Annotated in this window: 48 protein-coding genes and 1 pseudogene (2 of these 49 running past the window's edge); 20 read left to right on the plus strand and 29 right to left on the minus strand. The window is 65.9% G+C overall.

Annotation, left to right across the window (positions count from 1 at the left end):
- On the minus strand, positions 1-157 hold the 5' portion of the coding sequence (locus SA190iCDA_RS17805; RefSeq protein WP_139159466.1) for a hypothetical protein. It extends 113 nt beyond the left edge of the window; 157 of the gene's 270 nt are visible here — the first part of the coding sequence; the start codon lies at positions 155-157; the stop codon falls past the left edge of the window.
- Between the two features lie 39 nt (positions 158-196).
- Positions 197-694, minus strand: a complete 498-nt coding sequence (locus tag SA190iCDA_RS17810; protein ID WP_070885390.1) for a MarR family winged helix-turn-helix transcriptional regulator — start codon at positions 692-694, stop codon at positions 197-199.
- Between the two features lie 83 nt (positions 695-777).
- Between SA190iCDA_RS17810 and SA190iCDA_RS17815 the strand changes: the two genes are divergently transcribed.
- Together SA190iCDA_RS17815 and SA190iCDA_RS17820 are read left to right on the plus strand one after the other, a co-directional pair.
- Positions 778-1,680: a DMT family transporter gene (locus SA190iCDA_RS17815; RefSeq protein ID WP_070885391.1), complete on the plus strand. Its 903-nt coding sequence runs from the start codon at positions 778-780 to the stop codon at positions 1,678-1,680.
- Positions 1,677-2,837: a cyanate transporter gene (locus SA190iCDA_RS17820; RefSeq protein WP_070885392.1), complete on the plus strand. Its 1,161-nt coding sequence runs from the start codon at positions 1,677-1,679 to the stop codon at positions 2,835-2,837. Before SA190iCDA_RS17815 ends, SA190iCDA_RS17820 begins: the two co-directional genes overlap by 4 nt.
- Before the next feature lie 150 nt (positions 2,838-2,987).
- Here SA190iCDA_RS17820 and SA190iCDA_RS17825 read toward each other — a convergent pair whose 3' ends face one another.
- The 3 genes from SA190iCDA_RS17825 to selD form a co-directional block, all read right to left on the minus strand.
- On the minus strand, positions 2,988-3,521 hold the full coding sequence (locus SA190iCDA_RS17825; RefSeq protein WP_070885393.1) for an REP-associated tyrosine transposase: 534 nt from the start codon (positions 3,519-3,521) through the stop codon (positions 2,988-2,990).
- A 223-nt stretch (positions 3,522-3,744) separates the two neighbouring features.
- A complete protein-coding gene (mnmH, locus tag SA190iCDA_RS17830; RefSeq protein WP_070885394.1) occupies positions 3,745-4,836 on the minus strand; it encodes a tRNA 2-selenouridine(34) synthase MnmH in 1,092 nt (363 codons plus the stop codon).
- Positions 4,836-5,870 (minus strand): selenide, water dikinase SelD, encoded by a 1,035-nt coding sequence (gene selD, locus SA190iCDA_RS17835; protein ID WP_070885395.1) that lies wholly within the window; start codon positions 5,868-5,870, stop codon positions 4,836-4,838. Before selD ends, mnmH begins: the two co-directional genes overlap by 1 nt.
- 247 nt (positions 5,871-6,117) lie before the next feature.
- Here selD and SA190iCDA_RS17840 point away from each other — a divergent pair, with 247 nt between their 5' ends.
- From SA190iCDA_RS17840 to SA190iCDA_RS17860, 5 genes are all read left to right on the plus strand, one after another.
- Positions 6,118-6,969: a putative selenate ABC transporter substrate-binding protein gene (locus SA190iCDA_RS17840; RefSeq protein ID WP_070885396.1), complete on the plus strand. Its 852-nt coding sequence runs from the start codon at positions 6,118-6,120 to the stop codon at positions 6,967-6,969.
- Positions 6,966-7,763: a phosphonate ABC transporter ATP-binding protein gene (locus SA190iCDA_RS17845; RefSeq protein ID WP_070885397.1), complete on the plus strand. Its 798-nt coding sequence runs from the start codon at positions 6,966-6,968 to the stop codon at positions 7,761-7,763. The genes SA190iCDA_RS17840 and SA190iCDA_RS17845 overlap by 4 nt, the downstream gene beginning before the upstream one ends.
- Complete coding sequence (locus SA190iCDA_RS17850; protein WP_070885398.1) at positions 7,757-8,584, plus strand: PhnE/PtxC family ABC transporter permease; 828 nt, start codon at positions 7,757-7,759, stop codon at positions 8,582-8,584. Before SA190iCDA_RS17845 ends, SA190iCDA_RS17850 begins: the two co-directional genes overlap by 7 nt.
- Entirely contained in the window at positions 8,581-9,348 is a 768-nt protein-coding gene (gene phnE / locus SA190iCDA_RS17855; protein WP_070885399.1) for a phosphonate ABC transporter, permease protein PhnE, read from the plus strand. Before SA190iCDA_RS17850 ends, phnE begins: the two co-directional genes overlap by 4 nt.
- A 66-nt stretch (positions 9,349-9,414) precedes the next feature.
- Complete coding sequence (locus SA190iCDA_RS17860; RefSeq protein WP_070885400.1) at positions 9,415-10,440, plus strand: UV damage endonuclease UvsE; 1,026 nt, start codon at positions 9,415-9,417, stop codon at positions 10,438-10,440.
- 29 nt (positions 10,441-10,469) lie between these two features.
- Here SA190iCDA_RS17860 and SA190iCDA_RS17865 read toward each other — a convergent pair whose 3' ends face one another.
- The 6 genes and pseudogenes from SA190iCDA_RS17865 to fadD2 form a co-directional block, all read right to left on the minus strand.
- Positions 10,470-11,906 carry an efflux transporter outer membrane subunit gene (locus SA190iCDA_RS17865; protein ID WP_070885755.1) on the minus strand — a complete coding sequence of 479 codons (1,437 nt, stop codon included), beginning with the start codon at positions 11,904-11,906 and terminating at the stop codon, positions 10,470-10,472.
- Position 11,907: 1 nt separating this feature from the next.
- Positions 11,908-12,966 (minus strand): HlyD family secretion protein, encoded by a 1,059-nt coding sequence (locus SA190iCDA_RS17870; RefSeq protein WP_070885756.1) that lies wholly within the window; start codon positions 12,964-12,966, stop codon positions 11,908-11,910.
- Between the two features lie 16 nt (positions 12,967-12,982).
- Positions 12,983-14,532: pseudogene (locus tag SA190iCDA_RS17875) on the minus strand (MFS transporter).
- A 139-nt stretch (positions 14,533-14,671) separates the two neighbouring features.
- Positions 14,672-15,580, minus strand: a complete 909-nt coding sequence (locus tag SA190iCDA_RS17880) for a LysR family transcriptional regulator (protein ID WP_070885402.1) — start codon at positions 15,578-15,580, stop codon at positions 14,672-14,674.
- A 138-nt stretch (positions 15,581-15,718) separates the two neighbouring features.
- Positions 15,719-17,407 (minus strand): long-chain-fatty-acid--CoA ligase FadD1, encoded by a 1,689-nt coding sequence (gene fadD1, locus SA190iCDA_RS17885; protein ID WP_070885403.1) that lies wholly within the window; start codon positions 17,405-17,407, stop codon positions 15,719-15,721.
- 510 nt (positions 17,408-17,917) lie between these two features.
- Positions 17,918-19,627: a long-chain-fatty-acid--CoA ligase FadD2 gene (gene fadD2 / locus SA190iCDA_RS17890; protein ID WP_070885404.1), complete on the minus strand. Its 1,710-nt coding sequence runs from the start codon at positions 19,625-19,627 to the stop codon at positions 17,918-17,920.
- Between the two features lie 151 nt (positions 19,628-19,778).
- On the opposite strand from fadD2, the gene SA190iCDA_RS17895 reads away from it, so the two are divergent.
- The 6 genes from SA190iCDA_RS17895 (at position 19,779) to codA (ending at position 26,106) form a co-directional block, all read left to right on the plus strand.
- Positions 19,779-20,741, plus strand: coding sequence for an alpha/beta hydrolase (locus SA190iCDA_RS17895; RefSeq protein WP_070885405.1), 963 nt, complete (start codon positions 19,779-19,781; stop codon positions 20,739-20,741).
- The gene (locus SA190iCDA_RS17900; RefSeq protein WP_070885406.1) at positions 20,738-21,208 is read left to right on the plus strand and encodes a MaoC family dehydratase; all 471 of its coding nucleotides are present in this window, start codon (positions 20,738-20,740) and stop codon (positions 21,206-21,208) included. Before SA190iCDA_RS17895 ends, SA190iCDA_RS17900 begins: the two co-directional genes overlap by 4 nt.
- Positions 21,209-21,458: 250 nt before the next feature.
- Positions 21,459-21,965 carry a DUF1993 domain-containing protein gene (locus SA190iCDA_RS17905; RefSeq protein WP_070885407.1) on the plus strand — a complete coding sequence of 169 codons (507 nt, stop codon included), beginning with the start codon at positions 21,459-21,461 and terminating at the stop codon, positions 21,963-21,965.
- Positions 21,966-22,364: 399 nt separating this feature from the next.
- Entirely contained in the window at positions 22,365-23,636 is a 1,272-nt protein-coding gene (codB, locus tag SA190iCDA_RS17910; RefSeq protein ID WP_070885408.1) for a cytosine permease, read from the plus strand.
- The gene (locus tag SA190iCDA_RS17915) at positions 23,633-24,874 is read left to right on the plus strand and encodes a PucR family transcriptional regulator (RefSeq protein WP_070885409.1); all 1,242 of its coding nucleotides are present in this window, start codon (positions 23,633-23,635) and stop codon (positions 24,872-24,874) included. Before codB ends, SA190iCDA_RS17915 begins: the two co-directional genes overlap by 4 nt.
- Positions 24,871-26,106 carry a cytosine deaminase gene (gene codA, locus SA190iCDA_RS17920; RefSeq protein WP_070885410.1) on the plus strand — a complete coding sequence of 412 codons (1,236 nt, stop codon included), beginning with the start codon at positions 24,871-24,873 and terminating at the stop codon, positions 26,104-26,106. The genes SA190iCDA_RS17915 and codA overlap by 4 nt, the downstream gene beginning before the upstream one ends.
- Positions 26,107-26,236: 130 nt before the next feature.
- Here codA and SA190iCDA_RS17925 read toward each other — a convergent pair whose 3' ends face one another.
- The 7 genes from SA190iCDA_RS17925 to SA190iCDA_RS17950 all read right to left on the minus strand — a co-directional run bounded on the left by SA190iCDA_RS17925 (position 26,237) and on the right by SA190iCDA_RS17950 (position 31,442).
- Positions 26,237-27,088, minus strand: a complete 852-nt coding sequence (locus tag SA190iCDA_RS17925; RefSeq protein WP_070885411.1) for an efflux RND transporter periplasmic adaptor subunit — start codon at positions 27,086-27,088, stop codon at positions 26,237-26,239.
- Positions 27,089-27,252: 164 nt separating this feature from the next.
- Positions 27,253-27,456: a DUF1656 domain-containing protein gene (locus SA190iCDA_RS17930; RefSeq protein ID WP_070885412.1), complete on the minus strand. Its 204-nt coding sequence runs from the start codon at positions 27,454-27,456 to the stop codon at positions 27,253-27,255.
- Entirely contained in the window at positions 27,443-29,428 is a 1,986-nt protein-coding gene (locus SA190iCDA_RS17935) for an FUSC family protein (protein ID WP_070885413.1), read from the minus strand. The genes SA190iCDA_RS17930 and SA190iCDA_RS17935 overlap by 14 nt, the downstream gene beginning before the upstream one ends.
- 203 nt (positions 29,429-29,631) lie before the next feature.
- Positions 29,632-29,736: a cytochrome c oxidase subunit CcoM gene (ccoM, locus tag SA190iCDA_RS23260; protein ID WP_329610170.1), complete on the minus strand. Its 105-nt coding sequence runs from the start codon at positions 29,734-29,736 to the stop codon at positions 29,632-29,634.
- 622 nt (positions 29,737-30,358) lie between these two features.
- Positions 30,359-30,520 (minus strand): hypothetical protein, encoded by a 162-nt coding sequence (locus SA190iCDA_RS17940; RefSeq protein WP_167364680.1) that lies wholly within the window; start codon positions 30,518-30,520, stop codon positions 30,359-30,361.
- Positions 30,517-31,140, minus strand: coding sequence for an alpha-ketoglutarate-dependent dioxygenase AlkB family protein (locus SA190iCDA_RS17945; protein ID WP_170833938.1), 624 nt, complete (start codon positions 31,138-31,140; stop codon positions 30,517-30,519). The genes SA190iCDA_RS17940 and SA190iCDA_RS17945 overlap by 4 nt, the downstream gene beginning before the upstream one ends.
- Positions 31,141-31,145: 5 nt before the next feature.
- Positions 31,146-31,442 carry an aspartate-semialdehyde dehydrogenase gene (locus tag SA190iCDA_RS17950; RefSeq protein WP_070885414.1) on the minus strand — a complete coding sequence of 99 codons (297 nt, stop codon included), beginning with the start codon at positions 31,440-31,442 and terminating at the stop codon, positions 31,146-31,148.
- A 353-nt stretch (positions 31,443-31,795) separates the two neighbouring features.
- On the opposite strand from SA190iCDA_RS17950, the gene rapA reads away from it, so the two are divergent.
- Positions 31,796-34,639 carry an RNA polymerase-associated protein RapA gene (gene rapA, locus SA190iCDA_RS17955; RefSeq protein WP_070885415.1) on the plus strand — a complete coding sequence of 948 codons (2,844 nt, stop codon included), beginning with the start codon at positions 31,796-31,798 and terminating at the stop codon, positions 34,637-34,639.
- A 123-nt stretch (positions 34,640-34,762) separates the two neighbouring features.
- Here rapA and SA190iCDA_RS17960 read toward each other — a convergent pair whose 3' ends face one another.
- On the minus strand, positions 34,763-35,584 hold the full coding sequence (locus tag SA190iCDA_RS17960; RefSeq protein ID WP_070885758.1) for an aldo/keto reductase: 822 nt from the start codon (positions 35,582-35,584) through the stop codon (positions 34,763-34,765).
- Between the two features lie 449 nt (positions 35,585-36,033).
- Here SA190iCDA_RS17960 and SA190iCDA_RS17965 point away from each other — a divergent pair, with 449 nt between their 5' ends.
- A complete protein-coding gene (locus SA190iCDA_RS17965) occupies positions 36,034-39,144 on the plus strand; it encodes a transglycosylase domain-containing protein (RefSeq protein ID WP_070885416.1) in 3,111 nt (1,036 codons plus the stop codon).
- A 485-nt stretch (positions 39,145-39,629) separates the two neighbouring features.
- On the opposite strand, the gene SA190iCDA_RS17970 is transcribed toward SA190iCDA_RS17965, so the two are convergent.
- From SA190iCDA_RS17970 to putA, 3 genes are all read right to left on the minus strand, one after another.
- Complete coding sequence (locus SA190iCDA_RS17970) at positions 39,630-39,842, minus strand: VF530 family DNA-binding protein (protein WP_070885417.1); 213 nt, start codon at positions 39,840-39,842, stop codon at positions 39,630-39,632.
- A gap of 100 nt (positions 39,843-39,942) precedes the next feature.
- Positions 39,943-41,433, minus strand: a complete 1,491-nt coding sequence (putP, locus tag SA190iCDA_RS17975) for a sodium/proline symporter PutP (protein WP_070885418.1) — start codon at positions 41,431-41,433, stop codon at positions 39,943-39,945.
- 216 nt (positions 41,434-41,649) lie between these two features.
- Positions 41,650-44,826 carry a bifunctional proline dehydrogenase/L-glutamate gamma-semialdehyde dehydrogenase PutA gene (gene putA, locus SA190iCDA_RS17980; RefSeq protein ID WP_070885419.1) on the minus strand — a complete coding sequence of 1,059 codons (3,177 nt, stop codon included), beginning with the start codon at positions 44,824-44,826 and terminating at the stop codon, positions 41,650-41,652.
- A gap of 399 nt (positions 44,827-45,225) precedes the next feature.
- Here putA and SA190iCDA_RS17985 point away from each other — a divergent pair, with 399 nt between their 5' ends.
- Positions 45,226-46,137: a pyridoxal-phosphate dependent enzyme gene (locus SA190iCDA_RS17985; RefSeq protein WP_070885420.1), complete on the plus strand. Its 912-nt coding sequence runs from the start codon at positions 45,226-45,228 to the stop codon at positions 46,135-46,137.
- Positions 46,138-46,231: 94 nt separating this feature from the next.
- On the plus strand, positions 46,232-47,203 hold the full coding sequence (locus tag SA190iCDA_RS17990; RefSeq protein ID WP_070885421.1) for a membrane dipeptidase: 972 nt from the start codon (positions 46,232-46,234) through the stop codon (positions 47,201-47,203).
- 36 nt (positions 47,204-47,239) lie between these two features.
- On the opposite strand, the gene SA190iCDA_RS17995 is transcribed toward SA190iCDA_RS17990, so the two are convergent.
- The 6 genes from SA190iCDA_RS17995 to dapA all read right to left on the minus strand — a co-directional run bounded on the left by SA190iCDA_RS17995 (position 47,240) and on the right by dapA (position 54,087).
- Positions 47,240-48,352 carry an FAD-dependent monooxygenase gene (locus SA190iCDA_RS17995; protein ID WP_070885422.1) on the minus strand — a complete coding sequence of 371 codons (1,113 nt, stop codon included), beginning with the start codon at positions 48,350-48,352 and terminating at the stop codon, positions 47,240-47,242.
- A gap of 111 nt (positions 48,353-48,463) precedes the next feature.
- Entirely contained in the window at positions 48,464-50,308 is a 1,845-nt protein-coding gene (locus SA190iCDA_RS18000) for an autotransporter domain-containing SGNH/GDSL hydrolase family protein (RefSeq protein WP_070885423.1), read from the minus strand.
- A gap of 199 nt (positions 50,309-50,507) precedes the next feature.
- Complete coding sequence (locus SA190iCDA_RS18005; protein WP_236100900.1) at positions 50,508-50,966, minus strand: recombinase family protein; 459 nt, start codon at positions 50,964-50,966, stop codon at positions 50,508-50,510.
- Positions 50,967-51,051: 85 nt separating this feature from the next.
- Entirely contained in the window at positions 51,052-51,918 is an 867-nt protein-coding gene (locus SA190iCDA_RS18010; RefSeq protein ID WP_070885424.1) for a phosphoribosylaminoimidazolesuccinocarboxamide synthase, read from the minus strand.
- A 154-nt stretch (positions 51,919-52,072) separates the two neighbouring features.
- Positions 52,073-53,191 carry an outer membrane protein assembly factor BamC gene (gene bamC / locus SA190iCDA_RS18015; protein WP_070885425.1) on the minus strand — a complete coding sequence of 373 codons (1,119 nt, stop codon included), beginning with the start codon at positions 53,189-53,191 and terminating at the stop codon, positions 52,073-52,075.
- Between the two features lie 17 nt (positions 53,192-53,208).
- Positions 53,209-54,087, minus strand: coding sequence for a 4-hydroxy-tetrahydrodipicolinate synthase (gene dapA / locus SA190iCDA_RS18020; protein WP_070885426.1), 879 nt, complete (start codon positions 54,085-54,087; stop codon positions 53,209-53,211).
- 211 nt (positions 54,088-54,298) lie between these two features.
- On the opposite strand from dapA, the gene SA190iCDA_RS18025 reads away from it, so the two are divergent.
- Positions 54,299-54,856 carry a glycine cleavage system protein R gene (locus SA190iCDA_RS18025; protein ID WP_070885427.1) on the plus strand — a complete coding sequence of 186 codons (558 nt, stop codon included), beginning with the start codon at positions 54,299-54,301 and terminating at the stop codon, positions 54,854-54,856.
- 13 nt (positions 54,857-54,869) lie between these two features.
- Positions 54,870-55,340 (plus strand): peroxiredoxin, encoded by a 471-nt coding sequence (locus SA190iCDA_RS18030; protein WP_070885428.1) that lies wholly within the window; start codon positions 54,870-54,872, stop codon positions 55,338-55,340.
- Between the two features lie 408 nt (positions 55,341-55,748).
- Here SA190iCDA_RS18030 and SA190iCDA_RS18035 read toward each other — a convergent pair whose 3' ends face one another.
- Entirely contained in the window at positions 55,749-56,000 is a 252-nt protein-coding gene (locus SA190iCDA_RS18035) for a sulfurtransferase TusA family protein (RefSeq protein ID WP_070885429.1), read from the minus strand.
- A gap of 109 nt (positions 56,001-56,109) precedes the next feature.
- Here SA190iCDA_RS18035 and SA190iCDA_RS18040 point away from each other — a divergent pair, with 109 nt between their 5' ends.
- Positions 56,110-56,635, plus strand: the beginning of a protein-coding gene (locus tag SA190iCDA_RS18040) for a M48 family metalloprotease (protein WP_070885430.1). It continues 911 nt past the right edge of the window; the window shows 526 of its 1,437 coding nt (coding positions 1-526); the start codon lies at positions 56,110-56,112; its stop codon lies beyond the right edge, outside the window.

Here is a 56,635-nt window from a genome sequence, read left to right on the forward strand (position 1 = left end):
GGCCGGCGGTGCCCAGCGAGATGCCAGGGAGCAGCAGCATCAGGCTCGACAGCAGGCGGTCCTGGAAAGGGGTCAATTCGCTGTTGTTGGCGATGGCGGCGCCGGAAAACACCACGATCAGGCCTTGCAGGCCAGCGAAGGTGATCTGAGCGATCACGCCGATGATCAATGCCGTGAGCGACAGGGTCGATTCCTTTCATTCACCCGGTTGCAGGTTGGCCAGCAGCTTGCCGGTGAGCGCATGCAGCTGCTGTTTTTCCTCGTCACTGAGGGCGGCCAGAACGCGCTGCAGGTTAGCAACGTGGGCGGTGAGCATGCTGTCGATCAGTTCAAAGCCCGCTGGCGTCAGCGCCACCAGGATGCCGCGACGGTCGGAGGGGTGCTTGCGCCGCTCGATCAGCCCGGCTTTTTCCAGACGGTCGATGCGGCTGGTCATGCCACCCGAGGAAATCATCGCGCTTTCGTAGAGCGCCGTGGGCATGAGCGCATAGGGCTCGCCGGCGCGGCGCAGGGTGGCGAGCAGGTCGAACTCGCCAGCCTGCAGGCCATGGCTGGCGAAGAACGGCGCCAGGTGGTCGCGGCTGATCACCTGGGTCAGCTCGCCCAGCCTGCCCATCACCGCCATGGCGAAGCCGTCCAGATCCGGGCGTTGTTCACGCCATTGCTCGGCGGCCAGTTGTGCTCGATCCAGCATGTCGCCCTCGATTTATCTTGCCATCAAGATACTTTTCAAAAAGAATGTTTGCATCTTATCGTAGATCAGCTTTGGAGACAGGCATGAAACAGCCCCTGCAGCGACCCTACCTGGCGCTGCTTCTGCTGCTGGTAATCGGCGCCCTGATGGGCCTGACCAGCAACCTGGTGAAACTGGCCGGCCTGAATGGCTGGCAGCCCCTGGCCTTTCTGCTGTGGAGCCTGCTCGGTGGCGGCCTGGCATTGCTGGTGCTGGTACGCCTGCGTGGCGAGCGCACGGGCGTAACGCCGCCCTTGTTGCGTTACTACCTGATTGCCGGGCTGATCAGCATCGCCCTGCCCAATGGCCTGCTGTTCAGTTCCATCGGCCATGTGGGCGCCGGCTTCGCGTCGATGTGCCTGGCCTTTCCGCCGCTGTTCACCTACCTGATGGCCCTCGGGCTGCGCATGGAGCCGCCGAGCCGCATTCGCCTGCTGGGTATCGGTATCGGCCTGGTCGGCAGCGTGCTGCTGGCCCTGGGCAAGCTGCAGGATGGCGACGCCCCTCGCCTGTGGGTACTGGCTGCACTGTCGATCCCACTGTTCCTGGCCATGGGCAACATCTACCGTTCTCGCTACTGGCCGAGCGGCGCCAGCCCGTTGTCCCTGGCGCCGGGCATGTTGCTGGGCGGCGCTTTGCTGCTGTTGCCCATGGGACTGCTGGGCGTCGACCTGGCGCCGCAGCTGGCTAATCACACCGCCGTGCTTCTGTTGTTGGTGCAGATGGCGCTGTTCGCCATCGTCTACGCCCTGTTCTTCGTGCTGCAGAAGCTCGCCGGCGCAGTGTTCCTCAGCCAGATCGGCTCGGTGGCCGCCGTGCTCGGCGCCGCCATGGCCATCGGTCTCTTGGGCGAACAGGGCAGCCTGTCGATGCTGCTGGCCGGGCTGTGCATCGTCAGCGGCGTGCTGCTGGTGGCCTGGCGCGGCGCCCAGGAGAAGGCGCAATGAAACGCCAGACCCTGTTGCTGCTGGCGATCATCCTGCTGGGCCTGAACCTGCGTCCGGTGCTGGCGGCGGTGGGCCCGCTGCTCGACCGCATCCAGCTGGACACCCACCTGGGGCACGTGGGCGCCAGCCTGCTGACCAGCCTGCCGATCGTGATCATGGGCCTTGGCGCCCTGGCGGCCACGTTCTTGCGCGGGCGCCTCGGCGAGCGACGCGGCATCTGGCTCGGCACCCTGCTGATCGCCCTCGCCTGCCTGGCCCGTGGCCTGCTGCCGAGCGCCACGCCATTGCTGATCAGCGCCCTGCTGGCCGGCGCCGGCATCGCCTCTGTGCAGGCGTTGCTGCCCGGCCTGATCAAGGCGCGCTTCAGCCATGATGCCGGCCGGCTGATCGGCTTCTACAGCTGCGCGATCATGGGCGGCGCGGCCTTTGGTGCGGCGCTCACGCCCTGGCTGGCGCAGTGGCTGGGCTGGTCCTGGGCGCTAGCCACCTGGGCCGTGCCGGCCATCGTCGCCTGCCTGGTGTGGAAGCGCGCCGCGCCGGCAGACGAGCCGGCCACAAGCGGCTCGGCGGCCCCGCTCAACCCCTGGCGCTCGCCACGCGCCTGGCTGCTGATGACCTTTTTCGGCGTCGGCACGGCGGGCTACACCCTGGTGCTGGCCTGGCTGCCGCCCTACTACACGTCGCTGGGCTGGAGCGCCGAGTCCAGCGGCCTGTTGCTGGCCGCCCTGACGCTTTGCGAGGTAACCGCCGGCCTGTTGGCCTCGAGCCTGCTGGCGCGCTGCCCGGATCGCCGGGTGCTGCTGGGTGTCGTGCTGGTCTGCCTGCTGCTTGGGCTGATCGCCCTGGTGCTTGCGCCGCTGGCGCTGGTGGCGGTGATCTGCGTGCTGATTGGCATCGGGATCGGCGCACTGTTTCCGCTGTCGCTGGTGGTCGCCCAGGATCATCTCGACGATCCGCGCCAGACCGGCGACCTGCTGGCCTTCGTGCAGGGCGGCGGCTACCTGATCGCCGCCACCTCGCCGCTGCTCGCCGGCCTGCTGCGCCAGTACGCCAACGACCTGCGCCTGAGCTGGCTGATGATGGCCGCCGCCACGCTGGTGCTGATGCTCATGGCAACACGCTTCAAACCCGGCAGCGGACACTTCCGCACCCACTGATAGGACGCAGGGCGGACCGGAACGCCGGCCGCTCGTAGCGTCAGCGAACAGTCCGCCATTACGGCACGTGGCGTACTGCTTCGCGAACGGAACGCCGCCCGGTACGCCCTACATCAAGAATGCGGTAGGCATAATCGCTTATGGTTCAGGTCAATCGTCATACAGGCCTGCGTCCGTCTCTGGGCCTCCGGCCCAGTCTGGTTGATAGAGGCCGCATTCGACATACCGGTGAAACGTGGAATAGGGCCAATCGCCTACTCGCTGCACCAGGCCATGCTTGAGCGGATTGATGTGGATGTAGTCGAGATGACGCCTGAAATCCTCCTCGTCACGAACAAGATGCTCCCAGTAGCGACGCTGCCAGATACCCCGCTCCCGCCGACGCAGGAGAATCTCCGAACGCCACTCATCTGCCGGTTTGGCTCGGGAGAAGCGCATCCTGATCAAACGCCAGCGCAGTGCGAAATCCACCTCGCCTTGCGGCAGTTCGATCAGGCAATGGAAGTGATCAGGCAATACTACCCAACCGTGGATCTCGAAAGGGTGCCGTCGCCGCACGACACGCACGGCTTCACAGAGGGTGTCGATGTGGCGCACGAGCAGATCGTTGCCATGGCGAACACGCAGGGCATGGGTGAAGAAGTAGGTGCCGCCAGGGCTCCAGGCACGGCGATAGTTGGGCATGGGCGTCATCCTTGACGGTTCTAACGAGTAGAGCCTAGACCAGGCACGCAAGTCGGTCTCGGAAAGCCAACCAACAGTCTACTCATGCAGGCACAAGGCGTACTGCTTCGCGAGTACGCCCTACGTCTGCTCATCAGGCCAATCCGCCACGTAGGGCGGACCGGGACGCCGGCCGCTCGTAGCGTAGCGAACAGTCCGCCATGCCGGCTACGTGGCGGTGGGTCTAATGTGCATCGCGCAGATAGGCGACTACCGCGGCCTCGTCGCCGGCGAAGACGATGCGCTCGGCCTTGCTGTCGCGCTGGTAGGCGTACATGGGGTCGTAGTATTCACGCAGCAGGCCGGCGATCCAGTCGCGGTGGAAGTCCACGGCGCCGCTGCGTTGCTGGGCGCCGAGGGCGTCGACCATGATCGCCCGCAGGCGCTGGTGGCGTTCACCGCCCAGGCGCTTGTGGATGTTGTCCATGCTCTGCAGCAGGCGCGCGGCGAACAGATCGAACCCGCGCTCCTCGCCGTTGACGGCGGTGAACTCGGCACACAGGTCGATCACGTAGTCGCGCAGGATGCGCTCCACCCGCCCCTCGAAGCTGTCTTCCAGCCACACCAGCGGGTAGCCCTGCATGCCCTGATACAGGGACAGCGGCACGTTGCAGCTGCCGACGATGCGCCCTTCGTCTTCGATCACGAATCGCTCGATGCCCGCCGCCCGCTTGCGCAGGATGTCCACGGCCAGGGCGTTCTCGAAATCGATCTGCGCCGGCTGGCCGGTGGCGCGCTTGCCGAAGCTGGAGCCGCGGTGGTTGGCATGGCCTTCCAGATCCAGGCCATCGGGCAGTTGGGCCAGCACGTCGGTCTTGCCGGTGCCGGTCATGCCGCCGACCACCACGAAGCGGCACTGCGCCACGGCTTCTTCGAGGGTGTCGAGCAGGAAGGTGCGCATCGCCTTGTAGCCGCCGGTGATACGCGGGTAGTCGATGCCCGCCTCGCGCAGCCATTGCTGGACGATCTGCGAGCGCAGGCCGCCGCGAAAGCAGTACAGGTAGCCGTTCGGGTTGGCACGGGCGAAGGCTGCCCAGGCTTCGACCCGCTCGGCCTTGGTCTGCCCGCCGACCAGTTGGTGGCCCAGCTTGATGGCCGCCTCCTGGCCGTGCTGCTTGTAGCAGGTGCCGACCTTCTGGCGCTCCAGGTCGGTCATCAGCGGCAGGTTGACCACGCCGGGAAACGCGCCCTTGGTGAATTCCACCGGCGCGCGGGTATCCATCATCGGTACGCCATCGAGGAACAGGGCACGGAAGTCACGGGCATCCTCGCGCATCAGAACACCTCGACGGCGTGGCGCTGTCGCTCCACCAGCACGCCGATGGGCGCCAGGTGCAGGCCCAGTTCGGCGGCCACGGCGAGAAACTCGGCCTGGCCCGCTTCGCTGACGGCGATCAGCAGGCCGCCGCTGGTCTGAGGGTCGCAGAGCAGGTCGCGCTGGCTGTCGCTCAGGGCAGCGATGCGCTCGCCGTAGCTGTCGAAGTTACGCAGCGTGCCGCCGGGCACGCAGCCTTCGGCCAGGTAATGCTCCACGCCCGGCAGGCGCGGCACGGCGGCGTAGTCCAGGCGCGCGGTAAGGCTGGCGCCGTCGGCCATTTCCACCAGGTGGCCGAGCAGGCCGAAGCCGGTGACGTCGGTCATGGCGTTGACGCCGGCCAGCTTGCCGAAGCGGCTGCCCGGCTTGTTGAGGGTGCACATCCAGTCGCGGGCCAGGCCCACGTCCTTGGCGCGCAGCTTGGCCTTCTTCTCGGCGGTGGTGAGGATGCCGATGCCCAGGGGCTTGGTCAGGTACAGGGTGTCGCCGGCCCTGGCGGTGTCGTTGCGCTTCATGTGCTGCTTGCTCACCACGCCGGTCACCGCGAGGCCGAAGATCGGCTCGGGGGCATCGATGGAGTGGCCACCGGCCAGGGGGATGCCGGCGGCATCGCAGACCGCGCGGCCGCCACGGATCACCTCGCGGGCGACCTCCGGCGGCAGCAGGTTGACCGGCCAGCCGAGGATGGCGATGGCCATCAGCGGGTCGCCGCCCATGGCGTAGATATCGCTGATCGCATTGGTGGCGGCGATGCGACCGAAGTCGAAGGGATCATCGACGATGGGCATGAAGAAGTCGGTGGTCGACACCACCCCGCGTTCTTCATCGAGCGCATAGACCGCCGCATCGTCGCGCGAGGCGTTGCCAACCCATAGCCTGGGGTCCAGATTCTGCGCGCCGCTGCCTGCCAGGATCACGTCCAGCACCTTGGGGGAAATCTTGCAGCCGCAGCCGGCACCGTGGCTGTACTGGGTCAGGCGGATCGGCTCACTCATGGCAACGCTCTCATCAACGGACTCTCATCAACGGAAAACCAGGCGGCGGATTATAGGGGCTGTGGCCATTTCATTCACGGCCGCACGTCCCCGAGCCGCCCAGGTTGGGCGATGAAACGACGACTGCCCCCGGCAAAGCTGGTCTTTCTCGCGTCGGCTCCTATAATCGCCGCGCTCACACTATTCCCTTGCAGCGCGCTCCATAGCGCCTGCTGCCGTTTTTTCCGCTATTGAACCGGAGAACTCCATGCTCAAGCGCACCCTGTCGCTGGTCGCCGGCCTTGCCCTGGCCGCCGCTGCCCTTACCACCCATGCCGCCGAAACCCTGCGCGTCTCGGCGATTCCCGATGAAGCCCCCACCGAGCTGCTGCGCAAGTTCAAGCCGTTGGGCGCCTACCTGGAGCAGCAACTGGGCATGAAGGTCGAGTTCGTACCGGTGGCCGACTACCCGGCCGTGGTCGAGGCCCTGGCCACCGATCGCCTGGACATGGCCTGGCTGGGCGGCTTCACCTTCGTGCAGGTGAACCTGAAGACCGGCAACGCGATTCCCCTGGTGCAGCGCGAGCAGGACGCCGCCTTCACCAGCACCTTCATCAGCGCCGACCCGCAGGTCAAATCGCTCAAGGACCTAAAGGGCAAGACCTTCGCCTTCGGCTCGATTTCCTCCACCTCCGGCAGCCTGATGCCGCGCTACTTCATGCTGCAGGACGGCATCAAGCCGGAGGGCTACTTCAGCCGCGTCGCCTACTCCGGCGCCCATGACGCCACCGCTGCCTGGGTACAGGCCGGCAAGGTCGACGCGGGGGTGCTGAACTCCAGCGTGTGGGACAAGCTGGTCAAGAGCGGCAAGGTCGACACCGCCAAGGTCAAGGTCTTCGCCACCACACCGACCTATTTCGACTACAACTGGACGGTGCGTGGCTCCCTCGACCCGGCGCTGGCCGAGAAGATCAAGCAGGCGTTCCTGGCCCTCGACCCGGCCAACCCGGCGCACAAGGCGATTCTCGACCTGCAGGCGGCCAGCCGCTTCATCGAGACCAAACCCGAGAACTACAGGGGCATCGAAGAGGCTGCCCGCGCTGCCGACCTGCTGAAATGAGCCTGCGCCTGGCCGCCGTCGGGCTCAGGCACGGTAATGGCGTGCAGGCGCTGCAGGGCATCGACCTGAGCGTCGAGCAGGGTGAGCGGGTGGCGATCATCGGCCCGTCCGGTGCCGGCAAGTCGAGCCTGCTCAACCTGATGGCCACGGCCCTGGCGCCCAGCGAGGGCGAGCTGCAGGTGCTGGGCGAATGCCCATGGCAGCTATCTGCCCGCCAGCGCCAACGCCTGCGCACGCGCATCGCCCTGATCCACCAGGCGCCGCCCCTGCCGTTGCGCCAGCGGGTGGTCACCGCGGTGCTGGCCGGGCGCCTGGGCCAGTGGGGCCTGGCCAGGAGCCTGGTCAACCTGCTGCACCCACTGGACGTTCCCGGCGCCCGGGCGCAGCTGGACAAGCTGGACCTGGGTGACAAGCTGTTCGCCCGCTGCGGGCAACTTTCCGGCGGCCAGTTGCAGCGTGTCGGCATCGCCCGCGCCCTGTACCAGGGGCCGCAACTGCTGCTCGCCGACGAACCGGTCTCGGCCATGGATCCACGGCTGGCCGACCACACCCTGTCGCTGCTGGTCAGCCATGCCAGAGCCGGCGGGGTGACCCTGGTCGCCAGCCTGCACACGGTGGAACTGGCCCTGGCGCATTTTCCGCGCATCGTCGGTGTGCGTGACGGGCGCATCACCTTCGACCTGCCGGCCGGCGAAGTCGACCCCGAACGCCTGCAGGCGCTGTATGCCAACGAACAGCTGAGCACAACCCGCGTTGATGAGCCTGCGCCGGGGGCCTGGGCGGCGCGATGCTGAACCACGCTCACCGCGACCCCGCTGCCCTGCCGCGCCTGGCGTTCGCGCTGCTGGCCATCGCCCTGCTGTGGCCGGGCATGCAGCTGGCCGAACTGGATCTGGGCGTGCTGCTGCACCCGGACAGCGCCGGGTCCATGGGCAGCTTTCTCAAGGATTTCTGGCCACCGGCCCACAATGAGGACTTCCTCACCCTGCTGCTGGACGCCACCCTGCAGACCCTGGCCATCGCCACCGCCGGCATGGCCCTGGCGCTGCTGCTGGCGGTGCCGGCGAGCCTCTTGGCCAGCCGTGCGCTGTCGCTCTCGGCAGCCTCGCGCGCGGGCCAGTCGAGTGCGCTGGGCCGTTGGCTGCGCTGGCCGGTGCGCGGCGCGCTGATCGTGCTGCGCAGCGTGCCGGAAATCGTCTGGGCGCTGCTGTTCGTGCGCGCCGTGGGCCTGGGACCGACCGCCGGGGTGCTGGCCATCGCCATCACCTACGCGGGCATGCTCGGCAAGGTCTACGCGGAAATCTTCGAGTCGGTGGACCTGCGCCCGGTGCACGCCCTGTTGCACAGCGGCAGCGGGCGCCTGGCCGCCTTCGCCTATGGCGTGCTGCCGGCCGCCGCCGCGGAGCTGACCTCCTACACGGTGTACCGCTGGGAATGTGCGGTGCGCGCCTCGGTGGTGATGGGTTTCGTCGGTGCCGGCGGCCTGGGCCAGCAAATCGACCTGTCGATGCGCATGTTCGCCGGTGCCGAAGTGGCCAGCATGCTGCTGACCTTTCTGGTGCTGGTGTTGCTGGCTGACCAGCTCAGCCGCCTGCTGCGCGGGAGGTTCACATGAGGCGCCTGGGCAACCTGCTGCTGGTGCTGGGCATCGCCGCGGCGGTGGTCGGCTCCTTCGTCTATCTCGGCCTGGACCTGGCCGGCCTGTTCGGCGCCGACAGCCTCGGGCAGATGGGCAGCTACGCCGCGCGCTTTCTCAGCCCCGACTTCAGCGCCAGCCACCTGCAGGCCACCGCCCATGGCGCGATGGAAACCCTGGCCATGTCGGCCGTGGGTACGCTGCTCGCCGCCCTGCTCGGCCTACTGCTGGCGCTGCCGGCAGCCGGTCGCCTGGGTGCCCTCGCCCAGGCTGCCACACGGCTGCTGCTCAATGCCCTGCGCGCCATTCCCGAGCTGGTGTGGGCGGTGCTGATGGTGCTGGCCGCAGGCCTGGGCCCCAACGCCGGCACTCTGGCGTTGGCCCTGCACACCGCTGGCGTGCTCGGCCGGCTGTTCGCCGAGGCCCTGGAGAACACCCCGCCGGAGCCGGCGGACGCCATTCGCCTGCAGGGCGGCGGCGCCTGGGCCGCGTTCTGCTACGGCACCCTGCCGGCGTTGTGGCCGCAGTTGCTGGCCTACAGCCTGTACCGCTGGGAGAACAACATCCGCATGGCGGCGATCATGGGCTTCGTCGGTGCCGGCGGCCTGGGGCAGATGCTCTATGTCAGCCTGAGCCTGTTCCAGGAAGCCCAGGCCGCCACGGTGATCCTCGCCATGTTGCTGCTGGTGCTGGCGGTGGATGCCTTCAGTGGCTGGACGCGGCAGCGCTGGGTGCGCAATTAATCCGGGAGCGCCGCGGCCACGCCCGTGGTCAGATTTCGTCTGCAGCCCTGATTCCGAGACCCGTCCATGCCCGTACCCCGCATTGGCTTCGCCTGCCAGTACCGCCACCCTGACCGCAGCCTGCCAGCCGGCGAGCTGAAGATCATCGAGGCTGCCTTCAACCCGCGCACCACCACCCTGCGCTGGATGGACAGCGTGGCGCCCGCCGTGGCCCACGACAAGCTCGCGGAAATCGTCGAGCACAACCTGCTGGCCCAGTTGCGCCTGCTCGCCTATGTGGTCACCCTGCCCGAGCCGCTGCAGATGCTGCGCCTGAGCAGTGACCTGCTGCCGTTCTACAGCCACCCCAAGGTCGCCGCCTTCTACCAGCAAGCGGAGATGCAGCAGCGCCTGATCGAGGGCTTCGCAGCCATTGGCGAGGTGGCGCGCGCCGCCAACATTCGTCTGTCCATGCACCCGGGCCAGTACTGCGTGCTGGGCTCGGATCGCCCCGATGTGGTGGAAAACAGCCTCGCCGAGTTCGAATACCACGCCGACATGATCCGCATGATGGGTTACGGGCGGACCTTTCAGGACTTCAAGTGCAACCTGCATATCGCCGGCAAGCTGGGCGGCGACGGCATTCGCGCGGTGTGGCCGCGGCTGTCCCATGAGGCGCGCCAGTGCATCACCTTCGAGAATGACGAGAAGACCTACGGCGTGGATGCCTGCCTGGCCCTGGCCGATCTCGCCCCCGTGGTGCTCGACGTGCACCACTGCTGGATCCACGAGGACGACTACATCGACCCGCACAGCGAGCGCGTGGCGCGGATCATCGACAGCTGGCGCGGGGTACGCCCGACCATGCACCTCTCGCAACCCCAGGAACGCCTGCAGGAACTGGGGCTGAGTGCCGGGCAGAAGCTGGAAATGCCCGAGGTGCTGGCGGTGGCGCCCAAGCGCGAGCTGTACGGCCACAGCGCGCGGATGTGGAACGAATGGACGAATCGCTACGTGCTGCAGTTCCTGGATCGCTTCGACATCATGTTCGAAGCCAAGGACAAGAACGTGGCGACCCTGGAGTTCTACGCGCTCTACCTGAAAAGCGCCTAGCTTGCCGATGCCGCTTCCTTGGCCTGGGTTTATGCGCCTGCGGCGTGCTGCTCCCAGCCGCCACCCAGGGCGCGGTACAGGCCGACCAGCGCCAGGCAGGTCGCCTGGCGGCTGTCCAGCAAGTCTTCCTCGCTGCTCAGCAAGGCCTGCTGCACGCTCAGCACGTTGAGGTAATCCACCGTGCCCTGCTGGTATTGCAACTCGGCGTTGGCCAGGGCCACGCGGCTCTGCTCGACCGCTTCCTGCAATCGGTCATGGCGACGTTGCTGGGCCTGGTAGGCGGCCATGGCGTCGTCCACTTCGTGCCAGGCGCCGAGCACGGTGCGCTGGTAGGCGACGGCCGATTCCTGCTGCTGCGCCTCGCGCAATTGCAGGGTGCCGCGCCGGCGTCCGCCATCGAACAGCGGCACGCTGATCGCCGGGCCGATGGCGAAGCGATGGGCGGACCAGCCGTCCAGGTCCCCCAGCTGCAACGCCTGCAGGCCGAGGTCGCCGGACAGGGTGATGCGCGGATAGAAGTCCGCCTCGGCCACGCCGATGCTGGCGGTGGCCGCATGCAGTTGGGCCTCGGCCTGGCGAATGTCCGGGCGGCGGCTGGCCAGTTCGCTGGGCAGGCCGACCGGCACGCGTAGCGGCCCCCTGGGAATCTCGGTCGTCTCGCCCAATTCCGCCTGCAGGCTGCCGGGGGCCTGGCCGAGCAACAGCGCCAGGGCGTTGCCCAGCCGCCGTTCGCGCAGGCGCAGCGGCTCCAGGCGTGCCTCCAGGGACGCCACCCGGGAGGCCGCCTCGGCCACTTCCAAGTGGGTGGCCACGCCGTCGTCCAGGCGCGTCTGGTTGAGGGTCAGGCTGCGCTGGGCGATCTGCAGGTTCTGTTCGGTGATCAAACGCAGTTGCTGGGCGCCGCGCAGCTGGATGTAGTCGCTGGCAGTTTCCGCCAGCACCGACAGCGCCACGCCGTCGCGCAGTGCCTGGCTGCCGGCGAGCTGCGCATCGGCAGCCTCCACTTGCCGGCGCACGCGGCCCCACAGGTCCAGCTCCCAGCTGGCACCCAGGCCGGCCTGCCAGAGGCTGTAGTCGTCCTTGCCGGCATTGCCGGACGGGTCGTTGAGGCCCACCTGGCTGTTGCGGGCGCGGCTGTAGCCGGCCTGGCCATCCAGGCTCGGCCCCTGGGCGGCGCCGCTGCTCCGGCGCACGGCGCGGCTTTGCTGAACGCGGCTGGCGGCCAGTTGCAGGTCAAAGTTGCCGGCCACGGCGCGCTGCAGCAAGGCCGAGAGCTGCGCATCGGCGAAGCTGTCCCACCAGCGCGCCTGCACCTGGGCCGCCTCGGGCTGGCTGCGTACCGGGGCCTGCTGCAAGGCCCAGGCGTCCGGCAGGTGGACCTCGGGGCTGCGGAAATCCGGGCCCAGGGTGCAGGCACTCAGGGCGACGCTGAGGCCGAGCAGCGTCAGTCGATGAAATCGCTGCATGTCAGTGCGCCTGCGCCAGTTGGCGGTCATCGAGTTGGTGGGTGTCGATGCTGGCCTCCACCGACATGCCGACGCGCAGGTAACCCACCACGGGCTGGTCGGCATCGAGCACGATCTTCACCGGGATGCGCTGCACCACCTTGGTGAAGTTGCCGGTGGCGTTGTCCGGCGCCACGGCGGCGAAGGTCACGCCGGTGGCCGGCGCCAGGCTCTCGACGTGGCCGCGCAGTTGCAGGTCCGGGTAGCTGTCGACGCGGATGCTCACCGGCTGGCCCGGGCGCACGCGGTTGAGCTGGGTTTCCTGGAAGTTGGCGACCACGAAGGCCTGCTCCAGCGGCACCACCGCCAGCAGCGGGTTGCCGGGGCTGACGTAGGCACCGACGCGCAGGGCGCGGCGGCCGACCATGCCGTCCATGGGCGCGTGCAGCTCGGTGTAGGACAGATCCAGCTCGGCCCGCTGCAGCTCGGCCGCGGCCCGCTCGACCGCGGCAGCGGCGGCATCGCGCTGGGCGACGAGGATCGCCGTCTGCTGGCGGCTGGCGGCCAGCGCCGCCTGGTTCTGCTGCTGGCGCGCCAGGGCAGTATCGAAACGGCTCTGCGCCTGCTGGGCATTCTGCAGGGTGCCGGCGCCCTGCCCGGCCAGGTGCCTGTAGCGCTGCAGTTCGTGCTCGGCGAAGCGCACCTCGGCCTGGTCGGCCTTGACCGTGGCGGCGGCCTGGTCGATCACCGACCGCTGGCGCTGCACGCTGGCCTCGGCATTCACCCGCTGCGCCTCGGCGCTGGCCACGCCGGCCTTGGCCACGTCCAGCGCGGCGCGGTAATCGCGGTCGTCGATACGCGCCAGCAGCTGGCCGGCCTTGACGCGCTGGTTGTCCTCGACCAGCACCTCGCTGACGAAGCCGGCGATCTTCGGCGCCACCAGGGTGAAGTCGGCGCTGATGAAGGCGTCGTTGGTGCTTTGCTGGTAGTGCTCGGCGAACAGCAGTTGCCAGGCGCCCCAGACCAGCAGGCCGGCGACTGGCAGGCCGATCAGCAGAGCGGGTTTGCGCAGGGTAGTCATGGTGGTGTCCATCGGTTCAGTGGGCGGCACGCGGCGGGTAGATGCGCGTGGGCACCAAGGGAATGATCAGGATCAGGGCGAAGGCGACCAGCGCCACGCACAGGTAGAGGTCGGCGTAGGTCAACACCAGGGCCTGCTGATGCAGGCGGCTGGCCAGGTGACTCGCTGCGCCGTCGGGCAGCAGCGGCTGGTTACCGAGGCGATCGACCAGGTTGTTGGAATGCAGGTGCAGGCGCGCGGTGGTCAGCAGGTCGAGAACCGCGGTGGCCACTACCGCGGCCAGGCCCTTGACGGTGTTGAACCAGGCCGAGGCGAACGGCCCCTGGATCGGCTGGATGCTGCCGGTGGAGAGCATCAGCAGTGGCAGCACCGACATCGGCTGGCCGAAGATCTGCAGCAGCTGGATCAGCAAAAAATCATCGCGAATCCACGCCGAGGTCAGCTGCGAGCCGAGCACGCAGGCCAGGCCCATCATCCCCAGCCCCGCGGCCAGCACGTAGCGGCAATCGACCTGGCGCAGGTTGCACAGCGCCGCCACCAGGGGCAGCGCGAGCAGTTGCGGCACGGCCACCCAGAGCAGCATCGGTGCGGTTTGCAGTGGCCGGTAGCCCTGCACCTGGGCCAGGTAGGACGACGGAATCAGGCTCGCAGCCAACAGCACCAGCAACACCCCGGCCAGGGTGAACAGCGCGAAGGCGAGGTTGCGCGCCTTGAGCAGCTGCAGCTTGAAGAACGGCAGGGGGTGGCGCCATTCGTTGAGCAGGAACAGCACCAGCAACAGGCTGCCACCGCCGAGCAGGCTGACGATCAGCGGCGAGTGCAGCCAGTTCAGGCGCTCGCCCTGCAGCAGGCCGATGACCAGCAGGTTGATCGCCGGCAGGCCGAGCAGCAGGCCGCGCCAGTTGAACTGGGCGAAGCGCTCCAGGGGCAACGGATCCTGGGGCAGGCCCCAGGCCACGGCGGCCATGGCCAGCAGGCTGCCGGGGATGATCTGCCAGAACGCCCACTGCCAGCCGGCATATTCCACCCAGAAGGCGGCCAGGGGCGTGCCCATGCTGGGGCCGAAGGTCGCCGTCAGCGCATAGGCGGCCAGGCCGTAGAGCTTGACGTTGGCCGGCAGGAAGCGCAGCGCCACGCTCATCAGCATCGGCGGCAGTGCCCCGCCGGCCAGCCCCTGCAGGGCGCGCAACAACATCAGCACGCGCTCGTTGGGCGCCAGCGGCGACAGCAGGCCGAGCAGCATGAAGGCGCCTATGGCGCACAGGGTGAAGCGGCGAATCGACAGGGTTACCGCGAACCAGGGGCGAAGGCCATGGCACTGACCGAGGCGGCCATGTACAGCGCCAGCAGCCAGCTGCCCTCGTCATGGCCGATGCCCATGGCGCCGCGGATATCGACCAGGGCGATCTTGGTGACGTTCTCGTTGAAACCCGACACCAGCACGGCCAGCAGCACGCCGAGCAGGCCGACGACGATGCGCAGCCCGAAGGGGCTCGCCTGCATCGGTGCGGCCTGTGGCGTGGAGGGCGCGGAAAGGGGTAAAGGCGTGAGCGCAGGCGCATTCATGACGATGCGCAGCCGCCCGCCTGGCAAGTGCAGAGCATGCGGAAATATCCGGTAACGTGTTTAGCCCGGCAGTCTAGGGAAAACGACCATTACCGAAAATTGCAATGTTTCTAATAGATGATTGCGCCAGACGCAGCATTCAGACGCCCAAAGCGTTCTCTTCGCAGCAACGCTTGATCAGGCCGCGCAGCCAGCGATGGGCCGGGTCGTTGTCGAAGCGCGGGTGCCAGGACTGGTGGACCCGCACCGGCGACAGCGGCAAGGGGATCTCGAAGCTGCGCAGGGCCAGGCCCAACTGGTTGCACACGGCGACCACCGGGTTGGGCATGGGCAGGATCAGGTCCGAATCGCGCAGCGCCAGCACGGCGGAAAAGAAGCTCGGCGACACCGTGACCACCCGGCGCGCCAGGCCCTGCCGTTCGAGCACCTGGTCGATGGGCCCGCGGGCCAGGCCACGGCGCGACACGCTGATCTGGTCGAAGGCGGCGAACCGTTCGGCGTTGATCATCTCGTCGAAGATCGGGTGGTCGGCCCGCGCCAGGCCCACGAAGCGGCTCATGAACAGGCCCTGGTGCTTGATCTCCGGCGGCAGCTGCAGCGAGGCGCCGATGGCCAGGTCGATGCGCCCGGCGCGCATGGCGTCGTCGTCGCCGTCGATTTCCGGCACGAAACGCAGCATCACCCTGGGCGCCTGCTCGCGGATCAATTCCACCAGCCGGCCGCCGTAACAGACCATGAAGATGTCGTTGGTGCGGATGTTGAACGCCCGGTCGAGGCTGGCCAGCTCCACCTCCTGGGAGCGGAACACGCCACTGGCCTGCTCGACCAGGTCGCGCACCTGCTCGCGCAGCTCCAGGGCCCGGGGCGTCGGCACCAGGCCACGGCCGGCACGCACCAGAATCGGGTCGCCCACCGCCTCGCGGATGCGCGTCAGGGTGCGGCTCATGGCCGGCGGGCTGAGGTGCATGCGCCGCGCGGCGCCGACCACGCTGCCCTCCTCCAGCAACACGTCGAGGGCGACCAGCAGATTCAGATCCGGCAATTGCATCGTGGGCACGCCTCCAGCGCCGACCAGTGCACAGGGCGCAAGTCTAGGCCTATTGCGCTGCAGGCAAAAGCCCTCTGGCAAATCACCCAGGAACGAAAAAGGCCCTGCACTGCAGGGCCTTGGTGTGCAGCGTGACGCTTACTTATTGCCGAGCTTCTTGAGCTCTTCGTCACGCAGCTCGCGGCGCAGGATCTTGCCGACATTGGTGGTCGGCAGGCTCTCGCGGAACTCGACCTGCTTGGGCCGCTTGTAGCCGGTGAGGTTGTCGTGCATGTGCTGCATGACCTGTTCCTTGGTCAGGGTCATGCCCGGCTTGACCACCACGAACACCTTGATCGACTCGCCCGAGCGCTCGTCCGGCACGCCGATGGCGGCGCACTGCAGGACGCCCGGCAGGGTCACCAGCACGTCTTCCAGCTCGTTCGGGTAAACGTTGAAGCCGGACACCAGAATCATGTCCTTCTTGCGGTCGACGATGCGAATGTAGCCGTCGGGCTGGATGATGCCGATGTCGCCGGTCTTGAACCAGCCGTTGGCGTCGATCACCTCGTCGGTGGCTTCCTGGCGCTGCCAGTAGCCCTTCATCACCTGCGGGCCCTTGATGCACAGCTCGCCGGTTTCGCCCAGGGCCAGGTCGTTGCCCTGGTCATCGATGACCTTGAACTGAGTGGAGGGCGCAGGGATGCCGATGCTGCCCATCTGGATATTGGTGATGGGGTTCACCGAGGCCACCGGGCTGGTTTCGGTCAGCCCATAGCCTTCGCAGATCGGGCACCCGGTAACCTGTTTCCAGCGCTCGGCGGCGGCCTGCTGCAGCGCCATGCCGCCGGAGAGGGTGACCTTGAGCCTGGAGAAGTCGAGCTTCTGGAACCCTTCGTTGTTGCTCAACGCCACGAACAGGGTATTGAGGCCGACGAAGCCGCTGAACTTGAACCTGGACAGGTCCTTGACCATGGTCGGCAGGTCGCGCGGATTGGTGATCAGCAGGTTGTGGTTGCCGCAGTGCATCATCGCCATGCAGTGAAAGGTGAAGGCGTAGATGTGGTACAGCGGCAGCGGCGCAACGAGGATCTCGCTGCCCTCGCCCAGGTTCGAGCCCATCAGCTCGCGGCACTGCAGCATGTTGGCGATCAGGTTGCGGTGGGTGAGCATGGCGCCCTTGGCCACCCCGGTGGTGCCGCCGGTGTACTGCAGCACGGCCACGTCCCGGGACCCGGGGCTGGCCTCGCTGACCGCCTTGCCACGGCCCTGGCTCAGGGCGTCGGTGAACTTGACCGCGCCTGGCAGGTTGTAGGCCGGCACCATCTTCTTCACGTACTTGACCACGGCATTGACCAGCAGGCGCTTGAGCGGCGGCAGCATGTCGCCGACCTCGGTGACGATCACCGTCTTCACGCCGGTCTTGGGCACTACCTGCTCGGCCAGGTGCGCCATGTTGGCCAGGCACAGCAGCGCCTTGGCGCCGGAGTCGTTGAACTGGTGTTCCATTTCCCGCGCGGTGTACAGCGGGTTGGTGTTGACCACCACCAGGCCGGCACGCATGGCGCCGAATACCGCCACCGGGTATTGCAGAACGTTGGGCAGTTGCACGGCGATGCGGTCGCCGGGCTTGAGATCGGTGTGCTGCTGCAGGTACGCCGCGAAGTGACCGGACAGCTCGTACAGCTGGCCGTAGGTAATCGTCCTGCCCAGATTGGTAAACGCGGGCTTGTCGGCAAAACGCTGGCAGGACTGCTTCAGCACCGCTTGAACGTTGGGGTACTGGTCGGGATCGATCTCGGCCGCGACCCCCTCGGGATATTTGTCCGTCCAGAAGTTTTCGGTCATGGACACCCACTCCTAAGCAACAGCTTGTCGTCACCGCCAAGGCGGTTGTTTGTTGTATGTATGCCTGGCTGTTCGCCCCTGAGGAGCGCAAAGCGGGCCGAGATTAGCAGAGTTGCCGGATACCGACCAGAGCACGAAAAGGCCGGCCGGTATCGGAAATGACCAGATTGAAAATATTGGTCACACGCTTTTTTTACCGAGGCGGTCCGGCGGACAACACTCGTCTGGCGGCGGCAACGCCCATGATAGACGCCTGGGCACTTTCCTGCAGATCGGGATTCGAAGGCAGGAAGGGTAAGATCCGATACTCGCACCGGCTATGTCATGCGCGGCAACACCGGATATCACCAAAGAGCGAGCCTGTAGCCCGGATCGAGCGTAGCGACACCCGGGAAACTGCCCTGGGTATCGCTGCGCTCAACGCCAGGCTACGGAATCGAGACGGCGCCAGTTGTCACAAAGCAAAAGGCCCCGCAGTGCGGGGCCCTTGTCGTTGAGTCATGCAGCTGACTAGGTCTTGGCAGGCGTCTTCAACGCCTCGTCGCGCAGCTCGCGGCGCAGGATCTTGCCGACATTGGTCATCGGCAGCGACTCCCTGAACACGATCTGCCGCGGCACCTTGTAGCCGGTGAAGTTCTCCTTGCAGTAGGCCTTGAGCTCCTCGGCGGTCAGGCTGTCGTCACGCTTGACCACAAACAGCTTCACCGCTTCCCCGGACTTTTCGTCCGGCACGCCGATGGCCGCGCAGCTGGCCACCTTGCTGTGGGCCATCACCACGTCCTCGATCTCGTTGGGGTACACGTTGAAACCGGAGACGATGATCATGTCCTTCTTGCGGTCGACGATGCGCACGAAGCCATCCTCGTCGATCACCGCGATATCGCCGGACTTGAACCAGCCCTCGTCGTCCAGCACCTCGGCGGTGGCCTCCGGGCGATTCCAGTAGCCCTTCATCACCTGCGGACCCTTGATGCACAGCTCGCCCCGCTCGCCCAGCGGCAGCTCGTTGCCGTCGTCATCGATGACCTTGAACGCCGTGGCCGGCACCGGAATGCCGACGGTGCCCAGCCGTGCCCGCTCGCCATAGGGGTTGGCACTGGCGATGGGCGAGGTTTCGGTGAGCCCATAGCCTTCCACCACCGCGCAGCCGGTCAGGCGCTGCCAACGCTCGGCGGTGGCCTTGACCAGCGCCGTGCCGCCTGAGTTGGTGACCTTGAGGTGGCTGAAGTCGAGCTTGTCGAAATCCGGATGATCCATGAGCGCCACGAACAGGGTGTTGAGCCCCAGCAGCGCGGAGAATTCCCATTTCCCCAACTCCTTGATGAAGCCGGGAATGTCCCGCGGGTTGGTGATCAGCACGTTGTGGTTGCCGTTGACCATCATGCACATGCAATTCACGGTAAAGGCATAGATGTGGTACAGCGGCAGCGGCGCGATCATCACCTCCTGGCCACGCTTCATCAGCGACGAGCCGTCGGGGCCGTGCTGCGACATGCAGGCATCGGCCTGCAGCATGTTGGCGATCAGGTTGGCGTGGGTGAGCATGGTGCCCTTGGCCACCCCGGTGGTGCCGCCGGTGTATTGCAGCACTGCAATGTCGTCCTGGGCCGCGCTGACCGGCCCCAGGCCGAGCCGCGCGCCATCGGCCAGCACCTGCTTGAACGACAGCGCCTGGGGCAGATGGTAGGCGGGCACCATCTTCTTGACCTTCTTGACCACGGTGTTGACCAGCCAGCCCTTGAGGGTGGGCAACAGATCGCCCATGCGCGCTTCGATCAGATACTCGATCTGGCTGTCGGGCAGCACCTCCTGCACCAACCTGCCGAACATGTTCAGGTACACCAGGGCGCGCACGCCGGCGTCCTTGAACTGGTGGCGCATCTCGCGGGCGGTGTACAGCGGGTTGGTGTTGACCACGATCAGCCCGGCGCGCATCGCCCCGAACACGGCGATCGGATACTGCAGCACGTTGGGCATCTGCACGGCGATGCGGTCACCGGGTTGCAGGTCGGTGCGCTGCTGCAGGTAGGCGGCGAAGGCGGCGGACAGCCTGTCCAGCTCGCCGTAGCTCAGCGTCTTGCCCAGATTGCTGAACGCGGGGCGGTCGGCAAAGGTCTTGCAGGAGCGTTCGAACACCTCGACCACCGACTGGTAGGCGTCCATGTCGATGTCGTTGGCCACGCCGGGGGCGCGTTTGTCGTTCCAGAAATCGGGCTGCATTGTTGTTATCCCTTGTTTTCCGAAGGTGCGTGAGGTCACCCGAACGAAGTTAGCAGCCGGCCAGAGCCTGGCAAAGCCACAATCAATACCGTGAATTTCAGCACCTGCAGGGTCTACAATGCCTGGCACTTGGCGGCTAAAGGACTTTGCCATGCAGCACCGCAGCTTCTGGCTCGATAGCAGTGACGGCGTGCCTCTGTACGTCAACCACTGGCACGCCCAGCAGGAGCCCAGGGCCGTGGTGATGCTCGCCCACGGCATGGCCGAGCACAGTGGCCGCTACGCACGTTTTGGCGAGGCGCTGGTCGCCGCCGGCCTCGAGCTCTACGCCCTCGACCACCGCGGCCACGGGCAGACTGCCCGGCAGGGCCTGCTCGGCCATTTCGCCGACGAGAACGGCTGGAACCATGTGGTTGGCGACCTCTCCGTCCTCAACCATCATATTCGCCATCAGCGGCCGCAGACGCCGATCATCCTGTTCGGCCACAGCATGGGCAGCTTCATCGCCACCGCCTACCTGATGCACCACAGCAGCAGTGTGCAGGGCGCCATTCTCAGCGGCTCCAACCACGGCAAGCTGGGCACCTACCGGGCGGCGGCGCTGGTTGCCCGTTTCGAGCGCTGGCGCCAGGGCGCGGCCGGGCGCAGCGCGCTGATCCACTGGCTGTCGTTCGGTTCTTTCAACAAGGCCTTTGCACCTGCGCGCACGCCGTTCGACTGGCTCAGCCGTGACAACGACGAAGTCGATCGTTACATTGCCGACCCCCTGTGCGGTTTTCGCTGCACCAACGGGTTGTGGCTCGACCTGCTGGAGGGGTTGCAGCGCATCACCCCGCGCGCCTCGCTGAAACAGATCGCCCCGCAGTTGCCGATCCTGATCATCGGCGGTGACCATGATCCGGTCAGCCAGGGCCACGGCCTGCAACGCCTGGCCGATGCCTTGAGGCATGCAGGCCACAGCCGCACCACATTGAAACGCTATTCACAGGCCCGCCACGAACTGCTCAACGAGCTGAACCGCGACGAGGTCACCCGCGACCTGATCGACTGGCTGGAACAGACGCTCTCGCAGCCCCAGCAGCGACCTTCACATCCTCAGGAATCCACCCTATGACGCAAAGCAGCAATACCCCGTACGAAGCCCTGGAAGTCGGCCAGACCGCCAGCTACAGCAAGGCCGTGGAAGAGCGCGACATCCTGCTGTTCGCCGCCGTCTCCGGTGACCACAACCCGGTGCACCTGGACGCCGAATATGCGGCCACCACCCTGTTCAAGGAGCGCATCGCCCACGGCATGTTCAGCGGCGCGCTGATCAGTGCGGCGGTGGCCTGTACCCTGCCGGGCCCGGGCACCATCTACGTGGGCCAGCAGATGAGCTTCCAGAAGCCGGTCAAACTCGGCGACACCCTGACCGTACGCCTGGAAATTCTCGAGAAGCTGCCAAAATTCCGCGTGCGTATCGCCACCCGCGTGTTCAACCAGCACGACGAACTGGTGGTCGACGGCGAAGCTGAAATCATCGCGCCACGTAAAGCCCTTACCGTCGAGCTGGCCACCCTGCCGCCGATCAGCATCGGCTGATTTTTTGCAGCCTTAGAACCTGTTCACGATCTCTAGCTGGACGTAGACGTAGGGTGGACAACGCTTTTTTGTCCACCATTACAAGTGCGAAACGGTGGACGGATGAAGCGTCGTCCACCCTACAAAAGGCCACTGAGGCCATAGATAGTCCGTAGGATGGGTGAAACCCATCACCGGATCGATGGGTTTCACCTACGCCGCCCGACCCATCCTGCGATTTCATACAACGTACATTTTTCTGGAGCCTTCCATGCCACTGTCCATGCATTCCATTTCCATCCCGGTATTCACTCGCCAGCTGACCAACCTGTCGACCATCCTCGGCATCGCTGCGGCCAACGCCGAAGCCCGCAAGATCGAGCAGAGCGTGTTGCTCGCCTCGCGCCTGGCGCCGGACATGTTCCCGCTCAGCCGCCAGGTGCAGATCGCCTGTGACACCGTCAAGGCCGGTGCAGCCCTGCTGGCCGGCGTCGAGGCGCCGAGCCATGCCGATGACGAAACCAGCTTCGCCGAGCTGCAGGCACGCATCGCCAAGACACTGGAGTTCGTGCAGGGCATCAGCGCCGCCCAGCTCGACGGCAGCGAAGACCGCACCGTGACCCTCAAGCGCCGTGACAAGGAAACCCACTTCCAGGGTCAGGCCTTCCTGCTCGATCACGTGCTGCCGAACCTGTATTTCCACATCACCACCACCTACGCCATCCTGCGCCACAACGGCGTGGAGCTGGGTAAGCGCGACTTTCTCGGCACCCGCTGAGGGCTCTCGCAGTATCCAGTGATACCGTGTGAAGCCACTGCTACAAGGCGCAAGCGGCCTGTCGTAGGGTGGACGACGCCCCATCCGTCCACCGCTCTGCGATCGCAATGGTGGATGAAAAGAGCGTCATCCACCCTACATCTAGCGAACGGCTGCACCCGCCAATTAGCAGGCAAAAACGTATCGAGGCGCCCAGTGACCTCTTGGTGCATGCCCGTCGGCATCGCACCAAGACAGGTCAAATCTGTTCATTTCACACAACCATAATCCCCATAAAAAGCCGAAAAACCTCGTTTCATTGTGCACATCGCACAACCCGCACTGTACGTGCTGCCAAACCGATCAGTTGGCACGTGGCCTGCTATATCCCTGGCTTCCCTCATCCTGTGGAGCCAGGCCATGACCCATCCCACCAGCGACAGCGACTACCCCTTGAGCGAAGTGCCGGCCGGCGCCCGCAAGGGGCTGTTCTCCACCTCGATCATGCTGTTCTCCTTCACCTTCTTCACCGCCACCATGTTCGCCGGCGGCAAGATCGGCATGGCCTTCGACTTCACCACGCTGATCTGGGCGGCGATCATCGGCAACCTGCTGCTCGGCGCCTACGCCGCGGTGCTGGGCCTGATCGCCTGCCGCAGCGGCCTCAACTCGGTGCTGATGGGCCGCTTCTGCTTTGGCGAGGCCGGCAGCAAGCTCTCCGACGTGTTGCTCGGCTTCACCCAGATCGGCTGGTACGCCTGGGGCACCGCCACGGTGGCCATCGTGCTGGTGAAGATTCTTGGCCTGCCTCAGGGTCTGACCATCCCCCTGATGGTGCTGTTCGGCTTCGGCTTTTGCCTCACTGCTTTCATCGGCTACAAGGGCCTGGATATCCTCTCGCGCATTTCCGTGCCGGCCATGCTCGCCCTGCTGGTCTGTTCGCTGTGGATCGCCACCGATGACATCGGCGGCCTGAGCGCGCTGATGGCCATCGAGCCGACCCAGAGCATGACCCTCAGCGTGGCCATCACCATGGTCTTCGGCACCTTCGTCAGCGGCGCCACCCAGGCCACCAACTGGACGCGCTTCGCCCGCACCGGACGCATCGCGGTGATCGCCAGCATGGTCGGCTTCTTCCTGGGCAACGGCCTGATGATCGTCGCCGGTGCCTATGGCGCCATCGTCTACCAGCAACCGGACATCGTCGAAGTGCTGGTGCTGCAGGGCCTGTCCATGGCGGCGGTGGTGATGCTGTTCCTCAACCTGTGGACCACCCAGGACAACACCATCTACAACTTCGCCGCCGCCGGCTGCAACCTGCTGCGCACCGGCCGGCGCAAGACGGTAACCCTGGTCGGCGCCGGCATCGGCACCCTACTGGCCATCGGCGGCATGTACGAGCTGCTGATTCCCTTCCTGATCCTGCTCGGCTCGATCATCCCGCCGTTTGGCGGGGTGATCATGGCGGACTATTTCTACGGCCATAAGAGCCGCTACCCGCTGCTCGCCGAGGCGCGCATCCCGGCCTTCAACTGGGTCGGCCTCGGCGCCTACGGCGTCGGCGCGCTGTGCGCCTACCTCTCGCCCTGGGTTGCGCCACTGGTGGGCATCGCCGTCGCTGCCGTGGTGTACATCGCCCTGTTCGAGGCGAAGAAAGTCTTCTCTGCACGTGGCGTGGTCGCCCGCGCATGAGCCTGAGCGTCGCCGACGTACTGACCCTGCCCGGCCTGCAGGCGCTGCGCCTGCGCGCCGGCCAGGCGGCCTTGGGCAACCCGGTGCGCTGGCCCTACGTGGCCGAGAACGCGGACATCGCCGACTGGGTGATGGGCGGCGAGCTGGTATTCGTTACCGGCATCAACCATCCGCGTGATGAAGCCAACCTGCTGCTTCTGGTGCGCCAGGCGGTCGAACGGGCCACCGCCGGGCTGGTGATCCTCACCGGCGCCGAGTACATCCAGGCGATTCCGGCCAGCGTGATCGCCGAAGCCGAACGCCTGGGCCTGCCGCTGCTGGAACAGCCCTACGGGTTGAAGATGGTGGTGGTCACCCAGGCCATCGGCACGGCACTGGTACGACAGCAGATGCTCGGCAGCTCGCGCCAGCACGTGCTGGAGCAACTGCTGGAAGGCGACTACCAGTCCATCGATATCCTGCTGCAGCGCGCCGCCAGCCTCGATCTGCCACTGAACGTGCCGCGCCAGGTCGCCCTGCTGCGCCTGCAGAACAGCGAACAACTGTTCGACGGCGAGGCGGCCGCCAGTGGCGAACGCCTGCTGCGCGACGCCCGCCAGTGCCTGCAGCAACGCCTCGAGCAGTGCCTGCAGGCACTGGGTGACGCCCTGCCACTGATCGGCCAGGGCGAGCACTGGGTCGCCCTGCTGCCCTGCACGAACAATCACGACGAACAACGCAATCGCACGCTGCTGAGCGAACTGCTCGGCGAGCTGGACGAGCGCCTGCAGCCGCAACGCGCGGTGCTCGGCCTCAGCACCGGCGGCCACCCTCCCCAGCGCTTCGCCCTCGCCCTCGGCCAGGCGCGCCAGGCACTGGTCGCCGCCCAGGCCTTTCCCGAGCGGCTGGGCTCGTGCAGCTTCAACGAACTGGGGGCGATCGAACTGCTCGCCGCGATCCGCGACCGCAGCCTGCTCGAGCGCTTCGTCGAGCGCACCCTGGGTCCGCTGATCGGCGATGATTCACGCCACGAGCCGGTGCTGATGCCGACCCTGGAAGCCTGGTTCTTCGAGAACGCCAACCTCGCCCTGGCCGCGCAACGCCTGGGCGTACACCGCAACACCCTGAGCTACCGTGTACAACGTATCGAAGCGCTGACCGGCTGCTCGTTCGATGATCCTCACGACCGGCTCAATATCAGCATCGCCCTGCTGATCCGTCGCCTGTCGTCTCATAGCCTGCCAAGGAGTACCCCATGAACATCGTCAACGCCCGCCTGCGTGGCCGCGAAGGTCTTTTCCACATTGCCCTGGACGGCGCACGGATTGCCGCCATCAGCGAGCAGCCGACGGTGGTGGGCGCCAGCGCAGGTGATCTCGATGCCGCCAGCAACCTGGTGGTCGCGCCCTTCGTCGAGCCGCATATTCATCTGGACGCCACCCTGACCGCCGGCGAGCCGGCCTGGAACATGAGCGGCACGCTGTTCGAAGGCATCGAGCGCTGGGCCGAGCGCAAGGCGCTGGTCACCCATGAAGACACCAAGAGCCGCGCCAGGAAGACCATCGATATGCTGGTCGACCATGGCATCCAGCACGTGCGCACCCACGTCGACGTCACCGACCCGAGCCTGGCTGCGCTGAAAGCGATGCTCGAAGTACGCGAGGAAACCCGCCACCTGATCGATTTGCAGATCGTCGCCTTTCCCCAGGAGGGCATCGAGTCCTACGCGGGCGGTCGCGCGCTGATGGAACAGGCCGTGGCGCTGGGTGCCGATGTGGTCGGCGGTATTCCGCACTTCGAGAACACCCGCGACCAGGGCGTCAGCTCGATCAAGTTCCTGATGGACCTGGCCGAGCGCACTGGTTGCCTGGTGGACGTGCACTGCGACGAGACCGACGACCCGCAGTCGCGCTTTCTCGAAGTGCTGGCCGAAGAAGCCCGGGTGCGCGGCATGGGCGCGCGGGTCACCGCCAGCCACACCGTGGCCATGGGCTCCTACGACAACGCCTACTGCTCCAAGCTGTTTCGCCTGCTGAAGATGAGCGGCATCAACTTCGTCTCCTGCCCCACCGAGAGCATCCACCTGCAGGGGCGCTTCGACAGCTACCCGAAACGCCGTGGCCTGACCCGCGTGGCCGAGATCGACCGCGCCGGCATGAACGTCTGCTTCGGCCAGGACTCCATCGTCGACCCCTGGTACCCGCTGGGCAACGGCAACATCCTGCGCATCCTCGAAGCCGGCCTGCATATCTGCCACATGCTCGGCTACGAAGACCTCAAGCGCAGCCTGGACCTGATCACCGACAACGGCGCCCGCACCCTGCACCTGGGTGAGCGCTACGGCATCGCAGTGGGTCGCCCGGCCAACCTGCTGATTCTCTCGGCGCCCGACGATTACGAGATGATCCGCACCCAGGGCCATGCCCTGGTCTCGGTGCGTCATGGGGAAGTGCTGATGCGCCGGACTCCGGCAAGCGTGCAGCGCGGCTGAACAATCGCCGCCCGTAGCCTGGCGTTGCGCGCAGCGATACCCGGGCTACGAAACCGTGGGAGGGGCTTTAGCCCCGATATGCCGTGGGGAGCTCGGGGCCAAAGCCCCTCCCACATTGACCAAACGCGCCCTACTCCACCCGCACGCTGGCGGTCATGCCGGCACTGAGCTGAACGCTCTCGGGCATGGCATCGAGCTTGATGCGCACCGGGATGCGCTGGGCCAGGCGCACCCAGTTGAAGGTCGGCTCGACGTTGGCCAGCAGCTGGCCGTCCGGGCTGGCGTTGCGGTCGGTGATGCCGCGGCTGATGCCTTCCACCTGGCCGCGAATCTCCTGTTCGCCGCCCATCAGCCAGATCTCCACCGGCGCGCCGATCTGGATGCGCGGCAGCTTGGTTTCCTCGAAATACGCCTGCACGTAGAACGAGGCGGTATCGACCAAGGCCATCACCGCCTGCCCGGCCGTCACGTAGTTACCCTGGGCCAGCCGCAGGTTGGTGACCTGACCGTCGCGCGGTGCGCGCACTTCGCTGCGCGCCAGGTTGAGCTGGGCAATGCGCAGGTCGGCCTGGGCCTCGCGGTATTCGCTACGGGCCATCTCGGCGTTGATCTGTGCGTTCTCGCGCAGCTCAGCGCTGATCGCCTGGCTACCCAGGCGCGCGCGACGGGACGCTTCGTGCTCGCGCAGGCTGAGCTGCTGCCTGCGGATATCCACCACGGCCTGGGCCTTTTCCAGGGCGGCCTGGTAGCGATCACGGTCGATGGTCATCAACAGGTCGCCGGCTTTCACCTGCTGGTTGTCGCGCACCTTGAGTTCCAGCACCCAGCCGGACACGTCCGGGGCGATGGTCACCACATCGGCGCGCACCCGGGCGTCCCGGGTCCAGGGCGAATACATGTAGTGCTGCCAGATCCACGAGCCAGCCAGGATCGCCGCTACCACCACAGCCAGGGTGATGCCGACGCGAATGGTCGAACGCATATCGCTCTCCTTAATGTCTCCGCAAAGCTTGTTCAGCATCTCGCGAGCTAGAGCCATGCAAGGCAAGAACAAGCGAGGAAGCGGAGTTTACGAGTTTGTAAATGAGCATTCCGACCCTGTTTTTAACGCAGCAGGGCCGACGCGCAGCAGATGCTGGCAAGCTTTTAAGCCCCAAGAACGGCTATGACCGCCGCCAGGACGCAAACAAACAGGGCGCAGTCGAACAGCGCTTCGTGCCAGATCCACCGTGCCAAACCGACACGCTGCAGCCCGAGGCGAATCACGCCGGTGAGCAGCAGCGCCAAAACCGCATAGGCCGCCATGGGGCTCAGCAATACGCCGCCCAGCGACCACTCATGCAAGCCCATGATCCGCTCCTCTCAAGTGGCACCAATGACGCCAGCCGTTCTGCAGCTGCAACAGCGCCGCCTCGGCCAGGCGCTTGTCGATGCTTGGCGTGCAGGCGCGCAGGGCCTCTTGCAGTTCGGCCACCGGTGCGTTCAGCGCGTCCTCGCGGCCCGGTGCGGGGCCGCGCTCCAGGGCATCATCGAGACGTTCCAGAAAGCGCCGCTGCGAGCGCGCCAGACCGGCATCGGCCTTGGCCAGGCAGGCGCGCAGGTGCAGCAATTCATCGCCCAGGTCGAGACCGGCCACGCCCTCGTCCCAGCGGCTGCGCGCCTGATCCGGGCGCGCCGGGTAGTGGCGCGCCAGCTGCAGCAGGCGGTCGGCCATGCGCCCGCCAAACCAGTTTTCCGCCCGGCCCAGGTCGCGACGGGTGAGCCGGCCGAGGTCGACCAACATGGCATGCACCAGCCGGCGACCATGCCAAACCGGGTTGCGCAGCACGATCACGCGAAATGCCATGACCGCCACGGCCACGCCCATGAGCATGCCCGGCGCCTCGTTGAGGAAGAATTCGACGTTGTAGCCGACGCCTGGTGGCGGCAGGCAGAGGACGATGAAGTGCAGGCAGAACGCCGTGGAGGTAGCCGCCACCGCCGGCTTGGCCATGCCCAGCACGCCAAAGAACAGCGGCACGCCGAGTACCATGCAGAGCATCACGAAACCGTCGATCTGCGGCATCAGGATCTGCCCGACGAAGAACGCCACCGGCAGCGCGTAGAGAATGCCACGCAGGAACATCAGGCCGATCTGCGGCGCCGCCTCCAGCCGCGCGAACAGGCTGCACACCACGCAGGCCAGCAGCATGGCGCCGGTGGCGTGGGTCCAGCCGGTGGCCAGCCAGAAGCTCGCCAGGGTCAGGAAGGCCAGCGCGCTGCGCGAGCCGTAGACCAGCGCGCTCTGCCAGTCGTAGTGCCAGGACAGCGCCCGCGGCGCATCGGCCGGCGCCCTGCCCTGCTCGACGGCCAGCAGCGCACGGCTGGCGTCCTCGATACGCATCAGCAGCACCGCCATGCGCTCCAGGCACAGCTGCTGGCCGCCGTTGAGTTCGTCATCCCCGGCAGCCTGCCGCAAGCGCTCGATCAGCTGCGCCCGGTCGCCTGCATCGTCCTGCAGGCGCTCGTCGACCTCCTGCAGCCAGGGCGCCACGGCCTCCGCCTCGCGGCCGTTCAATTGCCGCCACTGGCGCGCCACACCGCGGGCCAGGCGCAGCACGCCGAGCAGGTCGCGGCTGAGCACCCGCAGGGCGATGGCCCGCTGGCGACCCCGCTCGCCTTCGAACCAGGCGTGCTCGCGCTGGGCATCCACGGCGACGATACGTGACAAGGCTTCGAGCAGGCCCTTGCGCGCCTCCTCCTCCCCGGTCAGCGCCTGGCGCGCCGCCTTCAGGCCGGTCTCCCAGGCATCGCGGGCCTGCTGGGCCAGCTGGCGCTCGACCCGCTGCGGCCACAGCAAGGCGCTGCTCAGGGTGGCGCAGACGATGCCCAGGCAGATTTCCGTGGAACGGGCGATGGCTTCGTCGAAGATCACCTGGGGCTTGCCGATGGCCGGCAAACCGATGATCGCCACCGTATAGCCGGCCAGCACGAAGGCGTAGGACCAGGCGCTGCGCAGCATGGTCGAGGCCGCCGTGCACAGGCCCAGCCACAGCGCGAAGGCCAGCACGAACAGCAGCGGCATCTGCGCGAACAGCGCCATCATCACCACCGCCATGAAGGTGCCGACCAGGGTACCCGACAGGCGCGCCAGGCCCTTCTGCACCACCATGCCGGACAGCGGCTGGGCGACGATAAAGGCGGTCATCAGGGCCCACTGCGGCTGTTCGAGGCCCAGGCGCAGGGCGAGCCAGAGCGCCAGACCACCGCCAAGCAGGGTCTTGATCGCGAACTGGAGGGCTTGGGTGCTCGGCGCAACGAACGCCAGCAAGGAATCACGCACGGTGCTTACCTGAAAGGGTCTCAGCTCTGAACATAGCCGTAGCCAAAGGGTTCCGCCTCCGTGCAGGGGGCAAATTATTAGCTAGCTAAGCATATGCTGTCCAGAGGGTCGCGTGGCCCCAGGTGATTGATGCGCCGAATGCGGAACGAAAAAAAGGGCGACCGAAGTCGCCCCAATGCCTTGCGTGCTCGTGAGTCCGGTGGTCACTGCGGCTTGTTCTTGCGCGCATCCTTCCAGACGAAATAGGTGAATCCGGCGCCAAACAGAATCATCAGTGCAACGGTGCCGATACCGGCGAGAACCACCACATTTAGGGTCTGTTCCCGTTTCAGCGCGAGCCGCGTTGCCGCGAGAAATGGCCTCCGGTTAGGCGCAGGACGCAGGGAATGGTCGTTCCCTTGCCAAGTCCTGCAACGACAGCGGAGGTCATTTCCCGCGCAACCCGAAGGGCCGGGCCAGTTTTTACGCGAGGCGGCGTTACTCGATGGCTCATTTGGCCCGCCAAACCTCGCATCTCGTGCCTTGCCTCGCGCAAAAACTGGCTCCGGCGCGGCCGTGCGTGAAACGGGAACAGACCCTAGGAACATGCTGCCTCCTGGCACCTGCTGCTCGGGTATGGCGCTACGTTAACAGCCAGGCGCCGCCGGCCATTGACCCAGGTCAACGGCCAGGCACGCGCGAGCCTCAGTGCCAGACAGCGACTGATCTGCATCAATTTGGATAGGTGTGGGGCCGCGAAAACAGATACGCAGCAATGCGGCGAGCAGAGCGTTCCATTGGTAGGAGCGGCTTCAGCCGCGAGCCCTTTGCACCTCAAAGCTCGCGGCTGAAGCGGATCGCCGCCGGCCCCTCCCGCGATCGTGACCGGGTCGCTACGCTACTTTGCAGCCAGCATCGATGAAATCCAGCTCAGGGATGCTGAGCAGGGTCTTATCGTTTCTTCGGTTTGCTCTTGGGCTTCTTCTTGCCTTTGGGCAGTGGTAGCGCCTGTTCGAAGGCGTTGCGCATCTCCTCGAGCTTCCTGTCGCGCAGGTCGTGGATGCGCTTGTCGCGCTCGGCGGCGAAATCGATCAACTTCACATCATTGCTCATAGCGGCGTCCGGATCAGACGAAACGTCAGGTTCAGGCGAGGGGCACAGGGCTGGCGCGTCTTGGCCACCTGGTGCTGCCAATGATGCTGCGTCTGGCCGCTCATGACCAGTAGCGAGCCGTGCTCCAGCTGCAGGGAGTGTTCGATGCGCGTGGCGCCCTTGCGGCGCAGGTCGAAGCGCCGCACGCCGCCCAGGCTCAGGGACGCCACCAGCGGCTCGGCGCCGAGTTCGCGCTCGTCATCGCTGTGCCAGCCCATGGAGTCCTGGCCATCACGGTAGTAGTTGAGCAGTGCGCCATTGAGCGGCTGGCCGAGAGCGTCGACCAGGTGCTGGCGAATCTCGGCCAGCAGCGGCGTCCAGGGCAGCGGCTGGTGGGTCATGCCGGAATAGCGGTAGCGCGCCTCGCTGTCGCCGTACCAGGCCACCAGACGCGGCACCGGCAACTGGCGGCCGAACAGCACCACCTCGGGTTGCTGCCAGGGCGTCTGCCCGACCAGCCGCCGTAGCCAGTCATCGGCCGTGGCGGCGTCGAGCCAGCGGGGCCGATACGCGAGTTCGGCATCGGCCAGGTGCAGCGCGCCGCCGTCGAACAGGCCGCCCTGGGCAGCACTCGCATCCACCGGCGTCAAACCTCGACGTCCACCCAGAGGCCCTGGCGCGGCAGTTGATCGATCCCCGGTTCATCCGCCTCGTCGACCTCGCCCTCGGCCAACTCGGCGGCCGTGTAGCCACGTCGCTGCTGGCGGCGCTGCTCTTCACGCAACCGCTCCGCCACTTCGTCGGGGTGACGTTTGTCCAGGCCGACCGAGTCTTCCTGAGCCGTTTCGGCGGTCGGCGTCACCGGCGCGATCTCCGGGCGCGGCTTGACCACGTCCTGCTGGGCGGTGACGGGAATCAGGCTGTGAGGAATCGGCGGCAGCATGGAGGACCTCCCTTTGCAGCGTTATCGGCCTTACGGCAGGCGACTTTACGGCTGCGTTACTACCCTGTCTGACCGGACGCGCGTCGGTAAGTGCCAAATCGGCCCTGATGCACCTTTGGCAGAGCAAGGGGTTCGTTGCCGTTGCACCCACGGCCGCACCGGAGCCCTACGGGTGGGGCCGCCCAGGCTGCGCGAGAAATCCCGCCATGCGTCGTTGCAGCAGCACTTGGATCGGGGACGCCATTGCCTGACCTGGCGAGATTTCCCGCGGCGACGCGGCTCGCGTTGAAATGGCAACAGACCCTAGCCCTGCGGTAACATAGTCGGCTTTTTCACAGGTGGAGACAGGCAGCATGGCGGAGTATCAACCGGGGCAACGCTGGATCAGCGACAGCGAAGCGGAACTGGGCTTGGGCACCATCCTCATGCAGGACGGCCGCATGCTCACCGTGCTCTACCCCGCCACCGGCGAAACCCGCCAGTACGCGGCCCGCAATGCGCCGCTGACCCGCGTGCGTTTCTCGCCGGGCGACGAGATCACCCACTTCGAAGGCTGGAAGCTGACCGTCCGCGAAGTCGACGACGTCGATGGCCTGCTGGTCTATCACGGCCTCGACGCCAAGAACCAGGCCGTCACCCTGCCGGAAACCCAGCTGTCCAATTTCATCCAGTTCCGCCTGGCCAGCGACCGCCTGTTCGCCGGGCAGATCGACCCGCTACCGTGGTTCTCGCTGCGCTACCGCACCCTGGAGTTCACCAGCAAGCAGGTGCAGTCCTCGCTGTGGGGCCTGGGCGGCGTGCGTGCGCAACCCATCGCGCACCAGTTGCACATCGCCCGTGAAGTGGCCGACCGTATCGCCCCGCGCGTACTGCTGGCCGACGAAGTGGGCCTGGGCAAGACCATCGAAGCCGGCCTGGTGATCCATCGCCAACTGCTCTCCGGGCGCGCCAGCCGCGTGCTGATCCTGGTGCCGGAAAACCTGCAGCACCAGTGGCTGGTGGAAATGCGCCGGCGCTTCAACCTGGAAGTGGCGCTGTTCGACGCCGAGCGCTTTATCGAGAGCGACGCCAGCAACCCGTTCGAGGACGCGCAACTGGCGCTGGTTGCGCTGGAGTGGCTGTGCGAGGACGAAAAGGCCCAGGACGCGCTGTTCGCCGCCGGCTGGGACCTGATGGTGGTCGACGAAGCCCACCACCTGGTCTGGCACCCGGAAAAGGCCAGCCGCGAGTACAGCCTGGTCGAGCAGCTGGCCGAAGTGATCCCTGGCGTGCTGCTGCTCACCGCCACCCCCGAACAGCTCGGCCAGGACAGCCACTTCGCGCGCCTGCGCCTGCTCGACCCGAATCGCTTCCATGACCTGGACGCCTTCCGCGCCGAGAGCGCCAGCTACAAACCGGTGGCCGAGGCGGTGCAGGAACTGCTCGACCAGGGCCAGCTCAGCGCCCAGGCCCGCGATGCCATCGGCAGTTTCCTGGGCGATGATAGCCGCCAATTGCTCGACGCCGCCGACGGTGGCGACAGCGACGCCCGCGCCCGCCTGGTACGCGAGCTGCTCGACCGTCATGGCACCGGCCGCCTGCTGTTCCGCAACACCCGCGCCGCGGTGCAGGGTTTCCCGGAGCGCGAGCTGCACCCCTACCCGCTGCCGAGCCCGGACGAGTACATGGAGCTGCCCCTGGGCGAGCACGCCGAGCTGTACCCGGAAGTCAGCTACCAGGGCCAGGCCGATATCGAGGAAGACCAGCGCTGGTGGCGCTTCGACCCACGCGTCGAGTGGCTGATAGACACCCTGAAGATGCTCAAGAAATTCAAGGTACTGGTGATCTGCGCCCACGCCGAAACCGCCATGGACCTGGAGGACGCCCTGCGCGTGCGCTCCGGCATCCCGGCCACGGTGTTCCACGAGGGCATGAGCATCCTCGAGCGTGACCGCGCCGCCGCCTACTTCGCCGACGAAGAATTCGGCGCCCAGGTGCTGATCTGTTCGGAAATCGGCTCCGAAGGCCGCAACTTCCAGTTCGCCCACCACCTGGTGCTGTTCGACCTGCCGGCCCACCCGGACCTGCTCGAGCAGCGCATCGGCCGCCTCGACCGCATCGGGCAGAAGCACAGGATCCAGCTACACGTGCCGTACATGGAAAACAGCCCCCAGGAGCGCCTGTTCCAGTGGTACCACCAGGCGCTGAACGCCTTCCTGGCCACCTGCCCGACCGGCAACGCCCTGCAGCACCAGTTCGGCAGCCGCCTGCTGCCGATGCTGGAGAACGCCGACGATGGCCAGTGGCAAGCGCTGATCGACGAAGCCACCGCCGAGCGCAAGCGCCTGGAAGGCGACCTGCACGCCGGTCGCGACCGCCTACTGGAACTCAACTCCGGCGGCGCCGGTGAAGGCGAGGCGCTGGTCGAGGCGATCCTCGAGCAGGACGACCAGTTCGCCCTGCCGATCTACATGGAGCAGCTGTTCGACGCCTTCGGCATCGACAGCGAAGACCATTCCGACAACGCCCTGATCCTGCGCCCCAGCGAGAAGATGCTCGATGCCAGCTTCCCCCTCGGCAACGACGAAGGCGTGACCATCACCTACGACCGCGACCTGGCCCTGTCCCGCGAAGACATGCAGTTCCTGACCTGGGAACACCCCATGGTGCAGGGCGGCATGGACCTGGTGCGCTCCGGCTCGATGGGCAACACCTCGGTGGCGCTGATCAAGAACAAGGCGCTCAAGCCTGGCACCGTGCTGCTCGAACTGCTGTACGTCAGCGAGGTGGTGGCGCCGCGCAAGCTGCAACTGGGCCGCTACCTGCCACCTGCCGCCCTGCGCTGCCTGCTCGACGGCAACGGCAACGACCTGGCCTCCAAGGTGTCCTTCGACACCCTCAACGATCAGCTCGAAGCCGTGCCGCGCGCCAGCGCCAACAAGTTCGTGCAGGCCCAGCGCGATGCCCTGACGCCGAAGATCGCTGCCGGCGAGGCCAAGATCTCGCCGCGCCACGTTGAACGCGTCACCGAGGCCAAGCGCCGCCTGGCCGCCGAACTGGACGAGGAGCTGGCCCGCCTGACCGCCCTGCAGGCGGTCAACCCGAGCGTACGTGACAGCGAGCTGGACGCCCTGCGCGAGCAGCGCGAGCAAGGCCTGGCCATGCTCGACAAGGCCGCCCTGCGCCTGGAAGCCATACGGGTACTGGTTGCCGGCTGAAAACCCTCCCGCCCGCTCTGCGCAGAGAGTGAGGCGGCAGACTTAAGCCATAAGCTGCAAGCGGCAAGTCAAAGGCGGTTCAGGGCGGATACCCATGCTCTGGCTTGAAGCTTGTGGCTGCTCCTATACCATCTGCAACCGCTGCTTGCGCGTCGGCGCCGGGTAGGCGCTGTCGATCGCCTGCAGATCGGCGGCGCTGAGTTGCAGTTCAGCGGACGCGGCGTTTTCGGCCAGGTGCCTGGGGTCGCTGGCCTTGGGAATCACCAGCACGTTGGGCTGGCGCAGCGCCCAGGCCAGAGCGACCTGGGCGGTGCTCACGCCATGCCGCTGGGCCACCTGTCGCAGTGCCGCGTCCGCCAGCAGCGCACCACCCTGCCCCAGCGGACAATAGGCCATCAGGGGCATGTTCTGGCGCTGCTGCCAGGGCAACAGGTCGAACTCCACGCCGCGCTCCTCGGGGTTGTAGAGCACCTGGTTGGTGGCGCAGGCCGGTTCGCCGAGTTCCTGCAGGTCATCCAGGTCGAAGTTGGATACGCCCCAGCGGCCGATCTTGCCCTGCTCGCGCAGGCGCTCGAAGGCTTCGACCGTTTCGTCCAGCGGGTGCTGGCCACGCCAGTGCAGCAGATAGAGGTCGAGGTATTCGGTGCCCAGGCGTTGCAAGCTGCGCTCACAAGCCGCCACCACGCCACTGCGGCTGGCGTTGTGCGGGTAGACCTTGCTGACCAGAAACACCTGATCACGCTTGCCGCTGATCGCCTCGCCGACGACCGTTTCGGCGCCGCCTTCGCCGTACATTTCGGCGGTATCGATCAGCCGCAAGCCGCGCTCGATCCCTTCACGCAGCGCAGCGACTTCGTCTTTGCGCTGATCGCGGTTTTCGCCCATGCGCCAGGTGCCCTGGCCTATCACCGGTACCTGAGTGCCGGCCAACTCGAGTGTGCGCATCATGCTTCCTCCTAGGGTCTGTTGCCGTTTCACGCACGGCCGCGCCGGAGCCCGTTTTGCCGCAAAGCAAGGCACGAGCCGCGAAGTTTAGCTGGCTAAATGAGCCGGCGAGAAACGCTGCATCGCGGCAAAACGGGCCTGGCCCTTTGGGTTGCGCGGGAAATCTCGCCAGGCGTCGTTGGAGGACTTGGCAAGGGAAAACGCGGACGGCTAGTCCATTCCCTGCGTCCTCCGTCTAGCCTGGCGAGATTTCCCGCGGCAACGCGGCTCGCGTTGAAACGGCAACAGACCCTAGTGATTGCATCCTGACCTGCCCCTGTAGCTCAGGTTCAGGCCAACGACTCAAGCCTAGGTTTATGTAAAGACTGGCTTTTTTTGACCGAACGGTCGGACAGCGCGCCACGCAGCGGCTACGCTGCATGGAAAGGACAAGCCAGGGCCAGTTGACGATGGGCGCACTATGGCGATCCGACCCCGCACCGCCTGTCCGCGAACCCCAGGTCGCGACCGCGGTGCCGCGCCAATCTCGGCCCGGCAAGCATCGCGTGCGCTGGGTGGTGGGCTCGATGCTGCTGCTCGGGCTCATGGGCGTCACCGGGCTTGCGGTCTTCGAACTGCGCACCGCCCATTTCCAGTCGGCCGAGCTGAGCCGCTACGCGGCTCAGCTCACCTACGAGGTGCAGGACGGCCCCAGCGACGCCATCGTTTATCCCGGTAACGGCCCCTTCGATCAACGCCAGGGCTACAGCCGCCTGCCGACCTTTATCGAACGCCTGCAGGGCCGCGGCTTCGAAGTGCTGCAGCAGGCCCGTTTCTCCCCCGCGCTGAGCGACTACGCCGAACGGGGCTTCTTCCCGCCCTTTGCCGAAAAGGCGCAGACCGGCGTGAACATCGAGGATTGCCGCGGCACGCCCTTCTACACCGTGCGCAACCCACGCCAGCGCTACAGCGACTTCGCCACGATTCCGCCGCTGGTGGTCGGCAGCCTGCTGTTCATCGAGGATCGCCAGTTGCTCGCCGCCGAGCCGGCCGAAGCCAACCCGGCGGTGGACTGGCCGCGTTTCGTCAAGGCGGCGCTGTCCCAGGTGGGCAAGTACGTCGGCATGCAGGACCAGTCCGCTGGCGGCAGCACCCTGGCCACCCAGCTGGAGAAATACCGTCACTCGCCGGACGGCATCACCCATGCGCCGGCCGAAAAACTGCGGCAGATGATCTCCGCCAGCGTGCGTGCCTATCAGGGCGGACCCCAGACCCTCGAAGCCCGGCAGAACATCGTGCGCGACTACCTCAACAGCGTGCCGCTTTCGGCCGCCCCCGGCCATGGCGAGGTGCACGGCCTGGCCGACGGCCTGCGCATCTGGTTCGGCGTGGATTTCCTCACCACCAACCGCCTGCTCAGCGCCGAGCAGGCCGGCGATGCCAACCTGGCCGAACGTGGCCTGGCGTTGCGCCAGGTGCTGTCGCTGATGATCGCCCAGCGCCGGCCGTCGTACTACCTCGCCCAGGGCCGGGCGGAACTGGCCGCCCTGGTCGACAGCCACCTGCGCCTGCTGGCCGAGGGTGGCGTGCTGGACAAGCGGCTGCGCGACGTGGCCCTGGCCCAGCAGGTAGCCTATCGCGACTGGCAGACCGATCCCAACCTGCAGCGCATCGACGGCGACAAGGGCATCAGCATGGCGCGGGCGCGGCTGGCCGGGCTGCTCAACCTGTCCTACTACGAACTCGACAGGCTCGATCTGGAAGCGCGCTCGAGCCTGAATTCGGACCTGCAGCAACAGGTCAGCCTGTACCTCGAACAACTCGCCGACCCGGCCTTCGCCGAGGGCGTTGGCCTGTTCGGCGACCGCTTGCTGTCGCCCAGCAAGACCGCTGACGTGCGCTACAGCTTCACCCTGTTCGAGCGCACGCCCAACGGTAATCAGGTGCGCGTGCAGACCGACAACACCCACCAGCCCTTCGATATCAACGAGAGCAGCAAGCTGGAGCTGGGCTCCACCGCCAAGCTGCGGGTGATGGCCACCTACCTGGAAGTGATCGCCGAACTGCATGGCCGGCTCGCCGGCATGAGCCCGACGCAGCTGCGGGGCCAGGGCGTGGCCGATCAGGACCTGCTCAGCCGTTGGGCCATCGACTACCTGCTGAGCAACCCGGCTGCCGACCTCACCCGCATGCTCGATGCTGCACTGGAGCGCCGCTACTCGGCCAGCCCCGCGGAACGCTTCTTCACCGGCGGCGGCCTGCATACCTTCGGCAACTTCCGCAATGAGGACAATGGCCGGCGCCCGACCCTGCGCGAGTCGCTACGCGAATCGATCAACCTGCCCTTCGTGCGCCTGATGCGCGACCTGGTGCGCTACAGCACCTACCAGGCGCCGGGTAACAGCGCCGCCCTGCTCAAGGACGACAAGGACCCGCGGCGCCAGGAGTACCTGAGCCGCTTCGCCGACCGTGAAGGCACCACCTTCATGTTGCGCTTCTGGCGCAAGTACCAGGGCCAGTCCGCCCAGGAGCGCCTGGACACCTTTATCGGCGGCCTGCGCCTGACCGACACGCGCCTGGCCGCGGTACATCGCTATCTGATGCCGGGGGTCGACCAGGCGACCTTCGGCAATTTCCTCAAAGCTCACCTGCCGGGCGCACGGATCAGCGACAAGCGCACCGACGAGCTCTACAGGCGTTACGGCCCGGGCGCCTTCAGCCTGCCGGATCAGGGCTATATCGCCCGCGTGCACCCGCTGGAGCTGTGGCTGTTGAAATACCTGATCGACCACCCGCAGGCCTCCTTCAACGACGCCGTGAGCGCCAGCGCCGAGCAGCGCCAGGAGGTCTACGGCTGGCTGTTCAAGAGCCGCCACAAGAGCGCCCGCGACAGCCGCATTCGCATCATGCTGGAGGTCGAGGCCTTTCTGGACATCCATCAGCGCTGGCAGAACCTGGGTTACCCCTTCGAGTACCTGGTGCCGTCCCTGGCCACCGCCCTGGGCAGCTCGGGGGATCGCCCCGCAGCCCTGGCCGAGCTGATCGGGATCATCCAGAACGACGGCATCCGCCTGCCCACGGTGCGTATCGACAGCCTGCACTTCGCTGCAGGCACGCCTTACGACACGCGCCTGGGCCACGTACTCGAAGCCGGCAAACGGGTGATGGCCCCGGAAGTCGCCGCGGCGCTGCGCGAAGCCCTGTCACAGGTGGTGGATGGCGGCACCGCGCGGCGCCTGCAGGGCGCCTTCAGCCTGGCCGATGGCAGCCCGTTGACCCTGGGCGGCAAGACCGGCACCGGCGACAACCGCATGACCAGCGTGGGTCGCGGCGGCCAGGTGATCAGCTCGCGGGTGCAGAACCGCACCGCCACCTTCGTGTTCTTTCTCGGCCCCGACCATTTCGGCACCCTTACCGCCTTCGTGCCGGGGCGCGCGGCGGAAAACTTCCGCTTCACCTCGGCGCTGCCGGTGCAGGTGCTCAAGGGCATGCAGCCGATTCTGGCGCCCTACCTGCAGAACGGTGCGCGCACGCAATGTGCGCCGCCACCGCAGCAGCAGACGGCGCAATTGGTGCGCTAAAGGCGGCTGCGATATAGGCTGGCCACTATGGCATGAGCAGCCGGTCGACCGCTTTGGCTTTTCGGTGCTCCTCATGCCGAAAAATTAGCAGGCGACAGCAATCGCCCCTTCAGGAGGCCAAGCGGAATCGTTGCGGAGAGGGTTGAGCGACATGGATGTCGCGAGAGCCGCGATGGGCCAAGGATGGCCCTTCGCGGCGGGCCCTCGGAGCAACGATGTAGCGAGGGAACCCCGGCGAAGCCGGGGCCGGATGTCGGGGCTAGACCTTTTGGTTTCTTTTGGGGCGATGCCAAAAGAAACCCGCTCGACAGAGCGGAACCGAACGTATGAACAACGCAACAACGCTGGCAAACCACAGCTCACGCATCGCGTATGGAACGTAAAGAGCTCGCGGCTAAAGCGGATCGCCGCCCGGCCCCTCCTACGAGTTACGCGCACGCCCGCTTCTGCCTTATGCGCATCTCTCTAACTACCACCAACAATCGCTAGCGCTTCTGTCTCAGATACAACGCCTCGACCTTCTCCCGCGCCCAGGGCGTCTTGCGCAGAAAGGTCAGGCTCGACTTGAGGCTCGGGTCGCTCTTGAAGCAGCGGATATCGATACGCTGGGCCAGGCCGTCCCAGCCCAGCTGGTCGACCAGTTCGGTCAGGATGGCCTGCAAGGTGATGCCGTGCAGCGGGTCTTTGGAGGGGGTCATGGCGGGCTCCTGATGGCTGGGCAACAAGCTTACCAGCAGCCACCAAAGAAAAGGCCCGGACACTGTCCGGGCCTTTTCTCAACAGGCTACGCAGGTGCGATCAGAGATGCGCGTCCTGGTATTCCTTCTCGGCTTCGTCGAAGCGTTTGACCATCGCCGGCGAGGCCGGGCGACCGATCTTGCTGAACACCACGATGGCCAGGGTGGCGAGGATAAAGCCTGGAATGATCTCGTACAGACCCAGACCGATGAAGTTCTTCCACAGCACCACGGTGGCCGCACCGACCACCATGCCGGCCAGGGCGCCGTTGCGAGTCATGCCCTTCCACACCAGGGAGAGGATCACCACCGGCCCGAAGGCGGCACCGAAACCGGCCCAGGCGTAGGACACCAGGCCCAGCACCTTGCTTTCCGGGTTGGAGGCGATGCCGATGGCGACCAGAGCGATCAGCAGCACCATGGCGCGGCCGACCCACACCAGTTCGGTCTGGCTGGCGTTCTTGCGCAGGAAAGCCTTGTAGAAGTCTTCGGTCAGGGCGCTGGAGGACACCAGCAGCTGGCAGCTCAGGGTGCTCATCACCGCCGCCAGGATGGCGGACAGGATCAGGCCGGCGATCCACGGGTTGAAGAGGATCTTGGTCAGCTCGATGAATACGCGCTCGCTGTTATCGCCCACCGGGCCGGCCAGGGTCGGGTTGTTGGCGAAATAGGCGATGCCGAAGAAACCGACCGCTACGGCGCCGCCGAGGCTGAGGATCATCCAGGTCATGCCGATGCGGCGCGCCGCCGGGATCGACTTGACCGAATCGGCCGCCATGAAGCGCACCAGAATGTGCGGCTGGCCGAAATAGCCCAGGCCCCAGGCCAGCAGCGAGATGATGGCAACGAAGGACAGGCCGCGGAACATGTCGAAGTTGGCCGGGTTGGCCTGCTCGATGGTGGCCATGGCGGCATCGAAGTCGCCCAGCGCCAGTATCACGAACACCGGGGTGATCAGCAGCGCGAAGATCATCAGGGTGGCCTGCACGGTATCGGTCCAGCTCACCGCCAGGAAGCCGCCAATGAACACATAGGCGATGGTTGCGGCGGCGCCGACCCACAGGGCCACGTCGTAGCTCAGGCCGAAGGTGGATTCGAACAGTCGGGCGCCGGCCACCACGCCCGAGGCGCAGTAGATGGTGAAGAACACCAGGATCACCAGCGCCGAGAAGATGCGCAGCAGCTTGCTGTGGTCTTCGAAGCGGTGGGTGAAGAAGTCCGGCAGGGTCAGCGCGTTGTTGTTGTGCTCGGTATGCACCCGCAGCCGGCCGGCGACGAACAGCCAGTTCAGCCAGGCGCCGAGGATCAGACCGATGGCGATCCAGCTTTCCGAGATGCCGGCGATGAAGATGGCGCCCGGCAGGCCCATCAGCAGCCAGCCACTCATGTCCGAGGCACCGGCGGACAGCGCGGTGACAAAGCTGCCGAGGCTGCGGCCACCGAGGATGTAGTCGGAGAAGTTCTTGGTCGCACGATAGGCAATGAAACCGATCAGCACCATGGCCAGGATGTAGACCACGAAGGTGACCAGCATGGGAGTACTTGCAGTCATTGGGGAAAGCCCCTCTCGTTTGTTTTTATTCGAACCGGGATTTCCGATCCAGTTGGCACATCACGACCAAGGTCGCGCTCCAGGTACACCACTCTTCTGGCGGTGTTACCGATTCGGGGCATTAGCCCCAATAGGACGCCTCTAAAAACTCAGTTGTTTTTCGAGGCTTCCAATAGCAAAACGGGCGGAAACCTGATGATTCCCGCCCGCTTGTGATTACTCGTCGCCCAGCGACAACAGTGAGGCGTTGCCGCCCACCGCCGTGGTGTTCACCGAGGTGGTGCGCTCGTTGACGAAGCGCAACAGGTAGCTCGGGCCACCGGCTTTCGGCCCGGTGCCGGACAGGCCACAACCGCCGAACGGCTGTACGCCGACCACCGCACCGATCTGGTTGCGGTTCACGTACAGGTTACCGACACGCGCCAGGGCTTCGATGCGGGCGGCAGTTTCCTCGTTTCGGCTGTGAATGCCAAGGGTCAATCCGTAGCCAGTGGCGTTGATGGCCGCCACCACCTTCTCCAGATCGGCGGCGTCATAGCGCACCACGTGCAGCACCGGGCCGAACTGCTCTTTCTGCAGTTCGTGAATGCCGCCGATCTCGAAAGCCACCGGCGCCACGAAGTGACCGTTCAGGTCGCCCGCCACCGTCGCCTCGGCAATCAGCTTGCCTTCGCCCTTGAGCTGCTTGATATGCGCCAGCAGGCCGTCACGGGCTTCGCCATCGATCACCGGACCGATATCGTTCTCGCGCAGGTGGGTCGGGCCGATCTTCAGTTCGGCCATGGCGCCCTTGAGCAGGTCGATCACCCGGTCGGCGATATCGCGCTGCACGTACAGCACGCGCAGGGCCGAGCAACGCTGGCCGGCGCTGGTGAAGGCCGAACCGACGGCATCTTTGACCACCTGCTCGGGCAATGCGGTGGAGTCGACGATCATCGCGTTCTGGCCGCCGGTCTCGGCGATCAGGGTGGCGATCATGCCGTCCTTCTCGGCCAACTGACGGTTGATGATCCGCGCGGTGTCGGTGGAGCCGGTGAAGCACACGCCAGCCACCCGCGGGTCACGGCAGAACACGCCGCCCAGGGTGGCGCCGTCGCCCGGCAGGAAGGCGATCACGTCCTTTGGCAGGCCGGCTTCGAACATCAGTTCCAGGGCGCGGGCGGCAATCAGGCTGGTCTGCTCGGCCGGCTTGGCCAGCACCACGTTGCCGGCCACCAGGGCGGCGGTGATCTGGCCGAGGTAGATGGCCAGCGGGAAGTTCCACGGGCTGACGCAGACGAAGATGCCGCGGCCTTCATGGAACAGCTCATTGCGCTCGCCGGTCGGGCCCTTGAGTTCTTCACGGCCCAGTTTCAGGCGTGCCTGCTGGGCGTAGTAACGGCAGAAATCGACCGCCTCGCGCACTTCGTCGATGCCGTCCTGCATCGACTTGCCGGCTTCCACGGTGCACAGCGCCATCAGCTCGGCGCGGTGTTTTTCCAGCAGGTCGGCGAGGCGCTCGAGCACGCTGGCCCGGGCATCGATGGTGGTGGCGTTCCAGCGCGGCCAGGCAGCGCTCAGGCCATCCAGGGCCTGGGCGGCCTGGGCGGCGGTGGCGAACTGGGCGGTGCCGACCAGCTTGTTCAGATCAAAGGGGCAGCGAACCTCCTGGGCGGTGCCGCTCAGGGTCTGGCCGTTGATCACCGGTGCGGCCTGCCACTGGCGATCCAGCTGCGGACGGTAGGCGTTTTCGAGTTCGGTCAGCGATTTCTGGATGTTCATGTTGATGCCTTGGGAGTTTTTCCGTGTGGCCCCGTACAGCGCAGGCGGCAGCGGGATTTTGTTATTGGCGAGGCTGGCGAACTTGCGCAGCTGGGTGACCGGGTGATCGATCAGCGACTCGACCGGCACGCTCGGGTCGACCAGCTGGTGCACGAACGAGGAGTTGGCGCCGTTCTCCAGCAGGCGGCGCACCAGGTACGGCAGCAGGTCCTTGTGGGCGCCGACCGGGGCGTAGATGCGCACGGTCTTGCGGTGTTTCTCCAGCACCGTGTCGTACAGCGCATCGCCCATGCCGTGCAGGCGCTGGAACTCGAAGTCGCGCGGCGACGCCTGCTCGGCCGCCATGGCCAGGATGCAACTGACGGTGTGGGCGTTGTGGCTGGCGAACTGCGGGTAGATCACCCCGCGAGTGAAGTCACTGAGCAGGTAGCGCGCACAGGCCAGATAGGAGGTATCGGTACCTTCCTTGCGGGTGAACACCGGGTAGCCGTCGAGGCCCCACACCTGGCACTGCTTGATCTCGCTGTCCCAGTAGGCGCCCTTGACCAGGCGCAGCGGCATCTTCTCGCCCAGCTCCTTGCCCAGCAGGGTCAGCCACACCAGCACCGGCAGGCAACGCTTGGAGTACGCCTGGATGACCAGCCCGAACTCGCCCCAGCCAGCAATGGCCGGATCACGCAGCAGTTTTTCGTAGAGCTCCAGAGACAGCTCCAGGCGATCCGCCTCTTCGGCGTCCACCGAGATGCCGACATCGAGCTTGCGGGCACGGATGGCCAGTTCGCGCACGTTGGCGAACAGCTCGCTCAGCACCCGCTCGCGCTGGGCCACTTCATAACGCGGGTGCAGCGCGGAGAGCTTGATCGAGATCGACGGCTTCGGGCCCGGGCCGACCTGCGGCTCGGCGCCGACGGTGTCGATGGCCTTGCGGTAGTCGGCCATGTACTTCTCGGCGTCTTCGGCGGTCAGCGCCGCCTCGCCGAGCATGTCGAAGGAATAGGTGTAGCCCTTCTCGCGCTCCGGGCGGCCGTTCTTCAGCGCTTCGCTGATGGTGCGACCGAGCACGAACTGCTTGCCCATCAGCTTCATGGCCTGGTTCATCGCCGCACGAATCACCGGCTCGCCGGAACGCTGGATCAGCCGGCCGAGCACCTTCTTCGGGCGACCGTCAGCGGCTTGCGGGTCGACCACCTTGCCGGTCATCACCAGGCCCCAGGCCGCGAAGTTGACCAGCAGGTTGTCGCTCTTGCCCAGGTGCCGCTCCCACTCGGCGGCGCTGAGCTTGTCGCGAATCAGCGCATCGGCGGTGCTGGCATCCGGCACACGCAACAGCGCCTCGGCCAGGCACATCAGCATCAGGCCTTCCTGGGTGTCCAGGCTGTACTGGCGCAGCAACGCGTCGAGGGTGTCGACCGCATTATCGCGGCCGCGCACGTCCTGGATCAGGCTACGCGCCTGCTGACGAATGCTGTCGATACCGGCAGCGCCAGGGTCGGCCAGCTGCAGCAGTTCCTCGAGATAAGCGCTCTCGTCGACGTTGTAGTTGGCACTGATGGCGGGGAAAAAATCGGCGGCTCTGGCAGCGGAAACCTGCGCGAGAAACTCCGGCTGCAAGACCTGGCTGGCTTTGAACATCACGCCCATCCTCTTGTAGGGATTATGTATGGGGTACCCCTGCTTTGGGTCTAGCCCAGGTACGAGGATCTGGCGATCTCGGGCTTGCAGAAGTGGATGGCGGAATTTAGAGGCAGAACGATGACGGCTTCTTGCGGAAAGCTCTGGAGTTTTTGCGGAAAACTCCGAAACCCATCAACCCCCGAAGCGAATCTGACCGCGCGACTGTGGGTCAGGTGACTTGGGCCCCATCGGGCTTTATGCCCCTGTTTGCTCCGTTTTACTCATCGGGCAGCCGAAAAGGTATTCTTTCCGGCATCTCATTGTGAGGCGTACTCGTGCTGCCCAGGGCGTAGCGCGAGGATCCAGCCCTGGAATGCCTCGCCAACCGAATCAATCCATTTGCGCGGAGTTGAACGCATGTCGCTGAGCATCAAGACCCCTCTTCTGCAATCACTGCCCCTGAGCCACCGCGTCGGTGCCAGGGTATGGATGAAGATGGAGGCCATGCAACCAGGCGGCTCCTTCAAGATCCGTGGTGTCGGCTTCGCCTGTGAGCAGCACCATGCCCAGGGCGCCCAGCGTTTCATTTCCTCCTCGGGTGGCAATGCCGGCCTCGCCGTTGCCTATGCCGGGCGGCGCCTGGGTGTACCGGTCATCGTGGTGGTTCCCGAGACCACCACGGCGCGGGCACGGAACCTGCTGGCTCTGGAGGGCGCTGAAGTGATAGTGCACGGCAAGTCCTGGTTCGAGGCCAACGAGCTTGCGCGTTCCTTGCAGACGGCAGCGGACGCCTTCATTCACCCCTTCGACGATCCACTGCTGTGGGAGGGCCATGCCTCGATGATCGACGAGGTGCTGGCCGATGGCGTGCGCCCGGATGCCGTGGTGCTGTCGGTCGGCGGTGGCGGCCTGTTGGCTGGTGTCGACGAGGGCCTGCGCCGCAATGGCCTGGGCAGCGTACCGGTTTATGCCGTCGAGACGCAGGGAACGGCCTCGCTCAATGCCTCGATCGACGCCGGCCAGGTGGTGGAGATCCCGTCGGTTTCCGGGGTGGCGACCTCCCTCGCCGCTCGCCAGGTGTGCCGCCGAGCGTACGAGGTGGCCAGGGAACGCCCGGTAATTCCCGTGCAGGTGACCGACCGAGAGGCGGTAGATGCCTGCCTGGCCTACCTGGATGACCACCGCACCCTGGTCGAGCCAGCCTGTGGGGCCTCCCTGGCGCTGCTGTATGGAAACAAGGTGTCCCTCGGCGAACTGGACAACGTGCTCGTGATCGTTTGCGGCGGTTCCACGACCACCATCGAATCGCTGTTCGCCATGCGTGGCTGATGCCTGCCCTCAATGCACCACCCACGCTCTACCCTCGGCCATGGGTGATCGGTCGGGAGGTAGGTGACGGTCGAGAGCCGAGGTACTACTCAAGATGAACGACACTACTGCGTTTCGATGGGAAGCCCACGCCTGCCTGCCCCTGGTTGCCGGGCAGGACATGTACGGCCTGGCCCGTTACCGGGATGCCGGCTTCCACCACGTGTCGGTCAATGTCGGCATGGACATGACCCCCTTTTCCACCGTGATGCAGGTAATCGCCGGGTTTCGAAACTGGTTGAGCCAGCATCACGAGGCGTTCGTACTGGCCGGCACCATCGCCGACCTGAACGAGGCCCGGGAGGCAGGAAAGCTGGCCATCTCGTTCGATCTGGAAGGCTCGAACATGCTGCTCCAGGACCCTGCCATGGTCGAGCTGTATGGAGCACTGGGCGTGCGCCAGCTCCTGCTCGCCTACAATCGCGACAACGGTTGCGCCGGTGGCTGCCACGGAGCAGGTACCGGCCTGACGCCAGTTGGCCGTGATGTCGTACGCGCGGCCAATGCCTCGGGCATCGTCATCGACTGCGCCCATGCCAGCAAACGCTCGAGCCTCGAAACCCTGGAGCTATCCAGCCGACCGGCCATCTTCTCCCACAGCAACGTCAAGGCAATTTTCGATCATCCGCGCACCATCGACGATGAGCAGATCGATGCATGCGCCGCCCAGGGAGGCGTTATCGGCCTTACCGGCCTGGGCATTTTCATGGGCGACCCCGAGGCATCGGTAGACGCCTTCGTCCGGCAGATCGACTACCTGGCCGAGCGCGTCGGGACAGCTCACATTGGCCTGGGCCTGGACACCGAACTGCATCCCGACCACCAGGATCTGCCGGAGGATGCGCTCGAGGAGGACTGGTGGCCCCAGGCATACTACGGGCAGATGAACGGCCATCGGCAGTTGCAGCCAGAAGATCTCGACGGGGTAGCCGAGCGCCTGCAGAATCTCGGTTATGCGCCTTCCGATATCCGCGCCATCTTCGGTGACAACCTCATGCGCATTGCACAGGCCACATGGCCCGGATAGACAGGCCGTTAGCGCGGCGCCTTGGCAAGCGGCGGCTTACAAGGGTCTAGTCAGGGGCGTATAGCTGCGTTTGTACAGCCGGTTGCCCGCCAGCTTCAACAGCATGGCACGGCCCCAACCAGGTAGCCGGCGCATCTTGTCCCGCGCGACGCATTGCCGTTGCACCCAGTCGACGCGGGGCTTGCGTTGGCGCGTGTATTCGGCCAGCGCCTCGCTGATGCTCGAAGCGCTGGCAAGGGCTGCAGCCAGGACCAGCGCATCTTCCATCGCCATCCCGGCCCCCTCCGCCATGCTCGGGGACGAAGCGTGCGCCGCATCGCCGATCAGCACCCTGTTGCCCTTCACCCACTCTTGCATGACGACCTGCTCGATTGGGCTGACGTGAACCTGGGTGTGATCGGGTTGCTGGGCGACAAGCGGCGCCAGGGGGGCTGCGAAAGCGGCGAGCAGCGCCTCGTGTGGAAGGTCGGGCAGCTTGCCCAGTAACTGGGACTCGCCCACTGCCATGTCCGCGTAGACGTAAACCTCGTCATTACCGATCGGGATGGCCAGCAAACTCATGCCGTCCGCCAGCATGACGGTCCAACCCTCGACCCCGACGATGTCCTTGGTAATAAAACGCCAGCACAGATTGCCGGTGTAAGACGGCCTGACAGCAGGGAACAGGTTCTGGCGCACCTGGGAGTTGACGCCGTCCGCGCCGATGACCAGGTCGTACTCGCCTACAGTGCCATCGGAGAATGTCGCCAGGCTGGTGGCGCCAAGGGGCTCGATAGCGGTAATCGAGGTGCCGAAGCGAAGTCCGGTGTTACCCAGCGAATCGCGCAATGCGCGGTGCAGCGCGGCGCGAGGCAGCGCCATGCACGGCCCGCAGGACGACCAGACATCCTCGGTGCGCGTCACGCTCAGGGGCCTGCCTCGGCTATCCAGGATGCGCTGGGTAGCAATCGGCATGGCGAGCGCTGCAATCGAGTCGAGCAGTCCCAGGGCCTGCAAGGCTCGGGCGGCATTGCCCGGCAGGTAGAGGCCGGTTCCCCCTTGTGCAACATCGGCCCGGTGTTCGATCAGCTCGGCGCTGACGCCCTGCAGCTCCAGAGCCCTGGCCATGGCAAGGCCGGCGATACCGCCGCCCACTATCAATATTCTCATCCGCCTGCTCGCTCTGTGCTCGGGCTGTAACGATACCACCCTGCGCCATGCGGATAAGGTCTACCGCTCACCCGCCGAGTCCTAGGGGGTGGCAAAATCGCCCCTGCCGGGTCAGATATCCAGCGACACGGACAGATTCAAGCCATACTGAAGCTCGTCGTCGGCGTGTCGGTAACTGTAGCTGCCGCGCAGTGACAGGCCCTCGCCGAGGCGGTGACTGACCCCGAGGTGGCCGCGCAGGCTGCGCTCGTCCGGGCGATGACCGGGCAGCTCGAAGCCGACTGCTGGCAGGCTGTTCAGCGACATGCGCAGCTCGGCGGGTTCATCCTCGTATTCGCGCTCGATTGCCAGCTCGCCGAACACCCGGGTGCGTGGGCTCAGGTCGTACAGCCCTTGCAGACCAGCCCCCAGCCGCCGGGATTTGCGCGTCTGGTCGGCGAAGCCCAGTGCCGTGGAGCGCTGGCCTTTCTCGCGGTAACCGTCCACATCGATATGCACGTAGTCGGCGCTGACGAAGGGACTCAGGTGCCATTGATTGCCCGGCTGGGCGATGTCATAACCGAAGCGGCCGCTGACGGCCCAGAGCTTGCCGTCGGTGTCGCCCTTCTCCGAGTTGGTGGCCGGGCCAGCGGCGAACTTGCGTTCCAGGTCGTCATAGTCGAGGTGACCGGCACTGGCCGACAGATCGCCCCACCAGCGATCGTGCTGATACTGAGCGAACGCGGTAGCGATGTAACTGCGCAGGTGGTAATCGGAGTCCGCCGCGCCGGCCTCGAGATTCTGTTCATGCAGCCCGGCGGCCAGACCGAGGCGCCAGGCGTCGTCGAGACGATAGCTGGCGCCGAAGTTGAGGCTGTAGCCATTGCCATCGGCATTGCCGCCCTGACGGTCATATTCCAGCCGTTGGCCGCCGCCATTGACGAAGGTGCGCCACTGACCGACCGCCTGCCAGGCCTCCCAGTCCGCCAGCCATTGGGCGCGCAGCTGATCCTGATGGCCACGCAGCGTGCCCAGGGCCATTTCCGGCAACAGGGTGACCTCCCCAGGCGCCGCCAGCAGCGAGTAGGCGTAGTCGGCGATCAGGCGCTGGCCGGCAATCGTCGGGTGTACACCATCGTTGAACAGCAGTTTCGTCGGGTCCGGTGCGCTGCCATTGAGCCCGAAGATCGGGTTGGGGTTGCTGCACCCCGAGAAGCAGGTACCGATCACCGTGGCGCGATCGGCAACCAGGCCGTAGCGCCCAGGGTCACTGACTACCTCGGAGAGGTAGAGCGGGATATTCAACGGAACCACATTGGCATCCAGCGCGGCCAATTGGCTCACCAGCTCGGCGTTGAAGGCTGCCCCAAGCGCACTGAGCTGGCCCTGCAGGGGGCTGCCGAAAAAGTTCGGCGTCAACCCAAGGTCCGGCAGTACCCACACCATGATGTAACGCGCCCCCGCCTGGTGCAGCGCCTCGGCGCTATCGACCAAGCGCCCCGCTGCAGCCTGAGCGCTGGGCCCATCGACGACCTGAAACTGCAGGAAGTCGTTGCCGCCGCCCGTCAGGTAGTACAAGGCATCGGGATCGGCTCGGCCACCCGTGGACTGCAGATAGCCGCCGGGCCCGGTGATGGCATCGAGGATCTGATCGGTTCGATAGCCGCCAACTGCCCAGTTGTTGCCACCGACCACGGTATTGGCCGACCCCAGGCCGGGGCCCGACAGCCCGAGTGCATTGCCCAGCAACATGGGCGATACCTCACCGAACACTTCCCCGCTGCCATCCCCGTAGGTCGGGCCGGTGCGGTTGGTGAAGCGAGTGGTCGCACCGGCCGGACCATCGGCATCGGCAAACCACCCGGCATCGCTGAGGCTGTCACCAAATATGTAGAGCGCGCTGTACGGCGCGGCACCAAGCGAGGTGGCGCTGGCCAGCAGACAGGCAGCCGCCAAGGGCGTGAGCAAGGGTTTCATGGCAAGTCCTTTTATTATTGGAGTGAACCGCCCGACAACTGTAGCCAGTGTTCGATGAAAAGCGCAGCCTGATGAAAAGGGGCCGACGTATTGGCTGGGATGACTGCCCGCTTGTGGCCGGTTACCGTAGCCCACCCACCTGCTCCGGAAAAAAATGCTGCCGGCACGGCTGATGACCGCGGCGCATCGGTTACAGGCGCTATTTCTCCATCCGTCGCAGCGCCCGATAGAGCGTGGAGCGGTGCACCTTGAGCACCTTGGCGGCCTGCTCGACCGAGTACCCATCCTGGTTGATCAACCGTTTCGCCTGGTCGATCTGCTCGCGGGTCAGCGTGGGCTTGGCGCCGAACTTCACGCCACGGGCCTTGGCCGCCTCGCGGCCGTCCCTGGTTCGTTCGAGGATCAGCGAGCGCTCGAACTCGACGATACCGGCGAATACCGCCAGCACGGCCAGGCCATTCTCGGTGGTGGTGTCCGCCGGGGGTTCGGACAGGCTGCGCAGGCCCGCGCCGCTGATATGAATGCGCTCGGCGATTTCCAGCAGCTCCCGCGTGCTGCGCGCCAGGCGGTCGAGCTTGGTCAGGGTGAGCCCGTCGCCAGGGCCATGCGCGATACAGGTCGCCGACGGATTTCGCCCCCTGACGACGGCGCTACCCACAACCCTGACGAACAAAACAGGCGAGAACAACGAAAACGCCGCCGTTACCTTGCGGTGACGGCGGCGCTGGGCGTAACTCGGCCGATCAAGCAGTCAGGCGAGTCAGCGCTTCGCGGTATTTATCGGCGGTCTTCTGGGCGACGTCGGCCGGCACGGCGGGAGCTGGCGGCTCCTTGTTCCAGCCGGTGGATTCCAGCCAGTTGCGCACGAACTGCTTGTCGAAGCTCGGCGGATTGGTGCCCTCGGCGTAGCTGTCGGCCGGCCAGAAGCGGCTGGAGTCGGGGGTCAGCACCTCGTCCATCAGGGTCAGGGTGCCGTCTTCGTCGAGGCCGAATTCGAACTTGGTGTCGGCGATGATGATGCCGCGGGTGGCTGCGTACTCCACCGCTGCCTTGTACAGGGCGATGGAGGTGTCGCGCACCTGGGCGGCCAGCTCGGCGCCGATGATCGCCTCGCACTGGGCGAAGCTGATGTTCTCGTCATGGTCGCCCACGGCGGCCTTGGTCGACGGCGTGAAGATCGGCTCGGGCAGCTTGGCCGCCTCCTTGAGGCCGGCCGGCAGCTGGATACCGCATACGGTGCCGCTCTTCTGGTATTCCTTCCAGCCGGAGCCGACGATGTAACCACGCACGATGGCTTCCACGGCGACCGGTTTGAGACGTTTGGCGACCACGGCGCGGCCTTCGACCAGCGGTAGTTCGGCGGCCGGCACCACGTCTTCGACGTGATCACCGGTGAAGTGGTTGGGCACCACGTGGGCCAGCTTGTCGAACCAGAAGTTGGAGATGGCGGTGAGGATCTTGCCCTTGTCCGGAATCGGCTGCTCGAGGATCACGTCAAAGGCCGACAGGCGATCGGTGGCGACCATCAGCATGCGCTTGTCGTCGATCTCGTAGAGGTCGCGGACTTTGCCCGAATAGATCTTTTTCAGGCTCAGGGAAGGTGTGGTCATGTCGAGCTAGCGCCTCGTCGCGGGAAAGTCGCGCCGCACGGCGTCAAAGCGGACGCGTCACGGCTGTAAGGGTCGGCAGAAAAACGCCCTGCCTGTGAAAACAAAAGGCGAAACCCAGGGGTTTCGCCTATCGCCAACCACGTGCCAGGAATCCCTAGCCGAGGTTCTCCTGGATCATGTCCAGCACCCGGCGGGCCACGTCGGCCGGCGCCACGGTGTTGATGTCCTTCTCGACGGTCACCTGCACGGTGTCGCCCACGGCGGTCAGGCGCACCTGGTAGCGCTCGGCGCGTGCCTCGACGGCGTCCTTGTCCTCCGAGCCGCCGAACAGCCGCTTGAAGAAGCCCGGCTTCTCGTTGTTGCGCTGCGGGCCTTCGGCCAGGTTGACGTAATAGACGCCCAGGGTGCGGTTGATGTCGTCGACGCGCAGGTCGGCCATGCGCAGCGAGCGGCCCACACCGGACCAGGCGCGGTCGAAATCGGTGCTAAGGTTGAGGATCGGGTTACCGTTGCCGTCCTGGGACAGGGCTACGCGGTTCGGTGCATCGAAATCGCGACCGGCCAGCAGCGACACCGAACCGCCCTGCTCCACGCTACGCGTCAGGCTGGCCTGCAGCTCGTCGAGCAGTGCGGCGTCGAGGGTCTTGTTGACGCTGCGTTCGGTGAACGGCACATCGGCGCTACTGCCGGCCGGACGCTGCGCGGTGACCACGAAGATTTCGCTGGTGTTGCGCTGCACGCCAGGCTCGAGGCGTACGTGCACACGGGTTTCGGTATTGCTGTCCAGACCACCCACGCGGCCCGTCAGGCGGCTCTGCATGCTGCTCGACAGGGCGTCGAAACGCTGCCAGTCGGTGCTGAACTCACCGGTCTGCGGGCGTTCGTCGACGATGCGGAAGCCGCCGTCCTCGAAGAACTGGCGAGCCCCTGGCCAGACTTCGGCCGGCACGCGCTGGGCGACCAGCCAGCTGGAGTCGCCGCTGTTCTGCAGGCTGAACTCGCTGACGTTGTCGCTGACCACCAGTGCCTGCGGGCGCGGCACCTCGTATTCGTCCTTGGCATCGCTGTCGCGAATCTGCTGGGGAACCGGCAGCAGCGGGTCGAGACGCTTGGCCTCGACGTCGGCCGGCAGCTGCATCGGCGCGGTCTGCCGTGCGCCCAGGTAGTCACTGCCGCGGTCGCGGAAGTAGCCATTTTCGCCCCAGATCCAGCCACAGCCACTGGTGCTGGTGATGATCAGGGCAAGTGCGGAAAATCCGGCCAGTCGCTTCATGCGTCGTAGTTCCTCGATTAGACCAATACACCGGACTGGCGCAGGGCCTGACGCAGCGGTTCGTGACAACGGGGGCTCAACCAGGTCAGCGGCAGGCGAATGCCGTCGGCCATCATGCCCATTTCATTCAGGGCCCACTTCACCGGAATCGGGTTGGCTTCGATGAACAGGTTCTTGTGCAGGGGCATCAGGCGATCGTTGATGGCCCGGGCGATGGCCGCTTCGCCGCGCATGGCGGCCGAGCACATGTCGCTCATGGCACGCGGCGCCACGTTGGCGGTCACCGAGATATTGCCCTTGCCACCGAGCAGGATCAGTTCGACCGCAGTGGGGTCGTCCCCGGAGTACAGGTGGAAGTTCGAGCCGACGCGGTCGAGGATGTCACGGGCGCGCTGCAGGTCGCCGGTGGCTTCCTTGATGCCGATGATGTTGTCGACCTTGGCAAGGCGTTCGACGGTCTCCGGCAGCATGTCGCAGGCGGTACGGCCCGGCACGTTGTAGAGGATCTGCGGGATGGCCACGGCTTCGGCGATATGGCGGAAGTGCAGGTACAGGCCTTCCTGGGTCGGCCGGTTGTAGTACGGGGTGACCAGCAGGCAGGCATCGGCGCCGGCGGTCTTGGCATTCTGGGTCAGCTCGACCGCTTCGCGGGTGGAGTTGGCACCGGTGCCGGCGATGACCGGAATGCGCCCGGCGACCTGATCCACCACGCGGCGGATGACTTCGATGTGCTCGTTGACATCGAGCGTCGCCGACTCGCCGGTAGTGCCGACCGCGACGATGGCATGGGTGCCCTCTTGCAGGTGGAAGTCCACCAGTTTGCTCAGGGCCTCCCAATCGAGATTACCCTGCGCATCCATGGGCGTGACCAGTGCCACCATACTGCCCGCAATCATGCAACCGCTCCTGCCGAAAAAGAGAGCCGTAATGGTACTGGCGCCACCAGCCTTGCACAAGCGACCAGGTGGCTGTAGTTACCGCCATTACGCGCGTTCGACAGCACGGTCGAGCGTATCTGGTCATTCCCCTGGCGGGCGCTTTTCGCTACCCTGCGAGTTTGTTTGGCGCTCTCTATTGCGCCGGGCGTCCAACGTTTAGGAAGGCTGCATGTCCACCCCCCCAGTTCGCGAACAATTCCTCGTCATCAGTGCGCTCGGCAGCAATGCCATGGAACTGACCAATGTGCTGTGCCGGGCCAGCCATGAAAACCGCTGCGCGGTCATCAGCACGCGCCTGAGCCGCCACGGCGAGCTCAGCGCCCTGGTCCTGCAGGTGTCTGGCAACTGGGATGCCCTGGCGCGGCTGGAAGCCGGCCTGCCGGCACTGGCCAAGAAGCACGAGTTCACCGCCAACGTGATCCGCAGCGCCGCCCAGGAAGTGCGCCCCCAGGCGCTACCTTACGTGGCCTACGTGAGCTCGGTGTACCGCCCGGACATCCTCAACGAGCTGTGCCAGTTCTTCATCGACCACCGTGTCGAGCTCGAAGCCCTGACCTGCGATACCTATCAGGCGCCGCAGACCGGCGGCACCATGCTCAATGCCACGCTGACCGTCACCCTGCCAGCGGGCACGCAGATCAGCTGGCTGCGCGACCAGTTCCTGGATTTCGCCGACGCCCTGAACCTGGATGCCCTGATCGAACCCTGGCGCCCCCAGAATCCATAAGGAGCCCTGCCCCATGGCCATCGCCATCGATTCCCCCGTTGCCGATTTCAGCGCCCCAGCGACGGGCGGTGATTTCAACCTGGCGGCATGCAAGGGCAAGCAGCTGGTGATCTATTTCTACCCGAAGGACAATACGCCCGGCTGCACCACCCAGGGCCAGGGTTTTCGCGATGCCCATGAGGCCTTCGCTGCCGCCAATACGGTGATCGTCGGCGTGTCCCGCGACAGCCTGAAGACCCACGAGAACTTCAAAGCCAAGCAGGGCTTTCCCTTCGAGCTGATCTCGGACAAGGACGAAAGCGTCTGCGCACTGTTCGACGTGATCAAGCTCAAGAAGCTCTACGGCAAGGAATACCTGGGCATCGACCGCAGCACCTTTCTGATCGACAAGCACGGCGTGCTGCGCCAGGAATGGCGCGGGGTGAAAGTGCCCGGCCATGTCGACGCGGTACTGGCCGCCGCCCAGGCCCTGAACAAAGCTTGATACAGTTGAAAAATGCCGCTCTCGAGCGGCATTTTTCATGGCTTGGCGTCAGGGTCTGTTGACGTTTCAACGCGAGCCGCGTTGCCGCGAGAAATCTCGCCAGGCCGGGCGGCGATCCGCTAGGCCGAGGACGCAGGTAATGGACTAGCCGTCCGCGCTTTCCCTTGCCAAGTCCTCCAACGACGCATGGCGAGATTTCTCGCACAACCTAGGCGGCCCCACCCGTAGGGCCGGGCCCGTTTTGTCGCGATGCGGCGTTACTCGATGGCTCATTTGGCCCACCAAACTTCGCGGCTGTGTGACCCACATGGATGTGGGAGATGCCGCAAGCCCGCCGGGAGCGGGCGCGGCCCTTGCCTCGCGACAAAACGGGCTCCGGCGCGGCCGTGCGTGAAACCTCAACAGACCCTAGGCCTTGCGCAGCCAGTAGCGAAACACCCCGCCCTCGCTCTCCTCGCGCAGCAGCGCGTGGCCGGCCAGGCGCGCAAAGGCACGAAAGTCGCGCTGCGACCCGGCATCCGTGGCCGACACCTTGAGCACCTCGCCACTGGCCAGACCATTGAGCGCCACCTTGGCCTTGAGCAGCGGCAGCGGGCAATTCAGCCCACAGGCATCCAGCTCGGCCTGATGCTCGCCCTGCCAACTCGACACATCACTCATACCACCCTCCCGTTTGCAGGCCGACAGCATAACCCAGGGCCCGTCGGCGCTGGTCAGGCAAGTGCCCGCCCGGCTACAGTACGGCACTGATCAAACAAGAGCCTTGTGCATGAATGTTCTGCGCCCCACCCTGCTGACGCTCGCCTGCCTGCTGGCCCAACCGGCCATGGCCAGCGACCTGCCCTCCCTCGGCGACGCCAGCTCCGCACTGGTGTCTCCGCAACAGGAATACCAGCTGGGCCGTGCCTGGCTGAGTATCGTGCGTGGCCAGGTCAGCCAGCTGTCGGACCCGCAGCTCAAGGACTTCGTCGAAAGCAGCGTCTACCGCCTGGCCGAGACCAGCCAGGTGCAGGATCGGCGCCTCGAATTCGTGCTGCTCAACAGCCCGCAGATCAACGCCTTCGCCGCACCCGGCGGGATCATCGGCGTCAATGGCGGCCTGTTTCTCTATGCGCAGACCGAAGGCGAATACGCCTCGGTGCTGGCCCACGAACTGGCGCACCTGTCGCAGCGCCACTTCGCCCGCGGCCTGGAAGCCCAGCAACGCATGCAGCTGCCGGTGATGGCTGCCATGCTCGCCGGTATCGTCGCCGCTGCCGCCGGTGCCGGCGATGCCGGTATCGCCGCCATCGCCT

Origin of the sequence: Pseudomonas argentinensis (assembly GCF_001839655.2) — a bacterium.
GTDB classification, from domain to species: domain Bacteria; phylum Pseudomonadota; class Gammaproteobacteria; order Pseudomonadales; family Pseudomonadaceae; genus Aquipseudomonas; species Aquipseudomonas argentinensis_B.

Coding starts and splice junctions, on each gene's coding strand:
- SA190iCDA_RS17820 (WP_070885392.1), top strand. CDS start 1,677: ATGAAACGCCAGACCCTGTTGCTGCTGGCGATCATCCTGCTGGGCCTG.
- SA190iCDA_RS18030 (WP_070885428.1), top strand. CDS start 54,870: ATGGCCATCGCCATCGATTCCCCCGTTGCCGATTTCAGCGCCCCAGCG.
- SA190iCDA_RS18000 (WP_070885423.1), bottom strand. CDS start 50,308: ATGAAACCCTTGCTCACGCCCTTGGCGGCTGCCTGTCTGCTGGCCAGC.
- SA190iCDA_RS17940 (WP_167364680.1), bottom strand. CDS start 30,520: ATGAGCAATGATGTGAAGTTGATCGATTTCGCCGCCGAGCGCGACAAG.
- SA190iCDA_RS17925 (WP_070885411.1), bottom strand. CDS start 27,088: ATGCGTTCGACCATTCGCGTCGGCATCACCCTGGCTGTGGTGGTAGCG.
- SA190iCDA_RS17900 (WP_070885406.1), top strand. CDS start 20,738: ATGACGCAAAGCAGCAATACCCCGTACGAAGCCCTGGAAGTCGGCCAG.
- SA190iCDA_RS17865 (WP_070885755.1), bottom strand. CDS start 11,906: ATGCAGCGATTTCATCGACTGACGCTGCTCGGCCTCAGCGTCGCCCTG.
- SA190iCDA_RS17960 (WP_070885758.1), bottom strand. CDS start 35,584: ATGCGCACACTCGAGTTGGCCGGCACTCAGGTACCGGTGATAGGCCAG.
- putP (WP_070885418.1), bottom strand. CDS start 41,433: ATGACTGCAAGTACTCCCATGCTGGTCACCTTCGTGGTCTACATCCTG.
- SA190iCDA_RS17850 (WP_070885398.1), top strand. CDS start 7,757: ATGCTGAACCACGCTCACCGCGACCCCGCTGCCCTGCCGCGCCTGGCG.
- SA190iCDA_RS17810 (WP_070885390.1), bottom strand. CDS start 694: ATGCTGGATCGAGCACAACTGGCCGCCGAGCAATGGCGTGAACAACGC.
- SA190iCDA_RS17845 (WP_070885397.1), top strand. CDS start 6,966: ATGAGCCTGCGCCTGGCCGCCGTCGGGCTCAGGCACGGTAATGGCGTG.
- SA190iCDA_RS17970 (WP_070885417.1), bottom strand. CDS start 39,842: ATGACCCCCTCCAAAGACCCGCTGCACGGCATCACCTTGCAGGCCATC.
- phnE (WP_070885399.1), top strand. CDS start 8,581: ATGAGGCGCCTGGGCAACCTGCTGCTGGTGCTGGGCATCGCCGCGGCG.
- SA190iCDA_RS18010 (WP_070885424.1), bottom strand. CDS start 51,918: ATGACCACACCTTCCCTGAGCCTGAAAAAGATCTATTCGGGCAAAGTC.
- SA190iCDA_RS17965 (WP_070885416.1), top strand. CDS start 36,034: ATGGGCGCACTATGGCGATCCGACCCCGCACCGCCTGTCCGCGAACCC.
- SA190iCDA_RS17815 (WP_070885391.1), top strand. CDS start 778: ATGAAACAGCCCCTGCAGCGACCCTACCTGGCGCTGCTTCTGCTGCTG.
- SA190iCDA_RS17905 (WP_070885407.1), top strand. CDS start 21,459: ATGCCACTGTCCATGCATTCCATTTCCATCCCGGTATTCACTCGCCAG.
- SA190iCDA_RS17860 (WP_070885400.1), top strand. CDS start 9,415: ATGCCCGTACCCCGCATTGGCTTCGCCTGCCAGTACCGCCACCCTGAC.
- SA190iCDA_RS18035 (WP_070885429.1), bottom strand. CDS start 56,000: ATGAGTGATGTGTCGAGTTGGCAGGGCGAGCATCAGGCCGAGCTGGAT.
- codB (WP_070885408.1), top strand. CDS start 22,365: ATGACCCATCCCACCAGCGACAGCGACTACCCCTTGAGCGAAGTGCCG.
- bamC (WP_070885425.1), bottom strand. CDS start 53,191: ATGAAGCGACTGGCCGGATTTTCCGCACTTGCCCTGATCATCACCAGC.
- selD (WP_070885395.1), bottom strand. CDS start 5,870: ATGAGTGAGCCGATCCGCCTGACCCAGTACAGCCACGGTGCCGGCTGC.
- SA190iCDA_RS17950 (WP_070885414.1), bottom strand. CDS start 31,442: ATGCTGCCGCCGATTCCTCACAGCCTGATTCCCGTCACCGCCCAGCAG.
- SA190iCDA_RS17915 (WP_070885409.1), top strand. CDS start 23,633: ATGAGCCTGAGCGTCGCCGACGTACTGACCCTGCCCGGCCTGCAGGCG.
- codA (WP_070885410.1), top strand. CDS start 24,871: ATGAACATCGTCAACGCCCGCCTGCGTGGCCGCGAAGGTCTTTTCCAC.
- fadD2 (WP_070885404.1), bottom strand. CDS start 19,627: ATGCAGCCCGATTTCTGGAACGACAAACGCGCCCCCGGCGTGGCCAAC.
- mnmH (WP_070885394.1), bottom strand. CDS start 4,836: ATGCGCGAGGATGCCCGTGACTTCCGTGCCCTGTTCCTCGATGGCGTA.
- SA190iCDA_RS17995 (WP_070885422.1), bottom strand. CDS start 48,352: ATGAGAATATTGATAGTGGGCGGCGGTATCGCCGGCCTTGCCATGGCC.
- putA (WP_070885419.1), bottom strand. CDS start 44,826: ATGTTCAAAGCCAGCCAGGTCTTGCAGCCGGAGTTTCTCGCGCAGGTT.
- SA190iCDA_RS17895 (WP_070885405.1), top strand. CDS start 19,779: ATGCAGCACCGCAGCTTCTGGCTCGATAGCAGTGACGGCGTGCCTCTG.
- SA190iCDA_RS17870 (WP_070885756.1), bottom strand. CDS start 12,966: ATGACTACCCTGCGCAAACCCGCTCTGCTGATCGGCCTGCCAGTCGCC.
- rapA (WP_070885415.1), top strand. CDS start 31,796: ATGGCGGAGTATCAACCGGGGCAACGCTGGATCAGCGACAGCGAAGCG.
- SA190iCDA_RS17825 (WP_070885393.1), bottom strand. CDS start 3,521: ATGCCCAACTATCGCCGTGCCTGGAGCCCTGGCGGCACCTACTTCTTC.
- SA190iCDA_RS17930 (WP_070885412.1), bottom strand. CDS start 27,456: ATGGGCTTGCATGAGTGGTCGCTGGGCGGCGTATTGCTGAGCCCCATG.
- SA190iCDA_RS17985 (WP_070885420.1), top strand. CDS start 45,226: ATGTCGCTGAGCATCAAGACCCCTCTTCTGCAATCACTGCCCCTGAGC.
- dapA (WP_070885426.1), bottom strand. CDS start 54,087: ATGATTGCGGGCAGTATGGTGGCACTGGTCACGCCCATGGATGCGCAG.
- SA190iCDA_RS17990 (WP_070885421.1), top strand. CDS start 46,232: ATGAACGACACTACTGCGTTTCGATGGGAAGCCCACGCCTGCCTGCCC.
- SA190iCDA_RS18025 (WP_070885427.1), top strand. CDS start 54,299: ATGTCCACCCCCCCAGTTCGCGAACAATTCCTCGTCATCAGTGCGCTC.
- SA190iCDA_RS17840 (WP_070885396.1), top strand. CDS start 6,118: ATGCTCAAGCGCACCCTGTCGCTGGTCGCCGGCCTTGCCCTGGCCGCC.
- fadD1 (WP_070885403.1), bottom strand. CDS start 17,407: ATGACCGAAAACTTCTGGACGGACAAATATCCCGAGGGGGTCGCGGCC.
- SA190iCDA_RS17880 (WP_070885402.1), bottom strand. CDS start 15,580: ATGCAATTGCCGGATCTGAATCTGCTGGTCGCCCTCGACGTGTTGCTG.